Origin of the sequence: Bradyrhizobium sp. 930_D9_N1_4, from assembly GCF_052076015.1 — a bacterium.
In the GTDB taxonomy this organism is placed as follows: Bacteria; Pseudomonadota; Alphaproteobacteria; order Rhizobiales; family Xanthobacteraceae; genus Bradyrhizobium.
In genome coordinates, this window is the sequence record NZ_CP197236.1 from 6,919,367 (window position 1) to 6,975,307 (window position 55,941).

Below are 55,941 nucleotides of genomic sequence, written 5' to 3' on the forward strand. Positions count from 1 at the left end.
GGGACAAGGTGCCCTCGAAGTTCGAAGGCTGGGGCGAGAACCGTTTTCGCGATGCCGGTTTCCGCGCCGTCCCCGGCTCGATCGTCCGCCGCTCGGCCTTCATCGCCAAGAACGTCGTGCTGATGCCGTCCTTCGTCAATCTCGGCGCCTATGTCGATGAGAGCACCATGGTCGACACCTGGGCCACCGTCGGCTCCTGCGCGCAGATCGGCAAGCGCGTGCACATCTCCGGCGGCGCCGGCATCGGCGGCGTGCTCGAGCCGCTCCAGGCCGAGCCCGTGATCATCGAGGACGATTGCTTCATCGGCGCGCGCAGCGAAGTCGCCGAAGGCGTGATCGTGCGCAAAGGCGCGGTGCTGGCGATGGGCGTGTTCCTGGGCGCCTCCACCAAGATCGTCGACCGCGAGACCGGCGAGATCTTCATCGGCGAGGTGCCGGAATATTCGGTCGTCGTCCCCGGCGCGCTGCCCGGCAGGCCGATGAAGAACGGCCAGATCGGCCCGAGCACCGCCTGCGCCGTCATCGTCAAGCGCGTCGACGAGCGCACGCGGTCGAAGACCAGCATCAACGAGTTGCTGCGGGACTGAGTTCGGTCTGCAAGCTGTAATCCGTCACCCTGAGGTGGCCGCCCCTTCGGCGGCCCTCGAAGGGCGACGGCCCGGCTGCCGCCGCATCGTGGCCGTGCATCCTTCGAGGCTCCCGGCGCGATGCTTTTGCATCGCGCCACTCGCACCTCCAGCGATAACGGCTTCGCCGTTACGCGGGGATGACGGTTAAGCTCCGTATCGAACCCACACTCCCTCCATCGCGACCAATCTTCGGGCGGCCCGCACCGCCCGGAGCTTCTCGCATGGACTGGTCCTGGTACCTCTTCCGCTTCGACGGTCGGATCAATCGCGCTTTGCTGTGGCAGGCGCTGCTGATCGTTGCGGTGCTGGCGGGCCTGCTCGGTGTGATCAGTCAGGTGATCCACCTTCTCAACGCCGACGGATCGCTGAAACTATCCATCAAGCTCGATTTCGACTTCGGCCTCGACGACCTCTTCAAGCTGGTCGATCCCCGGGCCTATCGTTCGCTGGCATCCCTTGATCGCACGGATCTGGTCCTGAAGTCGTTCGGCCTGGCGCTGTTCTCATGGATCTTCCTGGCGACGGCCATCAAGCGGCTGCACGACCGGGACAGGAGCGGCTGGTGGATCGTTCCGTTCTTCCTGGTGCCCGGCCTGTTCGGTCAGTTCTCGGACCTGCTGCCTGACTCCCATTGGATGCTTCCGTTCGGCCTCACCGCGTCGGCCCTGTGGCTGTGGGGCGTCGTCGAGCTGTTCATCGTGCCCGGCACGTCGGGCCACAACCGGTTCGGCCCCGATCCGCTGCTGGGAATCGAGGACAGCTCGGCCGCGCCCCCTGCAAAAGGCTGGGACCAGAGCCACGAGATGGAAATTGTCCCGCCCAGCGCTAGCCCACCCGGCGGCATGCATGTTAAGCGGGGCTCATGACCGATGCTCTCTCGATTGCCCGCGATCTCATCCGCTGCCCCTCGGTAACCCCTGAAGATGCCGGTGCGCTGGGCGTGCTCGAAAAAGCCCTCAACGCCGCCGGCTTCACCTGCGACCGCGTGACATTCAGCGAGAACGGCACCGCCGACGTCGACAATCTCTATGCGCGGATCGGCACCGAAGCGCCGCACATCACCTTTGCCGGCCACACCGACGTGGTACCGCCGGGCGACGAGAGCGCCTGGAGCGTCGGCGCATTCTCCGGCGAGGTCCGGGACGGTTTTCTGCACGGCCGCGGCGCGGTCGACATGAAGGGCGGCATCGCCTGCTCGGTCGCCGCCGTGCTGGAGCATCTCGCCGCCAACGGCGGCAAGCCGCGCGCGGATGGAAAAGGTTCAATCTCGTTCCTGATCACCGGCGACGAGGAAGACGTCTCCATCAACGGCACGATCAAGCTGCTGAAATGGGCGGCCGAGCGCGGCGAAAAATTCGATCATTGCGTGCTGGGCGAGCCCTCCAATGTCGAGACGCTCGGCGATACCATCAAGGTCGGCCGCCGCGGCTCGCAATCCGGCACGCTCTATGTCGACGGCGTGCAGGGCCATGTCGCCTATCCGCACCGCGCGGCCAATCCGGTGCCTGATATTTCGCGATTGATCGTGGCGATCAGCGACGAGCCGCTCGACCATGGCAGCGCGCAATTCCAGGCCTCGAATCTCGAATTCACTTCGGTGGACGTCGGCAACAAGGCCAACAACGTCATCCCCGGCGAGGCCCGCGCCAAATTCAACATCCGCTACAATGACAACCACACCCAGGCGAGCCTGCGCGAGCTGATCGAGACGCGGCTGACCAAGGCCTGCGGCAACCGCATCAAGGCCCGCATCGTCTGGGAGCCCTCGAACTCCAACGTGTTCGTGACCAAACCGGGCCCGTTCACCGATCTCGCGGTCTCCGCGATCGAGGAGGTGACGGGGCGCAAGCCGGAGCTGTCGACCTCAGGCGGCACCTCGGATGCGCGTTTCATTTCCAGCTACTGCCCGGTGATCGAGTTCGGTCTGGTCGGCCAGACCATGCACCAGGTCAACGAGCGCGTGCCGGTGGTGGATTTGGAGAAGCTGACAAAGGTGTATCGCGGGATTTTGACGCGGTATTTCGGGTAGGACTTAGGTCCTCCGCCGTCACCACCTGCTGCGCTGTCATCGTCCGCGAAAGCGGGCGGTCCACACTCCGCTGTCATCGCCCGCGAAGGCGGGCGATCCAGTATTCCGAGACGACAGTGATTCCTCGATAGGCCGCGGCGTACTGGATGCCCCGCCTTCGCGGGGCATGACACCGATGATGAGGCACCGGCGTCGGCTTCTCGTCTAATAATCCACCTTCATCAGATACAGCCCATCCGGCGGGGCAACGATGCCGCACGCCGCACGGTTGCGCGCTGCGAGTGCTGCGGAGAGATCGTCGGCGGTCCAGCGGCCTTCGCCGACCCAGACCAGCGATCCCACCATCGAACGCACCTGGCTGTGCAGGAACGAGCGCGCCGAGGTGACGATGCTGATCTCGCGACCGTCGCGCAGCACGTCGAGCTGGTCGAGCGTTTTCTCCGGCGACTTGGCCTGGCATTCGGTGTTGCGAAAGGTCGTGAAGTCGTGCTTGCCGAGCAGACGCTGGGCCGCCGCGTGCATCGCGTCGGAATCGAGCTTGCGCGGCACACGCCAGGCATGGCCGATGTCGAGCGCGAGGTTGGCGCGCGTATTGACGATTCGATAGCGGTAATGGCGCTTCACGGCCGAGAAGCGCGCCTCGAACGCATCAGGCACGATCTCGGCCTCGAGCACCGCGATCGGATGCGGGCGCAGATGCGCGTTGAGGCCGTCGCGAAAGCGGCCCTGCGGAAACTGCTTGTCGATATCGACATGGGCAACCTGGCCGCGCGCATGCACGCCGGCATCGGTGCGGCCGGCGCCGTGCACGCGCAAATCCGTGCCGGTCATCGCCTTCACGGCCGCTTCCAGCGCGCCCTGCACCGACGGCAGCGTGTCCTGCACCTGCCAGCCGAAGAACGGCGCGCCGTCATATTCGATGGTGAGCTTGTAGCGGGGCATCAGGCCAGCCGCATCGGCGGCTTCACGGGCACACCACGCAAAAAGTCCATGGTCTGCATCCGCGCCTTGCCCTCGCGCTGGAGCTCGAGAATGCGGATCGCGCCCTCGCCGCAGGCGATGGTGAGTTGATCGTCCAGCACCGCGCCGGGCTCGCCAGATCCTTTCGCGAGTTCGCAACGCAGGATTTTCACCCGCGCATTGTCGAGCTCGGCCCACGCGCCCGGGAACGGCGACAGGCCGTGGATGTGACGCAGCACCGCGCGCGCGGGTTTCGACCAATCGATCCGCGCTTCGGCCTTGTCGATCTTGGCGGCATAGGTGACGCCGTCTTCGCTCTGCTTCTTGAGCTGCAAACCGCCGCGCCCTAGCGCGGCCATCGCACGCACCATCAGGTCGGCGCCGAGGCGAGAGAGGCGATCGTGCAGATCGACCGCGGTCATGGTGTCGGTGATCGGAAGCCGCTCGGCCATGGCAACGTCGCCGGTATCGAGGCCGACATCCATCTTCATCACCATCACGCCGCTCTCGGCATCGCCTTCCATGATCGCGCGGTTGATGGGGGCGGCACCGCGCCAGCGCGGCAGCAGCGAACCGTGGAGGTTGTAGCAGCCGAGCTTCGGCGCATCGAGAATCGCCTGCGGCAAGATCATGCCGTAGGCGACGACGACGGCCGCATCTGCGTCGAACGCGCGAAACTCTTCCAGCGCCTCCGGTGTCTTCAGCGTCTTCGGCGTCAGCACGGGCACGCCGAGCCTTCGCGCGGCTTCCTCGACCGGGGTCGGCTGCAATTGCAGGCCGCGCCGCCCGCCGGGCTTCGGCGCGCGGGTGTAGACGGCGACGATCTCGTGGCCGTGCGAGACCAGCTCGAGCAGCGTCGGCACGGAGAAATCGGGCGTGCCCATGAAGATCAGGCGGAGGGGCATCAACGGAGAACCTTACTCCGCGCGCTTGGCGGCTTTCTCGAACTTCTTGATGACGCGGTCGCGCTTGAGCTTCGACAGATAGTCGACGAACAGCACGCCGTTGAGATGATCGATCTCGTGCTGGATGCAGGTGGCGTAGAGGCCTTCGGCGTCCTCCTCGTGCACCTTGCCGTCCAGATCCGTAAACCGCACGCGCACCTTGGCCGGCCGCTCGACCTCCTCGTAATATTCGGGGATCGAGAGACAGCCTTCCTCGTAGACCGACAGGTCCTCGGAGGAGGCGATGATCTCGGGATTGATGAAGACGCGCGGCAGCGGCTTGGTCTCGCCGTCGGGGTCCGGCTTGGCGAGGTCCATGGTGATCAGCCGCAGCGGTTGCGCGATCTGGATTGCGGCCAGCCCAATGCCGGGGGCGTCGTACATGGTCTCGAACATGTCGTCGGCAAGCTTGCGGATCTCCGGCGTGACCTTCTCGATCGGCTTGGAGACCAGACGCAGCTGCTTGTCGGGCAGGATGATGATTTCTCTGAGGGCCATGGCCGCGATTTAAGCTGCATGCCGGATGCGGTCAATGCAGACAGGAACCCCGTTAACCCTTCGCTAACCATAAAACTTCGCCTTTCGTTAACCATAAAAATTAGCGGGCTATTAACCATAAATGTTCGCTATTCGTTCGTGCGGTCGAGCGAATCGGCTTAGAAGTACGGGCATGAACGAGATCATTTTCATGCTGGGCGACTGGCCGGTGCGCACCATCGACGCGCTGATCGGCTTCGGCGCCCTCGTCCTCATCCTGCTGGTGCTGATTGCCGTCGTGATCGCGCGATCCGGGCGGCGCGGCGCGGAACTCGCGATGGCGCATGCGATCCGGGCCGACGAGCTCGAGGAGCGCCTCAGCCAGGTCCTGCATGCCCAAAGCGAATCCTCCGGCCGGGTCGATGCCATGACCCAGGCGCTGGCGGGACGCCAGGCCGAGATGGCGCGGGCGGTCAACGAACGGCTGGATTCGGTGACGCATCGGGTCGGCCAGTCGATGGAACACTCGACCCGCAACACCATGGAGAGCCTGCGCGCGCTGCACGAGCGGCTCGGCATCATCGACAGCGCCCACAAGAACCTCACCGACCTCACCACGCAGGTGACGACCTTGCGCGACGTGCTCGCCAACAAGCAGTCGCGCGGCGCCTTCGGCCAGGCGCGGATGGAGGCGATCGTCCAGGACGGCTTGCCGAAGGGCGCCTACGAATTCCAGTTCACGCTCTCGACCGGAAAACGGCCCGACTGCGTGGTGTTCCTGCCCGACCAGCGACCGCTCTGCATCGACGCGAAATTCCCGCTGGAAGCGATGACCGCGCTGCACGACGCCCGCAGCGACGAGGAGAAGCGCATCGCCACGCAGCGGCTGCGCGGCGACGTGATGAAGCATGTCAGCGACATCGCCGAAAAATATCTCGTCACCGGCGAGACCCAGGAGATGGCGCTGATGTTCGTGCCGTCGGAATCGGTCTACGCCGAGATCCACGACGGTTTCGACGACGTGATCCAGAAGGCTTACCGCGCCCGCGTGGTGCTGGTGTCGCCGTCGCTGCTGATGCTGGCAATCCAGGTGATGCAGCAGATCATGAAGGACGCGCGCATGCGCGACGCCGCCGACCAGATCCAGACCGAAGTGATCAAGCTCGGCGACGATCTCGGCCGCCTGCGCGACCGCGTGGTCAAATTGCAGAAGCACTTCTCCGACGCGAACGAGGACGTCCGCCAGATCCTGATCTCCGCCGACAAGATCGAGAAGCGCGCGGGGCGAATCGAGGAGCTCGATTTCAGCAAGGCGGACGCGCCGGACGGACCGCATCTGGTGGCAACAGGTGCGGCGGAGATGTTTCCGAGGAAGCTCCAGGCGGGGGAGTAGATCCAGGCACGCTGTCATACCCCGCGAAAGCGGGGTATCCAGTACCCTGCGGCGATTGTGATTGAATCGAGACGCTGGTGATTACTGGATCGTCCGCCTTCGCGGACGATGACACCGTTAGGTGTGGTCGCATGGGCGGACGCCACTACTACGTCTACATTACTCGCCAGCAAGATTGGTGGCACGCTGTATATTGGCGTGACGAGTGATCTCATTCGCCGCGTGGCAGAGCATAAGTCGAAGGTCATCGAGAGCTTCACGGAAAAGTACGACGTGGCAAGGCTGGTCTATTTTGAGCAGTTCGACGATCCAGAGAACGCGATCAAGCGGGAAAAGCGTCTCAAAAAGTGGAATAGGGCCTGGAAAGTCCGATTGATCGAGAAGAGCAACCCGAATTGGGATGATCTTTATCCAGGAATTGCCGGCCCACCATGACGGTGTCATGCCCCGCGAAGGCGGGGCATCCAGTACGCCGCGGCGGTTGTGATTGAACCGAGGCGCTGGCGGCTACTGGATCGTCCGCCTTCGCGAACGATGACACCGAGAGGGGCGACGACACCTCCCTAGTCACCCCCAGAATCTGCTAACACCTCCCCATGACCGCACCCGACGCGACCTCGCCTGCCGCTTCCTCCGCCCCTGCGACCTCATGGCGCGACAGCCTGGCTGTTTACCTGCAGCCGCGGGTGCTGATCGTGCTGTTCCTCGGCTTCTCCTCAGGGCTGCCGCTGGCGCTGTCGGGCTCGACGCTGCTGGTGTGGATGCGGGAGGCCGGCGTCGACCTCAAGACCATCGGGCTGTTTGCGCTGGTCGGCACGCCCTACACGCTGAAATTCCTGTGGGCGCCGCTGGTGGATGCGCTGCATGTCCCGCTGTTCACCCGCACGTTCGGGCGGCGTCGCGGCTGGCTGCTGTTCTCGCAATTGCTGCTGATCGTCGCGATCCTGCTGCTGGCGATGACCGACCCGGCACGCTCGCCGTTCTACGTCGCGCTCGGCGCGCTGCTGGTGGCGACGACCTCGTCGACGCAGGACATCGTGGTCGACGCCTTCCGCGTCGAGAGCCTGCCCGAGAGCGAGCAGGCCGCCGGCATGGCGGCTTACGTTGCGGCCTATCGCATCGGCATGCTGGTCTCGACCGCGGGCGCGCTGTTCATCGTCTCCGGCTTCGAGGGCACCGGCATCACGCGCACACAGGCCTGGATGTGGGGCTATGTGGTGATGGCATCGATGGTGCTGATCGGGACCATCACGGCGCTGGCCGCGACCGAGCCGGAACAATCGATGCGGGCTGAAGCTTCGACGCAAACGGAGACGGCGTTCGCGCGCGTGCTGAACGCGGCGATCGGCGCCTTCTCCGAATTCCTGTCGCGCAAGGACGCTCTCGCCGCGCTCGCCTTCGTCGTGCTGTTCAAGTTCACCGACGCGTTCTCAGGCACGATGACGGCGCCGTTCGTGATCGACCTCGGCTTCACCCGCAACGACTATGCGGCGATCGTGAAGGGCGTCGGCCTCGCGGCGACGCTGATCGGCGGCTTTGCCGGCGGCTTCGTCGCGCGGCGTTATCCGCTGGCGATGTCGCTCTGGATCGGCGGCGTGGTGCAGGCGCTGGCCAATCTGACCTTCTCCTGGCTCGCCATCGTCGGCACCAATCAATGGGCGCTGGCGCTCGCCATCTGCGCCGAGAACTTCACCAGCGCGATCGGCACCGTGATCTTCGTCGCCTATCTCTCGGCGCTGTGCCAGAACCCGCTGCACACGGCGACGCAATATGCGCTGCTCACCGCGCTGGCGGCGGTGGGGCGGACCTATCTGTCGTCGGGCGCCGGCTTCGTGGCGGATACGACGGGTTGGGCGCTGTTCTTCGTGATCTGCGTGCTGGTGGCGATCCCGAGCCTGGTGCTGCTGGCCTGGCTGCAGAAGCGCGGGCACTTCGAGGCGCTGGGGCCGGTCAGGGTTTAGGACGACACGCGCCACACCCTCGGTGCCGTAGGGTGGGCAAAGCGAAGCGTGCCCACCATCACGCCATGAATTAGAAACAGATGGTGGGCACGGCGCGTTGCGCCTTTGCCCACCCTACGGCAGCTCGTCTCGCAATGATGGCGGAGCGAGTGGAGCGCGCCGCGCCCCCCTACTGCTTCCTGATCAAGCTCCACTTCGTGATCACGGCTTCGCTCATCTGGCCGGGATCGCTGGCGCAGGCGATCTCGTCGACCTTGACCGAGATTTCCTTGCCGACGAACGATTTCAGCTGCGTGGCCTGCGCGTCGCTGGAGGTGACGAGCTGGAACGTCTCTGGACCCGTCTCGAGATTGCACAATCCGCTCGGCGCCGGCAGGCGGCGCGGCTCGGAGGTGATCTGGTACATCGCAATCCGCTTGCCGGCGTTCTTGACGTCGCGCACCTTCATCGCGTTCAGCTCGCCCGAGAGCACCTCGCCGGCGTTGATCGGCTTGCCGGGCTTCGACGGCGGCGGCGCGCCGTCGTCCTGCTGCGCGGCGATGGCCGGCGTCACCAGCAGCAGCATCGTCGCGGCCAAAGCCAGGCGTGTGGCGAAAAGTTTCGTCATGTCGTCCGTTCCGTAAGTCTGGATGGCTAGAACAAGGTCCGCTGCCGCATCGCGGCCGATAGCGTACCTTCATCGAGATAATCAAGCTCGCCACCGACCGGCACACCGTGCGCGAGCCGGGTTACTTTGACGTTGGCGTCCTGAAGCAGGTCGGTGATGTAATGCGCGGTGGTCTGACCGTCGACCGTCGCGTTCAGCGCCAGGATGACCTCGTGCACCTCGGCCGCGTGGGCGCGCGCCACCAGCGCGTCGATGGTGAGATCCTGCGGACCGACGCCGTCGAGCGGCGACAGGGTCGCGCCCAGCACGTGATAGCGTCCTTGCGTGGCATTGGCGCGCTCCAGCGCCCAGAGATCGGCGACATCGGCGACCACCACGATGATCGCGGGATCGCGCCTGGGATCGATGCAGACCGTGCAGGGATTTTGCGTGTCGATGTTGCCGCAGGTCTTGCAGACCTGGACCTTGTCGAGCGCGACCTGCAAGGCGCTCGTCAGCGGCGTCATCAGCGCTTCGCGCTTCTTGATCAGATGCAGCGCCGCGCGCCGCGCCGAGCGCGGGCCAAGGCCCGGCAACCGCGCGAGAAGCTGGACCAGCCGCTCGATTTCGGGACCTGCAACCGCGCCCATGTTACTGGCCGAACAGCCCCGACATCCCGGGCGGCAGGCCGAGCCCGCCGGTGAGCGACTGCATCTTCTCCTGCACCGCCGTCTCCGCCTTGCGGCGGGCATCACCGAGCGCGGTGACGAGCAGGTCTTCGAGCACCTCGCGCTCCTCGGCCTTCATCAGCGAGGGATCGATCTTGATGCCCTTCACGTCCATCTTGGCGGTCATGCGCACGGCGACGAGGCCGCCGCCGGAGATGCCTTCGACTTCCACATTGCCGAGCTGCTCCTGCATCTCCTGCATCTTGGATTGCAGCTGCGCCGCCTGCTTCATCATGCCGAGAAAATCAGCCATCGGTGCTCGTCCTTGGAAAGATAGGCTCTAGAGATCGTCGTCGCCGTCGGAACCGTCGGGCGGATCGTCGCTGCCGTAGTCGGCGTTAATATTGGCATCCGGCGTCTCGGGGGCAAGCCTGCGGACCTCGACGACCTTCGCACCGGGGAAGCGCGACAGCACCTCCTGCACGCGCGGATCGGCTTCGGCGGAACGCGCATGTTCCTGCTTCGCCGCTTGGTTCACCGAGCGCAGCGTCGGCTGGCCCTGTTCATTCGAGACGATCACGGTCCAGCGCCGGCCGGTCCACTGCTCGAACTTCCGCGCGAGGTCGGAGATCATCGTCTTGGAGGCGTTGGGCTCGAGCGCGACTTCCAGCCGGCCCTCCTCGAAACGGACGAGGCGCATGTCGCCTTCGAGCGCGCCCTTGGTCATGACGTCGCGCTTCTGGCCGGCCAGCGCGACGAGCTGGGTGAAGCTCGTGATGCGCAGCTGGGGCGGGACAGTTTGCGGGGTCGCTGCGGGCGCAGGCGCGGCCATCTGCGGCCGGGCGCCGCCGCCGAACGAAGACGGCGACGAGGTCGGCATGCGAACCGGCGCTGCGGACGCCATCGGTGCTGCCGGCGCGCTGCTGCGCGCGGCACCGCCGCCGCTCACGACCGGCGAGCCGCCGCCGTTCTGCTCCAGCATCCTGATGGCTTCGTCCGGGGTCGGCAGGTCGGCGACATAGGCGATGCGCACCAGCACCATCTCGGCGGCAGCAGCGGGGCGCGTCGCGGCCTGCACCTCGGTGATGCCCTTGAGCAGCATCTGCCACATCCGCGACAGCACGCGCATCGAGATTTTCGAGGCGAAATCCCGCGCGCGCACGCGCTCGGTCTCGCCATAGGCGACGTTGTCGGCGGTCGCCGGCACGATCTTCACGCGGGTGACGAAATTGACGAATTCGGCGAGATCCGACAGCACGACGATCGGATCGGCGCCGACGTCGTACTGGTCGCGGAACTCCTTGAAGGCGGACGCGATGTCGCCGCGCGCCAGCGAATCGAACAGGTCGATGACGCGCGTACGGTCGGCGAGCCCCAGCATCTGCCTGACGGCATCGGCTTTCACGTCGCCTGCGGCATGCGCGATCGCCTGGTCGAGCAGCGACAGCGAATCGCGCACCGAGCCTTCGGCGGCGCGCGCGATGATGCCGAGCGCTTCCGGCTCGATCTCGACGCTTTCCTTGGCGGCAATATTGGCGAGGTGCTTCATCAGCACATCGGCCTCGACCCGGCGCAAATCAAAACGCTGGCAGCGCGACAGGACGGTGACCGGAACCTTGCGGATCTCCGTCGTCGCGAACACGAATTTGGCGTGCTCCGGCGGCTCCTCCAGCGTCTTCAGGAACGCGTTGAACGCCGCCGTCGACAGCATGTGGACTTCGTCGATGATGTAGACCTTGTAGCGGGCGCTGGCCGGCGCATAGCGCACGCTGTCATTGATCTGGCGGACGTCGTCGACGCCGGTGTGCGAGGCCGCGTCCATCTCCAGCACGTCCATGTGCCGGCTTTCCATGATCGCCTGGCAATGCACGCCGAGCGTCGGCATGTGAATGGTCGGGCCCTTCACCGCGCCGTCCGGCATCTCGTAGTTGAGTGCACGGGCCAGAATGCGCGCAGTGGTGGTCTTGCCGACGCCGCGAACGCCGGTGAGGATCCAGGCTTGCGGAATGCGCCCGGTCTCGAACGCATTGGAGACGGTGCGAACCACCGCCTCCTGGCCGATCAGATCGTCGAACGAGGAAGGGCGGTATTTGCGCGCCAGCACCCGGTATGGCGCATGAGCGGCCTTGCCGGCGCTGTCGGGATTGGGAGGGGCGCCAGCGTCGGTCATCGGTCGATCCGCAATGAAATGTCTCTCGGCCGGCTTTGCGGAAAGGGGCGCGCTGGCGGGACATCCGCCGGCGCAATTCACTCGAAAAAAACAGGTAGGAGACTGACGAGCGACCCGATCCGGATCTCGTTAGGGCTGCTTCCTTCCGGACCTGACCCGATTGGCGAGTGGCTCGTCCACCGCCAATCTCCCGGTGCCTATTTGGGGCCAAAAGGGCGGGAAAGCAAGCGGGTATCAGCTCGAACAGCTTGATCTTGCCCAGCATCCGGGCAATCCCTGAGTTGCCCAGCCGATAGGCTGTGCTTTCGCTGCCGGGATCACCTTGCTAAGAACGCTGCCGGAACTCCATCAACCAGAAAAGCGATTGATCCCAATGGTTACACGTCGTGATGTTGCATCAATTGTCGGACTTGGCGCCATCGGCGCGGTCACCGCGAGCGCGCTGGCCTCTCCGGCCGTGGCCCAGGCAGCCGATCCCAACGAATCGACCTTCGCCCGCATCCGCCGCACCAAGAAGATGCGGATCGGCGCGGTCGGCGGCGGCGCGCCCTATTACATGAAGGATCTTTCCAGCGGCCAGTGGAAGGGTTTCTACATCGACATCGCCAAGGGGCTGGCCGACGACATGGAGGCCGAGCTCGAGATCACCGAGACCACCTGGGGCAATTCGGTGCTCGATCTCCAGTCCAACAAGATCGACATCTTCTTCGGCCTCAACCCGACCCCGAAGCGCGCGCTGGTGGTCGATTTCTCAGTGCCGGTGTTCAACAACGCCTTCGGCATCCTCTGCAAGAAGGATTTCAAGCCGAAGAGCTGGGCCGAGCTGAACTCGCCCGACGTCAAGATCGCGGTCGACCAGGGCTCCTCGCATGACCAGGTCGTCAGCCGCCTGACGCCGAAGGCGCAGATCTCGCGGCTGAAGACCGCCGACGACGCCACCGCCGCGCTGCAGACCGGCCGCGTCGACGCACAGTGCCTGATCACCATGCTGTCGCTGACCGTGCTGAAGAAGAACCCCTCGCTCGGCCAGTTCGTGCTGCCGACGCCGATCTTCGCCACCACCTCGAATGCCGGCTTCCGCCGCGAGAACGACAAGACCTTCCGCGACTACGTCAACACCTGGATCGACTTCAACAAGGGCCTCGGCTTCATCCGCAACGCGATCATCACCAACATGGAGCTGGTGGGCGTGACGGAAGCGGACATTCCGCCGGGCGTTTCGTTGTAAGTGATTGAGCGGCAGCGCATCGGCATTCTCGCTGCGCTCCCTCTCCCGCTTGCGGGAGAGGGTTGGGGTGAGGGTGTCTTCTCCAGGGAGACTCCCCAAGAGGAGAGAACCCTCACCCGTCGCTTCGCGCCGACCTCTCCCGCAAGCGGGAGAGGTGCACCGAACACGCGGCTCGAATTTTCCAAATCATCCCGCGACTGAGGTCCGGAAAAAAATATGTATCAGTGGGACTTCGGCATTCTCTGGAGCTATCGCTGGCTCTTTCTCAACGGGCTCGGCGTCACCGTCGGCTTCACCGTGGTCATCGTCGTGCTCGGACTGGTGTTCGGCCTGTTCGGCGCGTTCGGCAGCCTGTCGCGCTTCAAGGCGGTGCGCCTTCTCGCCCTCACCTTCATTGAGGCGTTTCGCTGTACGCCGATCCTGGTGCAGCTGATCTGGTTCTATTACGCGCTGCCGATCCTGGCCGGCATCGACATGACGCCGATCACGGCTTCGGCGCTGGCGCTGTCGCTCTATGGCGGCTCCTTCTATTCCGAGATCATCCGCGGCGGCATCATCTCGATCGACAAGGGCCAGTCGGAAGCCGGTGCTGCGCTCGGCATGACACCGGGCCAGAGCATGCGCCGCATCGTGCTGCCGCAGGCGATCAAGCGCATGATCCCTGCGCTGATGAACCAGTCGATCATCCAGTTCAAGAACACCTCGCTGGTCTCGGTGCTGGCGGTGCCCGACCTCGTCTATCAGAGCCAGGTCGCCGCCCATGACAGCTACCGGCCGCTGGAGACCTACACCGCGGTCGCGGTCGCCTATGCGGCGATCCTGATTCCGCTCACCATCATCGTCCGCCGCGGCGAGAAGCGACTGGCGGTCAGCGAATGAGCGAGACGTCGAAAATCGAGATCCGCAGCCTGCGCAAGAGCTTTGGCAGCAACGAGGTCCTCAAGAGCATCAGTCTCGACGTCGCCAAGGGCGGCGTGGTTGCACTGATCGGGCCATCAGGCTCCGGCAAATCGACGCTGCTTCGTTGCATCAATCTGCTGGTCGTGCCGGACGGCGGCAGCGTCCGCGTCGGCGACACCAGCTTTTCATTCGGCGACGGCGCCAGACTGCCGGACGCGAAGACGCTGGCCAAATTCCGCGCCACCACCGGCATGGTGTTTCAGCACTTCAACCTGTTCCCGCACATGACCACGCTCCAGAACGTGATGGAGGGGCCGGTCACGGTGCGGCGCATGGCCAAGGCCGATGCCGAAAAACTCGCGCGGGCGCAGCTTGCCAAGGTGGGCCTTGCGGAGAAGGCCGACCAATATCCAGCGACCTTGTCCGGAGGCCAGAAGCAGCGCGTCGCGATCGCACGCGCGCTGGCGATGGAGCCGGATGTGATGCTGTTCGATGAGGCGACCTCCGCGCTCGACCCTGAACTCGTCGGCGAGGTGTTGAACGTGATCCAGCAACTGGCGTCGGAGGGCATGACCATGGTGATCGTGACCCACGAGATCGCCTTCGCCCGCGAAGTCGCCGACCGTCTCATCTTCATGCGCGACGGAATCGTCGTCGAGGAAGGTCCCGCGCGGCAGGTCATCGACCATCCGCAGGAAGCCGCCACGCGCGCCTTCCTCAGCCATTTCCACCGCACCGGCGCCTTGCCGCCGGCCAACGCAACACCGTGATGCCTGATATCAACCGTGTCTATCTCGTCACCGGTGCCGCCAGCGGCATCGGCCGCGCCACCGCAAAACTGCTTGCGGCGCCGGGCGTTGCCCTGCTGCTGCACACGCGCTCGAACACAGAAGGCCTCGACGCCACGGCCGCGGAAGCGGAAGCGCAAGGTGCTGCGGTCGCAAAATGTCTCGGCGACCTCGCCGCGGAAGCGGCCGTCACCGATGCCGTCGCCGCCACGCAACGCGCCTTCGGCCGGCTCGACGGATTGATCCTGGTCGGCGGCCATGCCCGCCGCGGCAGCGCGATCGGCACACCGGCGGACGAGTTCCGCAAGGCGATGGATGAGTCTGCGCTGGCGTTCACGCGGCTGGTCGAGGCTGCTCTCCCGCTGCTGCGGACCGGACATGATGCACGGATCGTCGCGGTGTCATCCTTCGTCGCACATGCGATCCGGCCCGAATTCGCGCCCTTCGCGGCGACGGCCGCAAGCCGCTCTGCGCTGGAAGCGCTGGTGCGGCTCACCGCAATCGAACTTGCGAAAGACGGCATCACCGTCAATGCGGTGTCGCCCGGCCTCATCATCAAGGACAGACCGAGCGAAAGCCGACTGTCGCCCGACCAGATCGCCGCGACCGAGGCGCTGATCCCGATGCGCCGCCGCGGCCGGCCGGACGAAGTCGCCGAGATCATCGCCTTTCTGGCGTCACCCAAAGCATCCTACGTCACCGGCCAGGTCTGGCACGTCAATGGAGGCCTGACATGACCGAAGCGACCATCGAACGTCTCCGCCTGTTCCTGATCGAGAGCCCGATCAAGATGGCGCGCCTGCAGGGCGTCGGCAACGTCAAGGGCACGGTGAAACGCGTGCTGATCGAGCTGACGTTGAGCGACGGCATCATCGGCTGGGGCGAAGCGGCGCCGTGGGAGGTCTTTACGGGAACGCCGGAAGCGGCATTCTCCGCGCTCGACATTTACTTGAGGCCAATCGTGCTCGGCAAACCCGTGCGCCGCATCCGCGCGCTGATGGCCGAGCTCGATCGCGCGCTGGTCGGCCATGCCGAAGCCAAGGTCGCCATCGAAATGGCGATGCTCGACATCGTCGGAAAATCATCCGGCTTGTCCGTCGCCGACCTCCTCGGCGGCCGCGTGCGCGACACCATTCCGTTATCGTTCTCCATCGCCGACCCGGATTTTTCCGCCGATCTCGAGCGCATGCGAAAGATGGTTCCTGAAGGTAACGTCATCTACAAGGTCAAGACCGGTGTGAAGCCGCATCGCGAGGACCTCGACCATCTCGAGGCGATCCGGAAAGAGTTCGGCGACAAGGTCGATCTGCGCGTCGACTACAACCAGGCCTTGGCGCCATTCGGTGCCATCAAGATCCTGCGCGATGTCGAGGAATTTTCGCCGACCTTCATCGAGCAACCGGTGCCGCGCAAATATCTCGACGTGATGGCGCAGCTCACCGCGGCGCTGGAAACGCCTGTTCTCGCCGACGAAAGCTGTTTTGACCGCCGCGACATGATGGAGGTGGTGCGGCGCGAGGCGGCCGACGCCGTCTCGATCAAGCTGATGAAAGCCGGCGGCCTGTTCGAGGCGCAGGCGATCATGGCGATCGCCGACATCGCCGGCCTGCCCGGCTATGGCGGCACGCTGTGGGAGGGCGGCATTGGGCTCGCCGCCGGCACCCAGCTGATCGCGGCCACACCGGGCATTTCGCTCGGCTGCGAATTCTACATGCCGCATCACGTGCTGACCGAGGATGTGCTGGAAGAGCGCGTCGCCAACCGCGCCGGTCATGTCGTGGTGCCGGACGGCCCGGGGCTGGGGATACGTGTGAGCGAGGCGTCCATCCGCGCCAACGCACGGGTGCTGGCGGAGGCGTAGGAAGACGCCGGCACTGCTACAAACTCGGTCGTCGTCCCGGCGAAGGCCGGGACCCATAACCCCAGGAAAGGGTTATGACGCGAGCTGATAACCACGAGTCTTCGCCAAATTTCTCCCTGTGGTTATGGGTCCCGGCCTTCGCCGGGACGACAGCAGAGCATGCGGGACCTGCGGAGCCCTAATCTTCCCCTCAGGGAATCCCTATCGTATGGTCCGGCCAAACACGCCCGACCCCATCGGGCATTCCGGAAACGCATATGTCCGATCCCGCCTGGTCGCTGCACTCCCGCCTGAAAGAGGACACCATCGACATCGGCGATTTGCCGCTGTCGAAGGTGCTGGTCATCAAGGACGCTCATTATCCCTGGCTGCTGCTGGTGCCGCGGCGCGCCGATGCCGTCGAGATCATCGATCTCGATGAGGTGCAGCAGGCACAGCTCATGACGGAGATCTCCCGCGTCTCGCGCGCGCTGAAGGAGATCACCCAATGCGACAAGCTCAATGTCGCCGCGCTCGGCAACCTCGTGCCGCAGCTTCACGTCCACATCATCGCGCGCCGCACCGGCGACGCCGCATGGCCGCGCCCGGTCTGGGGCGTGATGCCGCCTCTGCCGCACGACGCCACCGAGGTACAGACTTTCATCAGCGCGCTTCGCCGAAAAATCTGGTTGGGTTGAAAGAACAAGACATGTCAGCATTCGACTCGTTTCCGCTGGGACAGCCGGCCTTCGTCACCGATGTCCTCGATCGCGCCGCGCATCTGCGCCGCGACGACGAAAAGCTGTTTGCGATGGAACAGAAGCCTTCGTCGCGCGCCTATGTGGTCTACCGCGACTCGCTGCTGGTGAAGCGCGAGGGCGACAAGGCGCGCGCGTTGCTCTCGATCGACGAAGCGACCAGGTGCGGCGCCAACCCCGGCACGATCTTCCTTGGCTTGCGCGACGGCGCGGCGGTGTTCGGCATGGGCATGCCGCAGGCGGCAGCCGAAAAGCTGATCGGCCGCGAGGATTATGCCGTCACCGAGTTGCGCGGCATGGCGATGCAAGGCGCGATCCCGCCGCAAGAACTCTCGGCGATCGCAATGGCGAAGTCGATGGTGGGCTGGCATCAGCGCCATGGCTATTGCGCCAATTGCGGCACCCGCAGCGCGATGAAGGAAGGCGGCTGGAAGCGCGAATGCCCGAGCTGCAAGGCCGAGCATTTTCCGCGCACCGACCCTGTCGTGATCATGCATGTCGCCTCCGGCGAAAAGTGCCTGCTCGGCCGCCAGAAGCAGTTTCCGCCGGGCATGTATTCCTGCCTCGCGGGGTTCGTCGAAGCTGCCGAGACCATCGAGGACGCGGTGCGCCGCGAGATCCTCGAGGAATCCGGCATCCGCTGCACCGACGTGCAGTATTACATGACACAGCCCTGGCCCTATCCGTCGTCGCTGATGATCGGCTGTAGCGCGCGGGCCGTGAGCGAGGACATCGTCGTCGATCATTCCGAGCTGGAAGATGCGCGCTGGTTCACGCGCGGAGAGGCGGCTCTGATGCTGACGCGGACGCATCCGGACGGGCTCGCGGGCCCGCATCCGTTTGCGATTGCGCATCATCTGCTCGGCCGCTGGGTGCACGACAAGAGCTGATCGCCGATGGCGCTATCCGGGACCGCGCCGCGTATCCTCTGCATCGGCATTCCCGTGCGCGACCTCACCTTTCGCGTCGAGGCCGTGCCCGCGCGCGGCAGCAAGGCCAACGCCACGCATCTCGCGGAGATCTGCGGCGGCAACGCGCTCAATGCCGCGATTGCCGTCGCGCGGCTCGGCGGCCGCGTCTCTTTCGCGGGGCCGATGGGCGACGCGAGCGAGACGTCGAGCGGCTTCATTCTCGATCGGATGGCCGCGGAAGGCATCGAGACCTCGCATATCGTCCGCATGCCTGACACGACCACGCCCGTTTCTGCGATCATCATCGACGCGACCGGCGAACGGACGCTGACCATCTATCGTGATCCCGCGCTGTGGACGGTGAAGCTGCCCGCCCCCGACGTGCTGCTCGCCGATTGTCGCGCGGTCCTCGTCGAGAGCCGCTGCGGCACCTTCTGCATCGATCTCTGCATTGAAGCACGCCGGCGCGGCATTCCCGTCATCGTCGGCGTCGATCGCGCGATGTCGTTGCAGGATGGTTTGCTTACCGCCGCCTCGCATTTGCTGTTTTCGAGCGAGCAGGTGCAGGAGACCGCCGGCATGCCTGAGGACGGCGAAGCGCTGAGACATCTGGCCACGCTGACGCCTGCCTTTCTCGCCGCCACCCGCGGCCCGCGCGGCACGATCTGGCTGAACGAGACGGGCGGGCTGGAGGAGACGGCGGCCTTCCCGGTCGAGGCGGTCGATACGCTCGGCGCCGGCGACGTTTTCCATGGCGCCTTCACGCTTCGGCTCGCCGAAGGCGGCGGGGTGCCGGAGGCGCTGCAATTCGCCGCGGCCGCCGCAGCCCTGAAATGCACACGCCATGGCGGCGGCCAAGCCGCGCCACAACGCATTGAAGTTGAAGGGTTTTTGCAGAATCGGCTTTAGAGGCATTCTGCACGCACGCCGAGATTATGGACTTGCGATAGAAGATTTTCCTCTATATCAGGGAAATCAGCCCTCATATTGGAACAAAGTTCTTCAAATGACCGATGTCGCTGTCCAACTCCCCGAGACCAGCCGCCGCCTCGATGCCATCGACCGCAAGATCCTGATGGTGCTCCAGGAAGATGCCTCCCTGTCCGTCGCCGAGATCGGCGACCGGGTCGGCCTGTCCTCGACCCCCTGCTGGAAGCGTATCCAGCGCCTGGAGGCCGATGGCGTGATCATCAAGCGGGTCGCGCTGGTCGACCAGAACAAGATCGGTCTCGGCATCTCCGTGTTCGTCTCGGTCGAGAGCGCGGATCATTCCGACGCCTGGCTGAAGAAGTTCGCCGATGCCGTCAGCGCCATGCCCGAGGTGATGGAGTTTTACCGCATGGCCGGCGACGTCGATTACATGCTGCGCGTCGTGGTCGCGGACATGCAGGCCTACGACATCTTCTACAAGAAGCTGATCAGCGCCGTGCCGCTGAAGAACGTCACCTCGCGCTTCGCGATGGAGAAGATCAAGTCGGTCACCGCACTGCCGATCCCGGCGGTGGTCGCGGCGTAGGCCGCCTCGGCTCAACCCGCATGACATGAGGTCGGCGGCAGATCGCCGCTGATCTCCGTGTGCCTCTCGCCCGGTCCGGTAGCTCGGTAAGGAAGCATTTACCAAGAATTAGCTTCGCTCGCCTATCCTCGCGGCATGGAGGGGAGAACAGCGATTCCGTCCCGGCGGTGGCCCGCCTGGGCGAATGCGACGGCATTGCTGGTCGCAGGCTGGATCGCACTGGCAATCCTCACCTTACAGGTTCGTCCGGGCGCGACGATTGTCGCAGTTGTGTTTCCGCCCTGGTGGAGCACGCAGCAGGTGTTTCAGGCTGCGGGATCCGCACAGGCGGCGATCGTCGGGGCAACTGCCCTTCCCACCCTTCTCGTCGTCCGCCCTGATGACCATGACGGACTGACCCGCCTGCATGACGCCGGCGCCTGGTTCGTCATGGACGCGCAAGCGGTGTCAGCATGCTTTGGCAAATAGTTCCGGGGATGACGAAATGACGGTCGAGAACGACGGACTGGAATCGCTACGCCAGACCACCAGCAAGATCCTCGCCGCGGTGCTCTGGCTGCATGTGCCGATCAGCGTGATCGTCGGCCTTGCGCTCGGCAAGCCCTGGCTCGTCCCCGCAATGTTCATGGCGATCTTCGCGCTCGCGGCGACCCTGTCGTGGCGCATGTCGGGCAACGGCCTCTCCACGCGCCTCGTATTCTCGGTCGCGCTGATGAGCGGCGTGTCGATGTTCACCTGGCAGTTCGAGGGAAACCCCTGGCAGATCGACATGCACATGTACTTCTTCGCGGCGCTGGCGTGCATCGTCGCCTATTGCGACTATCGTGCGATCGCCGCAGCGACAATTGCGGTGGCGCTGCATCACATCGCGCTGAACTTCCTGCTGCCCGCGGCGATCTATCCCGGCGGCTCTGATTTCGGGCGCGTCGTGCTCCACGCAGTGATCCTGCTGATCGAGGCCGGCGTGCTGATCGCGCTGGCGCACAAGCTCCAGGAGCTGTTCGAGACCACCGCCGTGAAGACGGTGGAGGCACAGGCCGCGATGGCGGCGGAAGCGCGCGCCAACAGCGAGCGCAGCGAAATCGAACAGCGCGCCAAGCAGGATCGCGAAGCCGCCAAGCAGCGGCTCGCCAGCAATTTCGAGCGCAGCATCGGCGGCATCGTGCAGGCCGTGGCGGTTGCCGCGAGCGAAGTGCAGCAGCTGTCGTCGGCGATGAGCAGCAACAGCGCCGACACCGCGCGCCGGACCGGTGCGGCGGCCGCTGCGTCGAACCAGGCCTCGAACAATGTCGAGACGGTTGCGGCTGCGACCGAGGAGCTCACCGCGTCCGTCAGCAGCATCACGCAACAGGTCGCCCGCTCCGCTCAAATCGCGGCCAGGGCCGCGGACGAAGCCCGCCGCACCAATCAGGTGGTCGAGGGCCTCGCCAGCGGCACGCAGAAGATCGGCGAAGTCGTCACCCTCATTCAGAACATCGCGAGCCAGACCAATCTGCTCGCGCTGAACGCCACCATCGAAGCGGCCCGCGCCGGCGAACATGGCAGGGGATTCGCGGTGGTCGCGAGCGAAGTGAAGGCGCTGGCGAACCAGACCGCGAAAGCCACCGAGGAGATCTCGGCGCAGGTGCAGACCATCCAGAGCGCGACCGGCGATGCCGTCAATGCCATCCAGGCGATTGGAGCTACGATCGCCGAGATCGACGACATCTCCGGGCAGATCTCGACCGCGGTCGATCAGCAGGGCCTCGCCACGCGCGAGATCGCGGGCAGCCTGCAACAGGCCGCCACCGGCACCCGCGAGGTCAACGACAACATCGCGAGCGTCAGCAAGGCGTCCGACGAAGCGGGCACCGTCTCCTCGAAGATGCACCAGGCCGCCGCCGGACTGTCATCGCAGTCGGAACGGCTCAAGGCAGAGGTCAACGGTTTCCTGGGCTCGCTGCGGACGGCGTGAGACGTCGCATAGACGCCTGTCATCGCCCGGCTTGATCGGGCGATCCAGTACGCCGCGGCTTCTCCACATCCCACTCACATCTCTGGAATACTGGATCACCCGCTTTCGCGGGTGATGACAGCTGTGGATACGGCGAGCGCCGTTGCTCAGATCGTCTGATTGTACGCACCAACCTCGGGATGGGTACGCAGCACGCTGTTTACCATCTCGAACATGTCGTGCATGCGCTGCTCGGCGACCGGGCTCTCGACCACGACCACGAGCTCGGGCTTGTTGGAGGAGGCGCGCACCAAGCCCCAGCTGCCGTCCTCGACCGTGACCCGCACGCCGTTGACGGTGACGAGATCGCGGATCGCCTGACCGCCGATCTTGGCGCCCTTCGCCTGCAGATCCTCGAAGTGCTTCACGACCTTGTCGATGACGCCGTATTTCACCTCGTCGGCGCAGTGCGGCGACATGGTCGGCGACGACCAGGTCTTCGGCAGCGCGTCCTTCAAATCGGCCATCGACTTGCCCGGCGCGCGGTCGAGCATGTCGCAGATCGCGATCGCCGAGACGAGGCCGTCGTCATAGCCGCGTCCATACGGCTTGTTGAAGAAGAAGTGGCCGGACTTCTCGAAGCCCGCGAGCGCGCCGGTCTCGTGGGTGCGGCGCTTCATGTAGGAATGGCCGGTCTTCCAGTAGGCAACCTTCGCGCCCTGTTTCTGGAGCACGGGATCGGTGACGAACAGACCTGTCGACTTCACGTCGACGATGAACTGCGCGTCCTTGTGGATCGCCGACATGTCGCGCGCCAGCATCACGCCGACCTTGTCGGCGAAGATCTCCTCGCCGGTGTTGTCGACGACACCGCAGCGATCGCCGTCACCGTCGAAGCCGAGGCCGACATCGGCCTTGTGATGCAGCACGGCATCGCGGATCGCGTGCAGCATCTCCATGTCTTCAGGGTTCGGATTGTATTTCGGAAAGGTGTGGTCGAGCTCGGTGTCGAGCGGGATCACCTCGCAGCCGATCGCTTCCAGCACCTGCGGCGCAAACGCGCCGGCGGTGCCGTTGCCGCAGGCCGCGACGACCTTGAGCTTGCGCTTGAGCTTCGGGCGATTGGTGAGATCGGCGATGTAGCGCGCCGGATAGTTCTCGTGGAACTGGTAGGAGCCGCCGGCCTTGTTCCTGAAATCGGCGTTGAGCACGATCTCCTTCAGCCGCGTCATCTCGTCGGGGCCGAAGGTGAGAGGGCGGTTGGCGCCCATCTTCACGCCGGTCCAGCCATTGTCGTTGTGCGAGGCCGTAACCATGGCGCAGCAGGGCACGTCGAGGTCGAACTGCGCGAAATAAGCCATCGGCGTCACCGCGAGCCCGATGTCGTGCACCTTGCAACCGGCCGCCATCAGGCCGGAGATCAGCGCGTATTTGATCGAGGCCGAATAGCCGCGGAAATCGTGGCCGGTGACGATTTCCTGCTTGACGCCGAGCTCGGCAATCAGCGCGCCCAGCCCCATGCCGAGCGCCTGGATTCCCATCAGGTTGATTTCCTTCTGGAACAACCAGCGCGCGTCGTATTCGCGAAAGCCCGTGGCCTTCACCATCGGCTCGGATTCGAAGGCGTAGGTGTTGGGCAACAATACGGATTTCGGCTTGGGAAACATTGAGACGGTCTCGTGAAATGGCGGGAATTGATGCAGCCTTAGCGAATGCCGGGCCGCAGCGGAAGGCGGGATTGGCGCCTTATGGATGATAATTGCGGCAGTTTGGTAACGGGGCCGGAGCGTTGAGCGGGACCTGCATTTCTGGCCAGATCGGCTATGGGCGTGCCGTCTCATTTTCGACGACTGCCCTGAGAGGTGGGAGGGCCTGTTGTACGGTCTCCCACACAAGATGGGCTGCAACGTCCTCATAATTGTGACGATAGACATTCCCCGCCGCAGCCATCTGCCTCCATGCGATGGCCGGGTGCCTCGCCTTCAGTTCCTCTGGCAGGCGCCGAGATGCTTCTGAAATGATCTCCAGACACCGCGTCACGGCATAGACCGCCCGCAAGTCCGCCGCGAACGACTCGCGATCGAGGCCGCCGGCGAACTCGGTCGCCAAATCGATGTGATGCAAGATGTCTCGCAGAATCCCGTCGATACGATCAGAAGGCATAGACAGCGTCGGCTGTCGCAGCCGGAGCGACATATGATTTCAGACCGTCACGATTGACGACGTCAACCGGCTCATCGAAGAGGCCGGAAATGTATTCCTTGAGCTCGACGTAGTCGAAGACCGTGATCCGGGCATCCGGATCGATCTCGACCATGATATCGACATCGCTGCCGGCGTGATTTTCACCCCTCGCGACCGAGCCGAACAACGCAGCGTGCAAAACGCCCCGCTCGCGAAGGGCAGGCTCGGATTGTCGCAGGATCGCTATCGCATCGGGGCCTGTCATGGGCGGAATATAGCACCCCGTTTGCCTCGACGGGAGGCCCCACAGGTGCGCTAGAGCGAACTTACTGCTCCAGCACCATCTGGCCGTTGGCGTACTCAAAACGCTTGAGGCGGGACAAGAAGGACAGGCCGAGCAGGTTCTCGGACAGCGCCTCGTCCGGCAGCACCATGGCGTCGACGTCGCGCACGACGATGCCGCCGACTTCCAGCATGGCGATGCGGGTGCGCGCGGCCTTGATGGTGCCGTTGGCGGTAGAGACGGTCGCGTTGTAGTCGCTGCGCGAGGGACGCAGGCCGAAACGCGCGGCCGAGGTCTCGTTCAGCGCAACGACGGACGCGCCGGTGTCGATCATGAAGCCGATGCGCTGACCGTCGACGCGGCCTTCGGCCTGGAAGTGCCCGCGGCCATCGCGGGGGATGCTGAGGCTGCGGCCGCCGGCGGGTGCGGTGGCCGCAACCGCGACCGTCGTGCGCGGCACTGACGTGGCGGACGCGGAGCTCATCTTGTCTGCCATCTGCGCCATGAAGGTACCGAGACCGATCATGACGGCCGCGATGATCATAATGTTACGCATCACACCACTTCCGAGCCGGAAAGCCCGATTTCACCACGCGACAGGCCCGGCCGCGAGCTATGCCGCGGTGAGAGCGATGCTATTTTGACGAAAAGGATGAGCGAACGGTTAATGGGGTGGGCTCGCAACTACTCCAAGTCCTCATCCTGAGAGCCTGACCGAAAAAGAGTGAGCGGCTTTGGCGGGCTTGTGATTCCTTCGGATTTGCAAAGATTCGAGGGAGGACACCATGCCGTGGACCAAAGCCGCTCGTAATCAGTATCAGCGCAGTGGACTGCGTTACGCAAGCGATCTGACCGATGCCGAATGGGCGCTGATCGCCCGGAAGATGCCGCGCCGACGCCGATTGGGCCGGCCGCGCGAGGTCGATTTACGCGAGATCGTGCAGGCGATTTTCTATATTGCGTCGAGTGGCTGCCAATGGCGAGCCTTGCCCAAGGAGTTCCCGCCATACTCGACGGTGCAGAGCTATTTTTACGCTTGGCGCGACAGCGGCAGGTGGGACCGGATCGTTAGAATCCTTGTGCGGCAGGCACGGAAGAAGCTCGGCCATAAGCCAACGCCGACGGCTGCCGTCATCGACAGCCAAACGGCTTCGACAACGCAGGCCGGAGGGCCTCGTGGCTTCGATCCCGGCAAACGCCTGCATGGGCGCAAGCGGCACATCGTCACCGATACCAACGGCCTTCTGCTCGCGGCCCATGTCCATCCTGCGAACGTTCAGGATGTCCATGGCGCGGTCCCCTTGCTCAAGCACCTGCGAGACCGCTTCCCGGGGCTTCAGCATGTCTTTGCCGATCGGGTTTACCGCGGCAAACAGCTTACTAACGCGCTGACCCACTGTGGGCCATGGACAATCGAGATTGTCCAGCGACCACCGGGGGTCAAGGGCTTCCAGCTCTTGCCAAAACGCTGGGTGGTCGAACGGACCTTTGCATGGTGCGGTCGTTGCCGACGCCTCACCAGAGACTTCGAAGGCTCAGCCGCGACAGAGCTTGCCTGGCTTCTCGTTGCCCATCTCAGGCTGCTGACAAGGCGCCTCGCCGCGCCTTGAAAAGCTCGCCAACCTTTTTGAGTGAGGCTCTGAGGAGCCGCGAAGCGGCGTCTCGAAGGATGGCCGCACGTGAGCGCCGGGCCTGCATGGTTCGAGACGCGCGTTCCGCGCTCCTCACCATGAGAGTCTATTTTTTACGTCCCGCGCGGCTTGACCCGCCTGGTCGGCAGCGCGCTCGCGGGATCCTCCGGCCAGGGATGGCGCGGGTAACGGCCGCGCAGGTCGGAGCGCACCGCGGCGTAGCTGCCGCGCCAGAAACCGGGAAGATCGCGCGTCACCTGCACCGGGCGCTGTGCCGGCGACAGCAGTTCCAGCACCAACGGCACCCTGCCTGCAGCGACCGAAGGATGGGTGTTGAGGCCGAACAATTCCTGGAGCCGCACCGCGATGGTCGGCCCCTGCTCGGCTTCGTAGTCGATCGCGAGAATGGTGCCGGTCGGCGCCTCGAAATGGGTCGGCGCCTCGCGTTCGAGCCGCGCACGCATCTCCCACGGCAGCAGCGCCATCAGCGCATCGGAGAGATCGCCGGGAGAAATGTCCTTGAGCGCGATCTTGTCGTAGAGCGCAGGCACCAGCCAGTCGTCGCGCCGCGCGATCAATCCGTCATCTGTGAGATCAGGCCAACCGTCGCCTTCGGCCTTGCGCAGGAACATCACACGGTCGCGCCATTGCTTTGCTGCCTTCGACCAGGGCAGCCGGTCGAGGCCCGCCGCGATCAGCCCATCGGCAAAAATGCGCGCGGTCTCCTCCGAGGGCGACACGGCGAGGGTCGCCTCGGACAGCGTGATCGCGTGCAGTGCGCGCTTGCGCCGTGCGCGGAGCGCCATCGCGCCGCGATCAAAGGTGATCTCGTCCACGGTCTCGATATGCCCGGCGAAATGCCGCTCGATGTCGTCCTGCGAAATTTGTGCGGCGAGCAGGATGCGTCCGCTCGCGGCCGTCCCCGTCATTTCGCCGATCGCGATATAGGGCGCGCGGGCAAGCGACGATGTCTGTTCGACCGCAGCGCCGCGGCCATTGGCAAGGACAAAACTGCCATTACCACGATTGCGTGCGACGCGGTCCGGGAAGGCATAAGCGAGCATCAGGCCGGTGGAGAGATCATCCGGCTCGCCCGCTTTCTCCGAGGCCGCGACCTGCGAGGCCCAGCGCCGCGCCAGATCGCGCGCGCTGGCGGCGCGCGGCGAACGGTCGCGGCGGAACTGGTCGCGGCGATGCTCGAGATCGACACTGTCGCCACCGAGCCCGCGCTCGGTGATGATGGCCGCGATCTCGGCGGCGGCTTCGCCTTCGCCGACGCGATGCGAATCCACGATCATGCGCGCCAGCCGCGGCGGCAGCGCCAGCGCGCGCAGGCTCTTGCCTTCCGCGGTGATACGGCCGTCGCCGTCGAGCGCGTTGAGCTCGGAGAGCAGGCTCTTTGCTTCCTTCCACGCCGGCGCAGGCGGTGGATCGAGAAATGACAACGCAGAGGGATCGGCGACGCCCCATTGCGCGAGATCGAGCACCAGCGAGGACAGATCGGCGCTCAGGATTTCCGGCTGGGTGTAGGGCGCGAGCGAAGCCGTCTGCGGCTCGTCCCACAGACGATAGCAGACACCGGGCTCGGTGCGGCCGGCGCGGCCGCGACGCTGGTCCACCGCGGCGCGCGCGGCGCGCACGGTCTCGAGCCGGGTCAGGCCGATATCGGGCTCGTAGCGCGGCACGCGGGCGAGACCGGAATCGACGACAATCCGCACGCCTTCGATGGTGAGCGAGGTCTCGGCGATCGAGGTCGCCAACACCACCTTGCGCATGCCCTTGGGTGCGGGCGAGATGGCGCGATCCTGCACGGCGGCATCGAGCGCACCGAACAGCGGCACGATCTCGATACTGGCGTCCTGCACGCGCTCGCCGAGGAAATTCTGGGTGCGGCGGATTTCGGCGGCACCCGGCAGGAACGCCAGCACCGAACCGCTGTCGGCACGCAGCGCGGACGCGATCGCATCCGCCATCTGCCGCTCGATCGGCGCATCCGCCTTGCGGCCGAGATAACGCGTCTCGACTGGATAGGCGCGGCCCTCGCTCTCGACGACGGGCGCGTCGCCCAGCAGCTTTCCGACGCGCGCACCGTCAAGCGTCGCCGACATCACGAGGATGCGGAGATCCTCACGCAGGCCGGTTTGCGCATCCCGCGCCAGCGCAAGGCCCATGTCGGCATCGAGCGAGCGTTCGTGGAATTCGTCGAACAGGACGGCGGCAACGCCTGACAGTTCGGGATCGTCGAGAATCTGGCGGGTGAAGATACCTTCGGTCACGACCTCGATGCGCGTGGCACGCGAAATCTTCGAGCCGAACCGGACGCGGTAGCCGACGGTCTCGCCGGCGCGCTCGCCAAGCGATTTGGCCATGCGGTCGGCGCTGGCGCGCGCCGCGATCCGGCGCGGCTCCAGCACGATGATCTTCTTGCCTTTGACCCAGGGCGCATCGAGCAGCGCCAGCGGCACGCGCGTCGTCTTGCCGGCGCCTGGCGGGGCGACCAGCACGGCCGCGTTGTGCGCCTCCAGCGTGCGCGAGAGGTCGTCGAGCACGGCATCGATCGGGAGGGGCGTGTCGAAGTTGCGGGGCAAAGTCTCGATCCGTCATCACCGCCCTGTGCGCAATCGCGCACCGGGCAAATGATCCAGTGAACTCAGATCCTCGTTATCACGGGGATCACGGCGTACTGGATACCCCGCCTTCGCGGGGTATGACAATCGTGTGTCGGACGTCAGCCCTGCGCCGACGGGCGGCCGACGCTCTCGTAGGTGAAACCGGCTTCGCGCATGTCTTCGGGGCTGTAGATGTTGCGGAGGTCGACGACGACGGGCTGCGCCATGGTCGCCTTCAGCCGGTCGAGATCGAGGCCGCGGAACTGCACCCATTCGGTGACGACGACCAGCGCGTCGGCGCCTTGCGCGCAGGAATAGGCGTCTTCGCAGTAGGTGATGTTCGGCAGCTCGCTCTTCGCCTGTTCCATGCCGACGGGGTCGAAGGCCTTCACCTTCGCCCCCATGTCGATGAGGCCGGTGACGAGCGGGATCGACGGTGCATCGCGCATGTCGTCGGTGTCGGGCTTGAAGGTCAGGCCCAGCACGGCGATGGTCTTGCCGCGCAAGGAGCCGCCGAGCGCCTGGCTCACTTTACGCGCCATCGCGCGCTTGCGGTTCTCGTTGACCGCCAGCACGGATTCGACGATGCGCAAGGAGACGTCGTAGTCCTGCGCGATCTTGATCAGCGCCTTGGTGTCCTTCGGGAAGCACGAGCCGCCGAAGCCGGGGCCGGCATGCAAAAACTTCGTGCCGATGCGGTTGTCGAGGCCAATGCCGCGCGCGACTTCCTGGACGTTGGCGCCGACCTTTTCGGAGAGGTCCGCGATCTCGTTGATGAAGGTGATCTTGGTCGCGAGGAATGCGTTCGCGGCGTATTTGATCATCTCGGCGGTGCGGCGTTCCGTGAACATCAGCGGCGCCTGGTTCAGCGACAGCGGGCGGTAGATGTCGCCCATCACCTTGCGGCCGCGCTCGTCGGACGTGCCGACCACGACGCGGTCGGGAAACTTGAAGTCGCGGATCGCCGCGCCTTCGCGCAGGAATTCGGGATTGGAGGCGACGACGACGTCGGCCTTGGGATTGGTCTCGCGGATGATGCGCTCGACCTCGTCGCCGGTACCGACCGGGACGGTCGACTTCGTCACCACGACCGTGAAGCCGGACAGCGACTGCGCGATCTCCTTCGCGGCGGCGTAGACATAGGACAGATCGGCGTGACCGTCGCCGCGCCGCGAGGGCGTCCCGACCGCGATGAACACGGCATCGGCATCCGCAACCGGCTTCGAGAGGTCGGTGGTGAACTCCAGCCGCTTGGCTTTCACATTGGCTGCCACCAATTCGTCGAGGCCGGGCTCGTAGATCGGGATCTCGCCGCGATGGAGCGCTGCGATCTTCTTCTCGTCCTTGTCGACGCAGACGACGTCGTGACCGAAATCCGCAAAGCAGGCTCCGGACACCAGTCCCACATAGCCCGTTCCGATCATCGCGATTCGCATGGAAATCCCTGTTTTGGCTTGGTTAACGAAACCCCAATGCGGGGCGGTTTAGCATTTTCCCGACGAGAGGGAACCGTCCGCATGCAAAAACTGGCACACGAATTGTACCGGTAAAGAAATCGTAAACCGCAAGGCTCCACACTGCGCCACGCCCGCACAGAGCCGGGCGGAATGCGCCTCGAAACGAGACACCATGGCACCATCAGGCACAATCGCAGCAGGCGGACTTTCCAGGCCCCCTGCTGCCGCGCGTGTCGACTGGGTCGACTATGCCAAGGGCATCTGCATCGTCATGGTCGTGATGATGCATTCGGTGCTGGGGGTCGAGCTCGCCACCGGCGAGACCGGCTTCATGCATGTTCTGGTGGCCTTCGCAAAGCCGTTCCGGATGCCGGATTTCTTCCTGATTTCGGGCCTGTTCCTGCCGCTGGTGATCGATCGCGATTGGCGAACCTATCTCGACCGCAAGGTGGTGCATTTCGCCTATTTCTATGTCGTCTGGGTGACAATCCAGTTCGGCTTCAAGGCGCCGGCCTTCGCGGCGGAAACGAGCTGGCGCGACGCGGGCCTGTTGTATCTGGAATCCTTCGTCGAGCCGTTCGGCACGCTCTGGTTCATCTATCTTTTGCCGATCTTCTTCGTCGTCACAAAACTGACACGGCGCATGCCGCCGCTTGCGATCTGGCTGATCGCAGCCGCGCTGGAGACGGCACGCATCACGACCGGCTGGACCGCAATCGACGAATTTTGCGCCCGCTTCGTCTATTTCTATTCGGGCTATCTGTTCGCACCTTACGTGTTCGCGCTCTCGGATCGCGCACGCACTCATCCCGCGCTGGCGCTTGTTGCGCTCGCAGCGTGGGCGTTGATCAATGCCGGGCTCGTTTGGCTTGGCGTCAGCGAATGGAAGATCGTGTCACTCGTGCTCGGCTTCGCCGGTGCCTGCGCCATCATCACGATGGGCACGCTGCTCGCGCGCGTGCAGTGGCTGAACGTCTTCCGCTTCTGCGGCGAGCATTCGATCGTGATCTATCTTGCCTTCTTCCTGCCGATGGCGGCGACGCGCACGCTGTTGCTGCACACCGGCATCATTCCCGATATCGGGGCGGTGTCGCTGATCGTCACGGTCGTCGGCGTGATCGGGGCGCTCGCGATCTGGCAGGCGGCGCTGCGGCTCGGCGGCAATTTCCTGTTCGAACGGCCGGATGCGTTCTGGATCGCGCCGAAGAAGGCTGGCGCGGTGTTGCAGGCGGCGGAGTAGCCGCGCTTTCGGTGTCGTCGCCCGGCTCGACCGGGCGACCCAGTACGCCGGGACGTCAGTGATTGGGTCGAGAGGCCGCGGCGTACTGGATTCCCCGCTTTCGCGGGGAATGACAGCGGGGGATAGCGGCAACAGGGCCCTAAAAAGTCGCCGTCTGAGGCTGTCAAAACCCGCAAAAATTCATACATTGCGGCATGCCCAAAACCTCCCCGAAGACCACCGCCGACGCCAAATCCGCCGCGACAGCTGCTGCCAAACCCGTCGCCGCCAAGGCGGCCGGCAAGGGCGACCACATCTTCCTGGTCGACGGTTCCGGCTACATCTTCCGCGCCTATCACGCGCTGCCGCCGCTGAACCGCAAGTCCGACGGTTTGCAGGTCAATGCCGTGCTCGGCTTCTGCAACATGTTGTGGAAGCTGCTCCGCGACATGCCCGCCGACAACCGGCCGACGCATCTCGCCATCGTGTTCGACAAGTCGGAGGTCACGTTCCGCAACAAGATCTATCCCGAATACAAGGCGCACCGGCCGCCGGCGCCTGACGATCTCATTCCGCAATTCGCGCTGATCCGCGAGGCCGTGCGCGCGTTCGACCTGCCCTGCCTCGAGCAAGGCGGGTTTGAGGCCGACGATCTCATTGCGACCTATGCGCGGCAGGCGAGCGACCGCGGCGCCACCACGACCATCGTGTCGTCCGACAAGGACCTGATGCAGCTCGTGAACGACAGGATCATGATGTACGACACCATGAAGGATCGCCGCATCGGCATCCCCGAGGTGATCGAGAAGTTCGGCGTGCCGCCCGAGAAGGTCGTCGAGGTGCAGGCGCTCGCAGGCGATTCCACCGACAACGTGCCCGGCGTGCCCGGCATCGGCATCAAGACCGCCGCGCAGCTGATCGTCGAATATGGCGACCTCGAGCAACTGCTGTTCCGCGCCACCGAGATCAAGCAGCCGAAGCGGCGCGAGGCGCTGATCGAGCATGCCGAGAAGGCGCGGATCTCCCGCCAGCTCGTGCTGCTCGACGACAAGGTCGCGCTGGACGTGCCGCTGGACGATCTCGCCGTCCACGAGCCCGATGCGCGCAAGCTGGTCGCCTTCCTGAAGGCGATGGAATTCACCACGCTGACGCGCCGCGTCGCCGATTATTCGCAGATCGACCCCGCCAATGTCGACGCCGACGCATCGAACAGCAGCGGCGCCAGGGCCGGAGGCGATGCAGCGAAGGCAAGATCGTCCGAGACATCAGGCGATCTGTTCGCCGCCCCCGCAGCTACTGCTACGGGCGGCGACAAGGGTGACAAGTCGGCGAGCCTCAAGGGCGCGCCGATCTCGCTCGCCGCCGCGCGCGAAGAGGCGCTGCGCAAGCTGCCGGTCGATCGCAGCAAGTACCAGGCGATCAAGTCGCTGAAGGAGCTCAATGCCTTCATCGCGCGCATCCATGACACCGGTCATGTCGCGATCGAGATCAAGGCCAACTCCATCGATCCGATGCAGGCCGATCTCTGCGGCATCGCGCTGGCGCTGGCGCCGAACGATGCCTGCTACGTGCCGCTCGCCCACAAGCAGTCCGGCGGCGGCGCCGGGCTGTTCGATGCCGGCCTTGCGCCCGATCAGGTCAAGCACGACGACGCCATCGAGGCGCTGCGGCCTGTACTGGAATCGGCGGGTGTCCTGAAGATCGGCTTCGACGTCAAATTCACCGCCGTGTTGCTGGCGCAGCACAACATCACGCTGCGCAACACCGACGATGCGAAACTGATCTCCTATGTGCTCGACGCGGGCCGCGGCTCGCAGGAGCTGGATTCGCTATCCGAGCGCTGGTTCGGCCACGCCATGCTGAAAGAGAACGAGCTGCTCGGCAGCGGCAAGGGCAAAATCACCTTCGACCAGGTGCCGATCGACAAGGCCGCGCCGCTGTCGGCGGAAGGCGCCGACATGGCGTTGCGCGTCTGGCGCGTGCTGAAGCCGCGCCTCGTCGCCGAGCACATGACGACCGTCTACGAGACGCTGGAGCGGCCACTGGTCCCCGTGCTCGCACGCATGGAGCGGCGCGGCATCTCGATCGACCGCCAGGTGCTGTCGCGGCTGTCCGGCGACTTCGCCCAGACCGCGGCGCGGGTCGAAGCCGAGATCCAGGAGATCGCGGGCGAGCCCGTCAATGTCGGCAGCCCCAAACAAATCGGCGACATCCTGTTCGGCAAGATGGGGCTATCAGGCGGCACCAAGACCAAGACCGGCGCCTGGTCCACGACCGCGCAGGTGCTCGACGAGCTCGCCGAGCAGGGCCACGATCTCCCGAAGAAGATTCTGGAGTGGCGCCAGGTCTCGAAGCTGAAATCGACCTACACCGACGCGCTCCCGACCTATGTTCATCCGCAGACTCATCGCGTCCACACGACCTACGCGCTGGCCGCGACCACCACGGGCCGGCTGTCGTCGAACGAGCCGAATTTGCAGAACATTCCTGTTCGTACCGAGGATGGCCGCAAGATCCGCCGCGCCTTCATTGCAACGCCCGGGCACAAGCTCGTCTCCGCTGACTATTCGCAGATCGAATTGCGGCTGCTGGCGGAGATCGCCGACATCCCCGTGCTGAAGCAGGCATTCAAGGACGGACTCGACATCCACGCCATGACCGCATCGGAAATGTTCGGCGTGCCGATCGAGGGCATGCCGAGCGAAATCCGCCGCCGCGCCAAGGCGATCAATTTCGGCATCATCTACGGCATCTCCGCGTTCGGCCTCGCCAACCAGCTCGGCATCGCGCGCGAGGAAGCCTCCGCCTACATCAAGAAATATTTCGAGCGCTTCCCCGGCATCCGCGCCTACATGGACGAGACGCGCGATTTCTGCCGGAGCCACGGCTATGTCACCACGCTGTTCGGCCGAAAGATGCATTATCCCGACATCAAGGCGTCCAACGCCTCGGTGCGCGCGTTCAACGAACGCGCCGCGATCAACGCGCGACTTCAGGGCACCGCAGCCGACATCATCCGCCGCGCCATGACCCGGGTGGAGGATGCACTGGCCGCGAAAAAGCTCTCGGCGCAGATGCTGCTTCAGGTGCATGACGAATTGATCTTCGAGGTGCCGGACGCGGAGGTCGAGAAGACGCTGCCCGTCGTGCAGCACGTGATGCAGGATGCGCCGTTCCCGGCGGTGCTGCTGTCAGTGCCGCTGCATGTCGATGCGCGCGCGGCGAAGAACTGGGACGAGGCGCATTGATCTTTCCACCAGCACAGTGTCGTCCCTGCGAACGCAGGGACCCATAACCACAGGATCGGGTTGGGCGAAGATCGCCCATGACGAACTCGCCACGAACTTCTCCTTGGGGGTATGGGTCCCCGCGTTCGCGGGGACGACTGCGGTGACATGCGAGCCAAATTGTCCTCCGTGCAATTGCACGATGGCTCCGCCGCGCCGCGCATATTAGAACCACTGCATCTCCCGCACCGGTTCATCCATGCCCCACACATCCGCACTGCTCGGCTTCGCCCTCGTCTGCCTTGGTCTCGTGCTCACGCCGGGGCCGAACATGATCTACCTGATCTCACGCTCGATCACGCAGGGGCCCGCGGCGGGCATCGTCTCGCTCGGCGGCGTGGCGCTGGGCTTCGTGTTCTACATGCTGTGCGCGGCGTTCGGCATCACGGCGCTCTTGCTCGCCGTTCCCTTTGCCTATGACGCGTTGCGCTTTGCCGGCGCCGGCTACATGCTCTGGCTCGCCTGGCAGGCGGTGAAGCCGGGCGGGCGCTCGCCGTTCCAGGTGAAGACGCTTGCGATCGACAGCCCACGCAAATTGTTCGCGATGGGCTTCGTCACCAATCTGCTCAACCCGAAGATCGCGATGCTGTATCTGGCGCTGCTGCCGCAGTTCATCGACCCCACCGCCGGCAGCGTGCTGACGCAGTCGGTGATGTTAGGGGCGATCCAGATCGCGATCAGCGTCAGCGTCAACGCGATGATCGCGCTCGCGGCTGGATCGATCGCGCTGTTTCTGGGGAGCCGGCCAAGCTGGATGCTGGTGCAGCGCTGGCTGATGGGCACTGTGCTGGCCGGGCTCGCGCTGCGGATGGCGGTGGAAGCGAAGAAAGTGTGAGGCACACTGCCATGCCCCGGCTTGACGGGGCATCCAGTACGCCGAGGCCTCTCGGCTTAATCACCGCCGCCTCTGGAATATTGGGTCGCCCGGTCAAGCCGGGCGACGACAGCGTCCAACAATCAATCCAGCTTCGCCTCCATCCCCCGCTTCACGGCCGGGCGCGCCATCAGGGCGTCGTACCAGCGCTTGACGTTGGGGAAATCGGCCAGATCAACCTTGTGGCGAGGATGGCGCCAGGCCCAACCGAGGATGGCAAAATCGGCCACCGAGAGCTCGCCGGCGACGAAGTCATGGTCCGCCAGCCGGCGGTCGAGCACACCGTAGAGCCGGCGGGTCTCGGCCATATAGCGCTTCAGGCCATAGGCGCGGTCCTGCTCGTTCTCGAGCGCGATGAAATGGTGCACCTGGCCGGGCATCGGGCCCAAGCCGCCCATCTGCCACATCAGCCATTCATAGACCGGGACGCGCTCCGAGAGCGATTTCGGCAGGAATTTGCCGGTTTTTTCGCCGAGATAGAGCAGGATCGCGCCGGATTCGAAGATGCCGACCGGCTTGCCATCCGGGCCATCGGGGTCGAGGATCGCGGGAATCTTGTTGTTCGGGGAGAGCTTCAGGAACCCGGGCGCCATCTGCTCGCCCTTGGTGATGTTCACCGGGATCACCTTGTAGGGCAGCCCCATTTCCTCCAGCGCGACCGAGATCTTGCGGCCGTTCGGCGTGTTCCAGGTGTGCAGCTCGATGGTCATTTTGGGCGCTTCCTTCCCCGAGATATCTGGCATCCACCTACCTCAGAAGGTTGCACCCCCACAACCGGCGGACCGGGATGGCCGATCCCTGTTGACGGGAGACGCCCCCTCTGGAATGTCGCGGCCGTCGCGGATAAATTCCGCCACTTCCAAAAACGCTCCCGAGGGACCGCCGTGTCGAAATCTGCCTCCCGCGCCCGCCTGTTCGAAATCATCCGCCGGCGCTCCTTCGGCCGGGGTGACGTCACGCTCGCGTCGGGCCGCAAGAGCGATTTCTATTTCAACCTCAAGCCGACCATGCTCGACCCCGAGGGCGCGACCCTGCTCGCGGAGCTGACCTATGAGGCGCTGAAGGACGACAATCTCGATTTCATCGGCGGGCTCGAAATGGGCGCGGTGCCGCTCGCCGGCGCGCTGGCGCAGATCTCCTGGATCAAGGGCCATCCGATCGCGGCGTTCTTCGTGCGCAAGAAGCCGAAGGAGCATGGCGCCAAGCTCGCGATCGAGGGTCTGCCCAAGGGCGAGACGCTGGAAGGCAAGCGCGTCGTGATCGTCGAGGACGTCACCACGACAGGCGGCTCGGCGATGAAGGCCGTGGAATCCGTGCGCGAGACCGGCGCCGAAGTCGTGCTGGTGCTGACCATGGTCGACCGCGAGGAAGGCGCCACGGATACGTTCGGTGCAGCCGGCCTGCCGTTCCGCTCGCTGTACAAGGCGTCGGAATTCTTGAAGGCGTAACCGCTCTCGTGTCCCGGGCGCGGCGCAGCGCATAGCGGTGCGACGCAGAACCGGGACCCAGTCTCGCTCCCCATCGACATGGGCCCCGGCTCTGCAGCGCACCGCTGAAGAAGCGCTGCGCAGCGTCCGGGGCACGAGAGTCCGCCAGGAACGGCTTCCTCAACTCCTCATTTACCATCCCGCTCTATGGTGAATCATATGCTGAGACCTGACGGTCCCGGCCCGGTTCGATAGCGTCGGGTGGAGTAAGCGTTTGCGTACAGTCATCTCCCATGCGCGCCGGCGGCGTCGCGCGATGCTTGTGGCCGCCACGCTCGCAGCACCGCTGCTGGCAATGCCGGCCCCGGTTTCGGCCGAAGGCCTGTTCGACTTCTTCTTCGGCGGCATGCAGCAGCAACAGCGGCCGCAGCGCGAAGTGCCGCAGCAGGCGAACTCCTACGCCGATCCCTTCACCGGCCAGCAGAATGCAACTCCGCAATACGTGCCGCCGACACGCTCGGCCGCGGCTGGCGGCTCGGGTCCCGCCTTCTGCGTGCGCAGCTGCGACGGCAAATACTTTCCGCTGATGCGCGGCCTCGTCTCGCCCGCACAAATGTGTCAGGCGTTCTGTCCCGCCAGCGCAACCAAGGTCTATTTCGGCTCCTCGATCGACGGTGCCGCCTCGCAGACGGGCGAGCGCTACGCCGACAGCGAGAACGCGTTTGCCTATCGCAAGGCGCTGCGGTCGGACTGCACCTGCAATGGCCGTGAACCGGTCGGCCTTGCCCCGGTCGATCTGGCGCTGGATTCCTCGCTGAAAGCCGGCGACGTCATCGCCACCACCGACGGCCTCGTCGCCTATACCGGCATCCGCCTCGGCACCGACCAGGCCGCCGACTTCACCCCGGTCGCCTCCTATCCCGGCCTCACCGCGCAGGTCCGCGCACGCCTCGGCGAGATGAAGGTGGCGCCGGTGCGAGCCGAGACGGTGTCGGCAGATGCGCCGGCATCGACCGAGATCGTGCGTGAGGCGTTGCCTGACGTGACGGTGCCGAAGACGAGTGCTCAGAGACCGGCGAAGCGGGCGGGGCTGGATTAGGCTCCAACTCTCTCCACGCCGTCATTGCGAGCGCAGCGAAGCAATCCAGAGTCTCTCCGCGGAGAGATTCTGGATTGCTTCGTCGAAGAGCTCCTCGCAATGACGGATGTTGGCGCGACTACCTCCCGATAATCACCCCGATCACATTCGGCGCAGCCAGGTATTTTTCCTCGATCGCCGCGCGCGCGGCGGCGCGGTTTTCGGCCGTGAGCAGGCCGCGCTTCTCGGCCAAAATCATCCAGCAGAAGCCCCACCAGTCGGTCAGCATGCCCGTTTCACCAATGAGGTCGTAACCCTGCTCGGCCGCGAAGATGCGCGCATGCGCTTCGTCCAGCGTATCGAGGAACAGATGGTCCTCGGTCGCGAACAGATCGTCGCTGACGTCGTCGATGGTGTAGCCCCAGATCGACTGGCACACCGCGTTGAACTCGCGGTCGAACTGGTCGTCATCGACCCTCTGTCGCCGCGCCGCCTGATGCAGCCGCGACAGCGAGCGCGCGAAATCGGCGATGCGGGTGAGCGCAAATTGATCGAAGGCAATGGTGGACATGTAGTCCTCGCAAAGTCTGACAGACGCTAGATGTGGTGTCGGCAACGCGCCGAATCACAATGATATATCAAAGACTTGCTAAAGTGTTCTTAATTTGTTCCGGAGCGTTACCGAAAGCTCAAGAACAGCGCGAGGCCGCAATCGCGTGGACGCGGCGGTCGCCGAGCAGATGGGCGACGAAGCCGTTCTTGGGGAAGATTTTTCCGAAAGCCGCGTCACGGATGCTGAGGCCGCCGGCATAGGCGCCGAAGGCAGGCATCACGGCGCGCATCCCGTCGCTGGCGAAACAACGCCGCTCCATCGAGCGTCCGCGCGTGGAGACGCGGGCCTTGGGATGCAGATGGCCGGCGATCTCGCCATGGGCGCCGGTCGGCTCGTGACGGAACGTGATCGGGCCGATCGCGACTTCGTCGGCGACGGTGCCGCCGAGATCGCGCGGCAGCATGGGATCGTGATTGCCGGAGATCCAGATCCAGTCGCGGCCGGTCTGAAGCGCGGCGACGGCCTCGCGATCATCCGGCGACAACCGCTCATGCGCGCTGCGATCATGAAAACTGTCGCCGAGCGCGATGACAATTCGTGGGTTGTGGCGGGAGATGACAGCAGCGAGACGGCTCAGCGTCGCCAGCGTGTCGTAAGGCGGCAGCAGCACGCCACGCATGGCGAAGCTGGAACCCTTTTCCAGATGCAGGTCGGAGACGACGAGCAGGCGCTGCTCGTCCCAGTACAGCGCGCCGGAGAGGTCGGCTGCGAAGGTCACATCGGCAATGGTGACTCTGGAAACGCGCATGTCCTCGATATCCTCTGAAACCTGCGCGCCTGCCGCCACGTCCAAACCTGCTCTTATCCCATCGCCTCTTTGACGAGTTCCTCGGCGGCTTCCGCCAAAAGCTCGTCTCCAGCTTCGCCATAGACTGACTCGCGGCCGATTTCCAGCATCACGGGGACGGCGAGCGGGGAGACGCGGTCGAGTTCCCGATGGGTGATGCGGCCCTGGATGCGCGCAAGCATGTCGCCGAGGCGGCGCAGGTCGAGCAGGCCGGTGGCCGCATCGGCACGCGCGGCGCGCAGCAGGACGTGATCGGCCTGATGTTTTCGCAAAACGTCATAGACGAGATCGGTGGAGAACAGCACCTGGCGGCGGCTTTTCTCCTCGCCGATGTGGCGGCGCGTGATCAGGCCGGAAATGATCGCGCAGCTGCGGAAGGTGCGCTTCATCAAAGCGGATTCGGCAAGCCATGCCTCGAGGTCGTCGCCGAGCATGTCGGGGTCGAACAATGCGTTGAGATCGATCCGGCCATTGCGGATCATGGAAGACATGTCACCCAGCGTCCAGATCGCCACCGCATATTCGTTGGCGACGAAACCGAGAGGTCGCGCGCGGGCCCGCTCCAGCCGGCGCGTCAGCAGCATGCCGAGCGTCTGATGCGCAAGACGTCCTTCGAAGGGGTAGAAGACGATGTAATGCTTGTTGGCGCGCGGAAAGCTCTCGACCAGCAGCTCGCGCACCGCCGGCACGCGCGAGACGTCCTTTTGCAGCGACAGCCAGTCGCGCACCTGCTCCGGCAACGCATTCCACGCCCGCGAATCATCGAGCAGGCGGCGAACCCGCTCGGCGAGATAGGTCGAGAGCGGGAACTTGCCGCCCATATAGGACGGCACTTTCGGATCCTTGTCATGCGCGCGCGAGACATAGACCTGATCCTCGACCAGGGTTTCGTAACGCACCACCTCGCCGCTGAACACGAACGTGTCGCCCGGGCTCAAGCCCTCGATGAAGGCTTCCTCGATCTCGCCGAGCAACCGGCCACCGCGCGCGATCACGCCCGTGGAGCCCGAACCACCGCCGCGCGAGCGCACCAGCCGCACCTTCAGCATGTCGTCCTCGACGATGGTGCCGACATTCATCCGGTAGCTCTGCCGCACCTTGGGATTGGCGACGCGCCAGCGGCCCTCCTTGTCCTGCTTGATGCGGGCGAAGCGCTCATAGGTCTTCAGTGCGTAGCCGCCGGAGGCGACGAAATCGACGACGTCGTCGAAATCCTGCCGCGTCAGATCCGCGTAGGGCGCGGCGGTGCGCACCTCATCGTAAAGCTCGCCGGAGAGAAACGGCTCGCCGCAGGCGCATCCCAGCACGTGCTGGGCCAGCACGTCGAGCGCGCCGGTGCGCAGGGGCGGCGTATCCTGCGCATTCTCGGCGATCGCGTCGATCGCGACACGGCACTCCAGCACCTCGAAGCGATTGGCCGGCACCAGCACCGCGCGCGAGGCCTCGTCGAGACGGTGGTTGGCGCGGCCGATGCGCTGCATCAGGCGCGACGATCCCTTGGGCGCGCCGATGTTGACGACGAGATCGACGTCGCCCCAATCGACGCCGAGGTCGAGCGAGGAGGTGCAGACCACGCCGCGCAGCCTGCCCGCCGACATCGCGTCCTCGACCTTGCGGCGCTGGGCGACGTCGAGCGAGCCGTGATGCAGGGCGATCGCAAGGTTGTCGTCGTTCATGCTCCAGAGATTCTGGAACAGCATCTCGGCCTGGCTGCGGGTGTTGACGAAGACCAGCGTAGTCTTGTTCGCTTTGATCAGCTCGTAGATCTCGGGAAGCGCGTGGCGGGCGCTGTGGCCGGCCCAGGGCAACCGCTCGCGCGTGTCGAGCATCTCGACCTGCGGCGGCGCGGCACCGCCTGCAATGACGATGTCGGCCGATTCGGCCTTGTCCTCGGGTTGCGGTACGAGAAAGCGTGCCAGCGATTCCGGTTCGGCGACCGTCGCCGATAGCCCGATCGCGCGCATCTGCGGCGCCAGCCGCCACAGCCGCGCCAGCCCCAGCGAGAGCAGATCGCCGCGCTTGGACGTCACCAGCGCATGGAGTTCGTCGAGCACGATGCGCTTGAGCGAGGAGAACAGGAACGGCGCGTCGTCGGAGGAGAGCAGCAGCGCGAGCTGCTCCGGCGTCGTCAGCAGGACATCGGGCGGATAGCGCCGCTGCCGCTGCCGCCGCGAGGTTGGCGTGTCGCCGGTGCGGGTCTCGATCTTGATCGGCAGCCCCATCTCCGCGACCGGCCGCTCCAGGTTGCGGGCGATGTCGACGGCGAGCGCTTTTAACGGCGAGATGTAGAGGGTGTGGAGACCGCCAGCGCGCTGCAGGCTGCGGCCGGTGGAGACTACGAATTTCGCCGAAGCGGCCGGCGCGGAACTCAACTCCACCAGCGTCGACAGAAATCCCGCCAGCGTCTTGCCGGCGCCGGTGGGCGCGATCAGCAGTGCAGAGCGATCCTCGCGCGCCTTCTCCAGCAGCGCGAGCTGATGTTCACGCGGCGTCCAGCCGCGGGCCGCAAACCACGCCTGGAAGCGGTCGGGCAGCAGCGCGGGCGTCTCGGCCGGGATTTTGCGGATGCGGGGCGGCACGGCATGACAGGTAAGCCGTGGGGGTGGGTTCGTCGAGGGGTGGGAGGGCGAGATGCATCTCCGCCGTCATGCCCGGGCTTGTCCCGGGCATCCACGTCTTTGTCCCCGCGGCAAGAACGTGGATGGCCGGGACAATCCCGGCCATGACGAGCATGTGGAGGCAGCGTGAGTCCAACTGCCTCCGTCCTCGCGCAGGCTCCCCCTCACCCTAACCCTCTCCCCGCAAGCGGGGAGAGGGGAAGAGAGGAGTGCTCCTACTCCGACATCGGCTTGTCGGAGATGTCCCAGTCCTTGCCGGTGAAGGTGGAGATGAAGAGCGTCTTCATCGGCGTGTAGTCATCGGGCGTGTAGCTGTAATTCACGCCGTCGAGGAAGTAGGGGGAGTGGAAGCCGTTGAGGTTCGACGCCTGCTTCAGCACGTTGGCGCGGGTGAGATCGTCGCCGCAGCGGCGCAAAATCTCGCCCATGGTCACGGCCTGACCGTAGCCGGCGAACGCGATGGTGTTGTCCTGATCGATGGCCGGCGTGTACTTCTTGCGCAGCTCCTCGAACGCCATCACGTCAGGATCCTTCTCCCACTTCGGCAGGCCGACCTCCTTGTTGTAGCGGATGGCGACGATACCGGTGGCATTCTCCAGCCCCGCAGCGTTGAGGATCGAGCGGCCGGTCGAGCCCGCCGACAACAGTTGCAGCGGCTTCCAGCCGAGCTCGACGACCTTGCGGATCGACTGCGACGTCGCCTTGCCGGTGGTGATGTTGTAGAAGACGTCGGCACCCGACTTCGAGAGATTGATCAGCTGGGAATCGACGGTCGGCTCGGTCAGATCATAGGTCTGCTCCATGATCACCTTTGCGGTGCCGCCGGCGTCTTCCAGAACTTTCTTGAACGGAGCGAGGAAGTCGCGGCCGAAATCGTCATTCTGGTAGAGGATGCCGATCTTCGCGTTCGGCTTCACGGCAACGACGTGCCGCGCCAGGATGCGCGCTTCGGTCGGATAGAGCGGCAGCCCCGCCATCGTCCATTTGAACTCTTTCGGATTGTTCCACTTCGACGCGCCGGTGTTGAGCAGCAGTTGCGGCACGCCCTTGGAGTTCAGGTATTTGTGCACGGAGGTCTGCGGCGCGGTGCCGAGCGAGCCGTAGAGCGCGAGCACTTCCTCCTGCTCGACCAGACGCCGCGTTGCCTCGACGCATTTCGGCGCGCTGTAGGCATCGTCCATGGTGAGGAACTTGACCTTGCGGCCGTTGATGCCGCCCTTCTCGTTCAGCATCTGGAAATAAGCTTCCCCGATGCGGCCGAGCACGCCATAGAGCGAGCCGGGGCCGGAGTGCGGGACGGTCTGCCCGATCTTGATCTCGGTGTCGCTGGCGCCCGCATCGTATTTCTTCTCCGCGGCCCAGACATACGGCGCAGGCAGTGTCGATGCAGCGATGGTGGCGAGCGCGCCAGCGCTGAAATCGCGCCGCGATGGATTTTTCGTCATTGTTGTTTTCTCCCTCATGCGTGCATTGTGCTGGCATGGCAGCTTCGCTCGCAAGTGGGAAGTCATCGCCTTGCGACGCAATGACGCCAGAATCGCAGTGGGTTAGCGCCTAGACTCAAGTTTTCTCGGTGACGACGACGAGACCGCGCACCGGCTCGTTGTTCTCGATGCGCGGCGACGCCGCCTGCAAGGTCAGAAGCTTGAATCCAGCCCTGACGATCGCGCTTCGCACATATTCCGCGGCATGGGCATAGCGCAGGCCTTCGCCGAGAATGATGCCATTGCCATCGTGGGTCTCGAGCGTGAACGCGAGCACGCCACCCGACGCAAGCACGCGCCTTGCTTCCGTCAACACCGGCGCGAGATCGGACAGATACACAAACGCATCCGCCGCCACGATCAGGTTCGCGCTTGCGTTGATCTTGCCGCGCAGGCCCTCGATCATGTCCGCGACTTCGAGCTCGGCATAAAGACCCGTTGCGCGCGCCTCCTTGATCATGCCGGGCGATAGATCGATGCCGGTGAAATGGTCGACCTGCTTTGCGAAGGCGGCGGCCGCAAGTCCGGTGCCGCAGCCGAGGTCGACGGCGTGCTTGAACAGAGCGGGCTTGCCGGCGGCAACGCGTGCGGCCACCACCGCCTTGAAGATCAGGGACGGCGCGCGATAGTCAAGATCGTTGACCAGCACATCCTCGAAATGCGGCGCATATTGATCGAACAGGGCCTGCACATAGGCCTTGGGCATCTCGGAGAGTTGCTCGTCGCCCAGACGTATCAGGTGCAGGCTGGCACCGTGCTGATCACCGGGATCGACCTCGCGCGCTTTGCGGAATGCCGCGATGGCCTTGTCGCGCTCGCCCAGCTGCTCGCGGATCTCGCCGAGCGTGAACCAGGCCGAGGTGAAATCCGGCGCGAGCTCGAGCGCCTGCTCGATGAGGTCGGCGGCGGCGGGCAGATCGCCCTTGAGCTGGAGATCGCGCGCGAATTCAAAGCGGCGGTCGGCAATGAGATCGCCGGAGGACAGGAACAGGCGCAGGGGCATGGAGGAACCGGAAAAAGCGAAGTGGGCGAGTGACTCGAAGATGAGGCGGCGCCACCTATATATCAGGCATGCGCCCCCAAGACATCCTGATGCCCCTCGCGAGCGGCCTGTGCTGCAAGCCCGGCGGCTTCCATATCGACCCTGTCCGCCCGGTGGAGCGGGCCGTGATCACCCACGGCCATTCCGATCACGCCCGCGCAGGCCATGGCGCGGTGCTGGCGACGCAGGAGACGCTCGACATGATGCGGCTGCGCTACGGCGAGAATTTTGCCGGCTCGACGCAGGCGATCGGCTATGGCGAGGAAATCCGGCTCGGCGAGGTCCGCGTCAAGTTTCACCCGGCCGGCCATGTGCTGGGCTCGGCGCAGGTCGCGGTAACCTGCAAAAATACCTGCATCGTCGCCTCCGGCGACTACAAGGATGCGCCCGACCCGACCTGCACGCCGTTCGAGCTGGTGCCCTGCGACGTCTTCATCACCGAGGCCACCTTCGGCCTGCCGGTGTTTCGCCACGGCGATGCCGCCGACGAGGTCAGGAAGTTGCTGGCCTCCGTCGCGTTGTTTCCCGAGCGCGCACATCTCGTCGGCGCCTATTCGCTCGGCAAGGCGCAGCGCGTGATCAAGCTGCTGCGCGACGCCGGCTATGACGCACCGATCTACCTGCATGGCGCGATGGAGAAGATCACGCACTACTATCAGAGCCGCGGGATCGATCTCGGCGAGCTCAGGCCGGTGATGGGCGTGAAGAAGGCGGCACTCGCCGGCACCATCACGCTGGCGCCGCCGTCGGCGACATCAGATGTCTGGACGCGACGCTTCCCCGATCCCGTCACCGCGTTCGCCTCGGGCTGGATGCGCGTGCGCGCCCGCGCGCGCCAGCGCGGCATCGAGCTGCCGATGGTGATCTCCGATCACGCCGATTGGGACGGCCTCACCGCGACGATCGCGGCGACCGGCGCCGGCGAGATCTGGGTCACCCATGGCCAGGAAGACGCGCTGGTGCATTGGTGCAAGGCGCGCGGGTTACGGGCGCAGCCGCTCGACCTCGTCGGTTACGGCGACGAGGAAGAGAGCGAGACGCCGCTGACCGGCGAGGCGGACGCATGAACCGCTTCGCCGAGCTGCTGGACCGCCTCGCCTACGAGCCCGGCCGCAACAACAAGCTGCGCTTGCTCACCGGCTATTTTCGCGAGGTCGGCGATCCCGACCGCGGCTATGCGCTGGCGGCGCTGACGGGCGCGCTGAGTTTCAAGCACGCCAAGCCGGCACTGATCCGCAATTTGATCGCGTCGCGCACGGATGAAGTGCTGTTCGGACTGAGCTACGACTACGTCGGCGATCTCTCGGAGACGGTCGCGCTGATGTGGCCGAAGGCCGAGCTGGCCGCCCACAACAATCCACCGCCTCCCACCCTCACCGAAGTCGTCTCGACGCTCCGCACCCTCGGCAAGACCGAGCTGCCGAAGCAGCTTGAACGCTGGCTCGACGAGCTCGACGAAACCGGCCGCTGGGCGCTTTTAAAACTCGTCACCGGCGCGTTGCGTATCGGTATCTCCGCACGGCTCGCCAAGACCGCAGCCGCCGCGCTCGGCGACAAGGACCCGCACGAGGTCGAGCTGATCTGGCCGGGCCTGGCGCCCCCCTATCCCGACCTGTTCGCCTGGCTGGAAGGCCGCGGCGAGAAGCCGGTCAATCTTGATCCCGCGCCGTTCAGGCCGGTGATGCTGGCGCATGCGATCGAGGACACCGATTTCGCAGCGCTCGATCCCGCCGACTACATCGCCGAATGGAAATGGGACGGCATCCGCGTGCAGGCGGTCGCCGGACGCGACGAGCACGGCCAGATCACCGCACGGCTCTATTCGCGCACCGGCGAGGACATCACCGGGAGTTTTCCGGATCTGGTGCCGTCGCTGCGGTGGCCGGGCGCCATCGACGGCGAGCTGCTGATCCTGCGCGAAGGCCGCGTCCAGAGTTTCAACGTCCTGCAGCAGCGGCTCAATCGCAAAATCGTATCGCCGAAGCTGATCAAGGAGTTTCCGATCCACCTTCGCGCCTACGATCTGCTCGGCGACGACGCCAACGATCTGCGCGAGCTGCCGTTCGCCGAGCGACGCAAGCAGCTGGAGACGTTCATCGCCAAGCTCGACGATCCCCGCATCGATCTGTCGCCCACCGTGCCCTTCGCGAGCTGGGACGCGCTCACCGCCGCACGCGCCGATCCGGCGAGCGCCGGTGCGGGCGAGGATGCGGATGCCGTCGAGGGTGTGATGCTGAAGCGGCGCGATGCGCCCTATCTGCCGGGGCGGCCAAAGGGACAGTGGTGGAAGTGGAAGCGCGATCCGCACATCATCGATGCCGTGCTGATGTATGCGCAGCGCGGCCACGGCAAGCGTTCGTCCTATTATTCCGACTACACTTTCGGCGTCTGGACGGACGGCGCGACCGGCGACGAGCTGGTGCCGGTCGGCAAAGCCTATTTCGGCTTCACCGACGAGGAGCTGTTGCAGATCGACCGCTTCGTCCGCCGCAACACCACCGAAAAGTTCGGCCCGGTCCGCCATGTCGTGCATGAGGGCGACAAGGGGCTGGTGCTGGAAGTCACCTTCGAAGGGCTGCAGCGCTCGCCCCGGCACAAATCCGGCGTCGCGATGCGCTTTCCCCGCATCAGCCGCCTACGCTGGGACAAGCCCCCGCGGGAGGCCGACCGACTGGAAACGCTGGAAAAAATGCTGAAAACGGACGAATCCCTACCAACAATTAAGGTTGCGGCGCCGGCCGACAGCCATTGACGGGTGGTTGCGGGTTCCCCATGTGCCCCGCCGTGACCTATAATGGGGTCGAATCCGCTAAGGAGTTTTTTGAGATGGTCCAAGACGTCAGAGATTTGCCGGCCGGCCGCAGCGATGGGCTGAACCGCTTTCTCGGCGGCTCGCCGCTGGCGGTCGCGTTTCGCCTTGTCCTGCTCTCGATCCTGGTCGGCGTCGTGCTGGCGACGATCGGCTTCGATCCCTGGAACATCCTCACCAGCATCCGCCTGCTGTTCCAGCGTCTCTGGGATCTCGGCTTCGACACCGTGAACTGGCTATGGCGCTACTTCCTGCTCGGCGCCGTCATCGTGATCCCGATCTGGTTGCTGATGCGCGTCTTCGGCGCCCCACGCCGCTAAGCCCGGGCATATTCAGGGAGCCCGCAGCCGATGCAACTGCGTTTCGTCGGCTGCGGCGACGCCTTCGGGTCGGGCGGCAGGCTCAACACCTGCTTCCACGTCTCCGGGCGCGCGGCGAACTTCCTGATCGATTGCGGAGCGTCGGCCCTGCCGGCGCTGAAGCGCCTCGAGATCGAGCGCGATGACATCGATCTCATTCTCATCACGCATTTCCACGGCGACCATTTTGCCGGCCTGCCCTTCTTCCTCCTTGATGCGCAATTCTCGCGGCGGACCAAGCCGCTGACGATCGCGGGCCCGCAAGGCGTTGAGACGCGACTGAAGCAGGTGATGGAGGCACTGTTCGAGCACGCCTCGAAGACCAAACAGCGCTTCGAGCTGAACGTCGTCGAGCTCGCGCCCGGACAAAGCCATATCTTCGGCGCGGTGAAGGTGACGCCCTACCCGGTCGTGCACGGCGAATCGGGCGGGCCGTTCCTGGCCTACCGCGTCGAGACCGAGGGCCGAACGCTGGCCTACAGCGCCGATACCGAATGGACGGAGACGCTCATTCCGCTGGCGCATGGCGCGGACCTTTTCATTGCCGAAGCCTATATGTACGAGAAGGTGGTCAAGAACCATCTCAGCCTGAAGACCTTGGAACAGCATTTGCCAGCCATCGGCGCCAAACGCCTCGTCCTCACCCATATGAGCGACGACGTGCTGTCGCGTCTCCACGACATTCCGCATCTCGCCGCCGAAGACGGCATGGTGCTCGTGTTCTGACATGCACGCGCCCGTTCCCCTCACAATCGGCTCCCGCCAGGTGTTCACCATCGCGGGTCCAGCGATGGTCGCGAACCTGACCACGCCGCTGATCGGCGTGGTCTCGACCACCGCGATCGGACGGCTGGACGATGCCGCGTTGCTCGGCGGCGTCGCGATGGCCTCGGTGATCTTCGACTGTCTGTTCTGGCTGTTCGGCTTCCTGCGCATGAGCACGCTGGCCTTCACCGCGCAGGCGCTGGGCGCCGGCGAGACGCGCGAGCAGACCGTGATCCTGGTGCGCGGCTTCATCGTCGCCGGCCTGATCGGTGCAGGGTTGATCGTGCTGCAATTGCCGCTCGCCACCGCGCTGTTCGATCTGATGGGCGGCAGCGAAGGCGTCACGCGCGCCGCGAAGACCTATTTCATGATCCGGATCTGGTCGTCGCCATTCGCCTTCGCGAACTATGTCATCCTCGGCTGGCTGGTGGGGCAGGCCCGCGCCAATCCGGCGCTGCTGCTTCAGGTGATCATCAATCTCATCAACATGGCGGCGACAATCCTGCTGGTGCTGGTCTACGACACCGGCATCGCAGGCGCGGCGGTTGCCGCATTGCTGTCGGAGACGATCGGCTTCGTGCTCGGCGTCATCGTGTGCCGGCGCTATGCCGTCGGCGGCTTCGCCGTCCCTCGCACGACCCTGTTCGACCGCGAAAAACTGCTGCGGCTGCTGGCGGTGAACTCCGACATCATGATCCGCACCGCCGCGCTGATCACCGTGTTTCTGTTCTTCACCGCCAAGGGCGCGCGCTCCGGCGATGTGACGCTGGCGGCGAATTCCGTGCTCAACAATTTCCTGCTGGTCAGCGCCTTCTTCCTCGACGGCCTTGCCAACGCGGCCCAGCAGCTCTGCGGCCGCACTTTTGGCGCGCGCGACGCAAAAGGCTTTGCGGATTCGACCCGGCTGGTGCTGCTGTGGGGCCTCGGCTTTGCGCTGGTCGTCGCCGTGCTGTTCGCCCTGTTCGGGCCTGATATCATCAACTTCATGACCGCGAGCGAGGATGTCCGTCGCGCCGCGCGCGAGTTCCTGCCGTTCATCGTGCTTGCACCGATCCCGGGCGTGTTCGCGTTCGGCTTCGACGGCATCTATGTCGGCGCCACCTGGGCGCGCGAGATGCGCAATCTGATGCTGGTCTCGCTCGCCATCTTCTTCGGCGCCTGGCTGGCGCTGCAATCGCTCGGCAATGCCGGGCTGTGGTGTGCGCTGATCGCGTTCTACGTGGCGCGTGGTGGATTGCAGGGCGCAAGGTATCCGGCGTTGTACCGGGCGACGTTTTCGAAGCCGTAGCTCTCGTGTCCCGGACGCGCTGCGGCGTGAAACGCTGCTGCGCAGAGCCGGGACCCAGAGCGCAGCCACATGGGCCCCGGCTCTGCAGCGCACTACGCCGAAGCCGGCGCGCTGCGCTGCGTCCGGGGCACGAGATTTACATCCCCGGCCAGTCTTCCGCCGTCAGCGTCGCCGCATCCGCACCGACGATCTCGGACAACGAATCCCGCCCTGTCCGCAGCAGCGTCGACGTCAAGTCACGCTTGATCTCGTCGACGAGACCGAGCCCCTTGTAGACCAGCGACGAATAGAGCTGGATCAGGCTCGCACCGGCGCGAATCTTCGTCAGCGCCGCGCCGCCCGAATCCACGCCGCCGACGCCGATCAGCGGGAAGGCACCCTCGACCCGCACATAGGTTTCCGCGACCATGCGCGTGGACAGGCGGAACAGCGGCCGACCGGAGAGACCGCCCTGCTGCTTGGCACGCATCTCCTCGCGCAGCGTGCTCGGCCGCGCGATCGTCGTGTTCGACACGATCATGCCGTCGACCCGGCGCGCGCGCGCGACCTGGACGACGTCGTCGAGCTGGGCGAGGCTCAGATCCGGCGCGATCTTGAGCAGCACCGGCGTATCGCCGGCGCTCTCGCGCACCCGCTCGCGCGCATCGATCACCCTGGCCAAGAGATCGTCGAGCAGAGCACCTTCCTGAAGATTGCGCAGGCCCGGCGTGTTCGGCGAGGAGACGTTGACGGTGAAATAGCTCGCGACCGGCGCGAAGGTCTCGATCAGCTTGACGTAATCGTTGACGCGATCCGGCGAATCCTTGTTGGCACCGACATTGACGCCGACGATGCCGCCGTGCTGTGCGCGCGCGGCAAGCCGGCGCAGCGCGACTTCCGCGCCGTCATTGTTGAAGCCCATCCGGTTGATGACGGCTTCGTCGCGCTCGAGGCGAAACAGCCGCGGCCGTGGATTGCCGCTTTGCGGCTTCGGCGTCACCGAGCCGATCTCGACGAAGCCGAAGCCGAGCCGCAGTAGCGCGTCGGGCACTTCGGCGCTCTTGTCGAAGCCCGCAGCCATGCCGATCGGATTGGGAAAGTTGAGCCCGAAGGCACGCACCGCGAGCTTGGGATCATCCGTGCGCGGCTTGACCGGCGGCAAGAAGCGCAGGCCCTGAATCGCTAGGCGATGCGCATCCTCCGCATCCAGCCAGCGCAGCAGCGGCAGCGAGAAAGCGTCGAAAGCGCGGATCACGGGGCAAGCTCCGGGGTGTCGTGCCCGCCATCGGAGCGGATGCTGAGATTCATCACCGAAAGCACGGCGCCGAGATCGAGCTCGCCATAGAGATGCGGAAACAGCTCCTCATTGCGCGAGCGCTCCCAGCGGAGTTCGCTGCCGAGCGCGTCGCCGTCGACCTCGACCAGGAATAGCGCGCGCTGCCCGGAATAATGTTTGCGCAGGGTCTCGGGAACCTGGGGAGCGGTCGAGAAATGGATGAAACCGTCGCGCGCATCATCCGCGCTACCCCGGTACACACCCTGCCGTTCCGCCTCGCGCCAGGCCGAGGCCGGACAGATTTTGTAGATCTTGACCACCGCTACCGCAGCCCTGTTTGCCCGTTGAGTCTTTTGGGGTTTTTGGTCTCTTACGGGTCTCAAAACCCGGGCGGGACCGTAAAGGCCGCCCCCTCCGAACTCAAGAGTTAGCGCGTGCCTCTTGCGCGAAAAACGGAAAACCGGTTGATTTGAGGACAGTTTTCCTGAGTTGCGACGGGCTGGACCTTCCATGGTCAGACAAGCCAAAGCACAGAGGATGCTGACCCACGACCGGATCTGGATCGCGCTGGATCGGCTGGCAGCGCGTGCCAGCCTGTCACCATCAGGGCTTGCCAAGCGCGCCGGGCTTGATCCCACCACGTTCAACAAATCCAAGCGCGTCACCGCCGACGGCCGCGAGCGCTGGCCCTCGACAGAGTCGATCGCGAAGGCGCTGGCGGCGGCCGGCTCCTCGATGGATGTCTTTGCCGGACTGATCGACGACGATGCCGGCGACAGCCGCTCCGTGCCGCTGCTCGGGCTCGCACAGGCCGGCGCCAGCGGCGCTTTCGACGAGGCCGGGTTGCCATCCGGCAAAGGCTGGACCGAATTTGCGCTGCCAACCGCCGAAGACAGCCGGACGTTTGCGCTGGAGATATCAGGCGATACGCTCGCACCCGCCTATCGCGCCGGCGACATCATCCTGGTCTCACCCGGTGCGCCGGTCCGCAAAGGCGATCGCGTGGTGGTGAAGACCCGGGCAGGTGAAGTGCTTGTGGCGACGCTGAAGCGCCGCACGGCGAAGATGCTGGAATTGCGGCCGCTCGATGCGACGCAAGCGGAACGCGCGGTTGCAACGGTCGATGTGGCATGGATCGCGCGGATCGTATGGGCGAGCCAGTGAGCTAGGCTCGATGTCATTCCCCGCGAAAGCGGGGAATCCAGTACGCCGCGACGTCTCGATTCATCACGGCCGCCTCTGGAATACTGGATCGTCCGCTCCAGCGCACAATTGCGCGCAAGGCGGACGATGACAGTGAAAATGCCGCTACGCGCTCCGCGCCAGCGCGCCATCGATCATGTTCACCGCGTTCTGCACGCCGTACACCGCGACGAAGGAGCCGAAGCGCGGGCCCTTCTCCTGGCCGAGCAGCACCTGGTAGAGCATGTTGAACCAGTCGAGCGTCACGCCCGGGCGGCCGTCCTTGCCCTTCTTGACCTGGTCGAGGAACGGCTCACGTCGGCCGATCTCGTAGACGACGTTCTGGATGTCTTCAGCGGAGGCTTCCTGCGGAAGCTGCGACAACGCCTCGCGCAAATCCTGGAGTGCTGCGCGCTCGGTCTCGGTGGGCACGCGGAACGTCTTCGTCGGCGCGACGAAGTCGCGATAATAGTTGATGGCGTAGCCGACCATCGCGTCGAGCTTCGGATGCGTCTGCGGGCTCACGCCGGGGCGATAGCGGCCGATGAAACCCCACAGCGTCTCGGCATTCTCCGCGTTCGACGACGACACCAGCGTCAGCAGAAGCTGGAAGGTGACGGGCATCTCGAACTTCGGCGGATTGCCGCTGTGAATGTGCCAGACGGGATTGCCGAGCTGCTGCTTGCCATCCTGCTTCGCAAAGCCGTCGCTGAACTGCTGATAATCGTCGACGTTGCGCGGGATCACGTCGAAGTACAGCCGCTTCGCCGCCTTTGGCTCGCGGTACATGAACAGCGACAGCGATTCCGGCGACGCATAGCGCAGCCATTCGTCGATGGTGAGGCCGTTGCCCTTCGACTTCGAGATCTTCTGGCCCTTGTCGTCGAGGAAGAGCTCGTAATTGAAGCCTTCGGGCGGCGTGCCGCCGAGTGCCCTGGCGATCGCACCCGACAGCTTCACGGAGTCGATCAGATCCTTGCCGGCCATCTCATAGTCGACGCCGAGCGCGACCCAGCGCATTGCCCAGTCGGCCTTCCACTGACACTTGACGTTGCCGCCGGTGACGGGCGTCTCGACTTCCTGATTGGTGTCCGGGTCGACATAGGTCACCGTGCCGGCCGCGACGTCGCGGCGGATCATCGGCACCTGAAGCACGACACCCGTGGTCTTGCTGATCGGAAGGAACGGCGAATAGGTCGCGCGGCGATCGGGGCCGAGCGTCGGCAGGATGATCGCCATCACCTTGTCGTAGGCAGCGAGCATCTTCAGCAGCGTCTCGTCGAAGCGGCCGGACGTGTAATAGTCGGTCGAGCTCGCGAACTCGTAGTCGAAGCCGAAATGATCGAGGAAGGCGCGCAGGCGTGCGTTGTTGTGCGCGCCAAAGCTGTCATGCGTGCCGAACGGATCGGGCACGCGCGTCAGCGGCTTGCCGAGATTGGCTTCCAGGGGTGCCTTGTTCGCCACGTTGTCCGGCACCTTGCGCAGGCCGTCCATGTCGTCGGAGAACGCCAGCAGGCGCGTCTTGACCTTGTCCTCGGTGAGGACGCGGAAGGCATGGCGCACCATCGAGGTGCGCGCGACCTCGCCGAACGTGCCGATATGCGGCAGGCCCGACGGGCCGTATCCGGTCTCGAACAGCACCTCGTCCTTCGGGCTTTTCTTCAGCCGCGCGACAATGGCCTTCGCCTGCTCGAACGGCCAGGCGTTGGATTGTTCGGCGAGCGCACGCAGATCGCTCGGATTCGCGGCAAGATCGATAACGGACATTGAGGGGCCTCCGGGCCGCGGAAAATAGCGATTTCCGGGCAGAATGCAATTTTGTGGGGCGACATCGCCGCCTTCGTCGTCATTGCGAGCGGAGCGAAGCAATCCAGAATCTTTTCCCGGAAACGGTCTGGATTGCTTCGTCGCTACGCTCCTCGCAATGACGACGAGGAGGCAGCGGAATTAAAACGGGCTCACCGAAAAATACCGCAGCCACAGATCGGTGTAGCGGCCTTTTTCCCAGACGCGGAACAGGGCCCAGTTCAGGGCCTGGCGCAACACGTCGTTGCCCTTGCGGACGGCGATGCCGATGCCCTCGCCGAAGAAGCGGCTCTCGACGAAGGGGCCGCCGGAGAAGGCGCAGCAATCACCCGAATCGGTACCGTTGATCCAGAACGCGAGCGAGATGGCATCGCCGAAGATGAAATCGACCTCGCCCTTGCGCAGAGCGCCGCGGAGGGCGTCGTCGTTGGGATAGGGATGCAGCTCGGCGTCGGTGAACATCGCCTTGAGGTAGGCCTCATGCGCGGAGCCGGCGACGACGCCGACCTTCTTGCCTTCGAGATATTCGGGCCGGATCTCCGGCATCACCGCATCCTTGCGCGAGGCGAAGCGCGCCGGCACGCGGTAATAGGGATCGGTGAAATCGACGCGGGCGCGCAGCTGCGGGCTCACCGCCATCGAGGCGATGATGGCATCGCCCCGGTTGGAGGAGAGCGCATCGACCAGGGTCTCGAAGCGGCGCATCTGCACCGTGCAAGTGACCTTGATCTCCTCACACAGTGCACGCGCGAGATCGACGTTGAAGCCGGCTGGATTGCCGTCGGCGCCCGTGTAGTTGAACGGCGGATAGTCGGTCTCGGTCAGGAAGCGGATCACGGTCAGGCGCGACAGGTCCGGCCGCTCCGGCCGCCGCCGCGGATCCCAGAAGCCGGGCACGGCCTGGGGAGCTGCCTGGGCCGCGACCTGCGGCGTGGCTTGAGGCGCGGCGGGGGGTTGCTTGGCGGGGGCCTGTGCATCGGCGCCCGACACACCGGCCAGCAGGCAGACGCCGGCGACCAGTCCCAGCAGGACCCGGCGCACGATTTTGGGCGATTTTACCTGTCGCGACGGGGCCATCGGCGGGAAATGAATGAATTTCATTGGGATCGGAGGGCCTTATAGACCATCCCGCCGGGAACGCGAGCGCGGATTGAGGGCTGGGTAAAGGTCTCTCAGCCGTCATGCCCGGGCTCGTCCCGGGCATCCACGAACTTTCCAGCCCGCCCAAGAACGTGGATGGCCGGGACAAGCCCGGCCATGACGATGTGGAAGCAGCTGCGCCCGGACGAAGCCTTCAAAGATACCGCTTCAAATCGGCCGCGGCCTCTTCCGGGGTCCGCTTCAGGTTGAACGGCGAGACGAACCTGCCGTCGCGGTCCATCAGATAGATCAGCGCGGTGTGGTCCATGGTGTAGTCGCCGTCCTTGGTCGGGACCTTCTTGGCGTAGACCCGGTAGGAGCTGATCACCTTGGCGGTCTCGGCCGGATCGCCGCTGAGGCCTTCGAGATGCGGGTCGAAGCTCGACAGATAGTCCTTCATCGTCGCGACCGTATCGCGCTCGGGGTCGACCGAGATGAAGACGGCATTGACCTTGTCGGCGTCCTTGCCCAGCGCGCGCAGCACCTCCGAGATCTCGAACAGCGAGGTCGGGCAGACGTCGGGACAATGGGTGTAGCCGAAGAAGATCAGGGTCGGCTTGCCCTTGAGGTTCTTGTCGGTGAAGGCCTTGCCGGTCTGGTCAGTGAGCTGGAACGGCCCACCGATCGCGGCCGGCTGCGCCACCTTGCTGACCCCGCCCATGGCCCAGAACACGATCAGGAGCCCGAGGACGAGGCTTGCGGCGAAGGCGGTCGCGATCACCAGCGGACGGGCAGCGGAGCTCATGAGCGGAAAACTTCCTGTCGCGGGTCAGAAGCAGGCGGCAAAGCCGGTCCTGATCATTTCGAAGAACACCTGGCTGCCGTAGTGGAACCAGAGCGCGAGCACGCCGAGCATGACCAGCCCGCCGAACACCGCACCCGCGAACAGCAGCACGGACGGCAGCCGGCCGGCAGTGGGCGAATTGTCCGATACTGGATGGGGCGGGTGCAGCGGTTGAGCCATGACAATGATCGGGGCAAGGGTTCCCCTGCCCTCCAAATAGGCGTTAGCGCAGCACCGGGCAAGCGCGGCGGGGGTGGTGGAGATCACGT

Annotated in this window: 53 protein-coding genes, 1 other RNA gene and 1 pseudogene (1 of these 55 running past the window's edge); 29 read left to right on the forward strand and 26 right to left on the reverse strand. The window is 65.0% G+C overall.

The window, feature by feature from the left end; genetic code table 11:
• The 3 genes from dapD to dapE form a co-directional block, all read left to right on the forward strand.
• Positions 1–587: the 3' portion of a 2,3,4,5-tetrahydropyridine-2,6-dicarboxylate N-succinyltransferase gene (dapD, locus tag AB7532_RS32900; RefSeq protein ID WP_441238810.1), read on the forward strand. 259 nt of this gene lie to the left of the window's left edge; the window shows 587 of its 846 coding nt (coding positions 260–846); its start codon lies beyond the left edge, outside the window; the stop codon is at positions 585–587.
• Positions 588–850: 263 nt separating this feature from the next.
• Complete coding sequence (locus AB7532_RS32905; RefSeq protein ID WP_441238811.1) at positions 851–1,495, forward strand: DUF805 domain-containing protein; 645 nt, start codon at positions 851–853, stop codon at positions 1,493–1,495.
• Entirely contained in the window at positions 1,492–2,658 is a 1,167-nt protein-coding gene (dapE, locus tag AB7532_RS32910) for a succinyl-diaminopimelate desuccinylase (RefSeq protein WP_441238812.1), read from the forward strand. Before AB7532_RS32905 ends, dapE begins: the two co-directional genes overlap by 4 nt.
• Positions 2,659–2,862: 204 nt before the next feature.
• Here dapE and truA read toward each other — a convergent pair whose 3' ends face one another.
• The 3 genes from truA to def are packed head-to-tail and all read right to left on the reverse strand — an operon-like array spanning position 2,863 to position 5,060.
• Complete coding sequence (gene truA, locus AB7532_RS32915) at positions 2,863–3,600, reverse strand: tRNA pseudouridine(38-40) synthase TruA (protein WP_441238813.1); 738 nt, start codon at positions 3,598–3,600, stop codon at positions 2,863–2,865.
• A complete protein-coding gene (fmt, locus tag AB7532_RS32920) occupies positions 3,600–4,523 on the reverse strand; it encodes a methionyl-tRNA formyltransferase (protein WP_441238814.1) in 924 nt (307 codons plus the stop codon). The genes truA and fmt overlap by 1 nt, the downstream gene beginning before the upstream one ends.
• A gap of 12 nt (positions 4,524–4,535) precedes the next feature.
• Complete coding sequence (gene def, locus AB7532_RS32925; RefSeq protein WP_441238815.1) at positions 4,536–5,060, reverse strand: peptide deformylase; 525 nt, start codon at positions 5,058–5,060, stop codon at positions 4,536–4,538.
• Between the two features lie 172 nt (positions 5,061–5,232).
• Here def and AB7532_RS32930 point away from each other — a divergent pair, with 172 nt between their 5' ends.
• From AB7532_RS32930 to AB7532_RS32940, 3 genes and pseudogenes are all read left to right on the forward strand, one after another.
• A complete protein-coding gene (locus AB7532_RS32930; RefSeq protein ID WP_441238816.1) occupies positions 5,233–6,432 on the forward strand; it encodes a DNA recombination protein RmuC in 1,200 nt (399 codons plus the stop codon).
• A gap of 131 nt (positions 6,433–6,563) precedes the next feature.
• Positions 6,564–6,867, forward strand: a pseudogene (locus tag AB7532_RS32935) (GIY-YIG nuclease family protein).
• A gap of 161 nt (positions 6,868–7,028) precedes the next feature.
• Positions 7,029–8,393: an AmpG family muropeptide MFS transporter gene (locus AB7532_RS32940; RefSeq protein ID WP_441238817.1), complete on the forward strand. Its 1,365-nt coding sequence runs from the start codon at positions 7,029–7,031 to the stop codon at positions 8,391–8,393.
• A gap of 169 nt (positions 8,394–8,562) precedes the next feature.
• Here AB7532_RS32940 and AB7532_RS32945 read toward each other — a convergent pair whose 3' ends face one another.
• The 5 genes from AB7532_RS32945 to ffs all read right to left on the reverse strand — a co-directional run bounded on the left by AB7532_RS32945 (position 8,563) and on the right by ffs (position 12,008).
• The gene (locus tag AB7532_RS32945; RefSeq protein WP_441238818.1) at positions 8,563–9,000 is read right to left on the reverse strand and encodes a hypothetical protein; all 438 of its coding nucleotides are present in this window, start codon (positions 8,998–9,000) and stop codon (positions 8,563–8,565) included.
• A gap of 26 nt (positions 9,001–9,026) precedes the next feature.
• Positions 9,027–9,629 (reverse strand): recombination mediator RecR, encoded by a 603-nt coding sequence (gene recR / locus AB7532_RS32950; protein WP_441238819.1) that lies wholly within the window; start codon positions 9,627–9,629, stop codon positions 9,027–9,029.
• Between the two features lies 1 nt (position 9,630).
• On the reverse strand, positions 9,631–9,960 hold the full coding sequence (locus tag AB7532_RS32955; protein ID WP_441238820.1) for a YbaB/EbfC family nucleoid-associated protein: 330 nt from the start codon (positions 9,958–9,960) through the stop codon (positions 9,631–9,633).
• A 27-nt stretch (positions 9,961–9,987) separates the two neighbouring features.
• Positions 9,988–11,817: a DNA polymerase III subunit gamma/tau gene (locus AB7532_RS32960; RefSeq protein WP_441238821.1), complete on the reverse strand. Its 1,830-nt coding sequence runs from the start codon at positions 11,815–11,817 to the stop codon at positions 9,988–9,990.
• A gap of 94 nt (positions 11,818–11,911) precedes the next feature.
• An RNA gene (gene ffs, locus AB7532_RS32965) (signal recognition particle sRNA small type) lies at positions 11,912–12,008 on the reverse strand.
• A 182-nt stretch (positions 12,009–12,190) separates the two neighbouring features.
• Here ffs and AB7532_RS32970 point away from each other — a divergent pair.
• The 11 genes from AB7532_RS32970 to AB7532_RS33020 all read left to right on the forward strand — a co-directional run bounded on the left by AB7532_RS32970 (position 12,191) and on the right by AB7532_RS33020 (position 21,712).
• Complete coding sequence (locus AB7532_RS32970) at positions 12,191–13,045, forward strand: transporter substrate-binding domain-containing protein (protein WP_441238822.1); 855 nt, start codon at positions 12,191–12,193, stop codon at positions 13,043–13,045.
• Positions 13,046–13,261: 216 nt separating this feature from the next.
• On the forward strand, positions 13,262–13,924 hold the full coding sequence (locus tag AB7532_RS32975; protein WP_441238823.1) for an amino acid ABC transporter permease: 663 nt from the start codon (positions 13,262–13,264) through the stop codon (positions 13,922–13,924).
• Positions 13,921–14,715 carry an amino acid ABC transporter ATP-binding protein gene (locus tag AB7532_RS32980; protein ID WP_441238824.1) on the forward strand — a complete coding sequence of 265 codons (795 nt, stop codon included), beginning with the start codon at positions 13,921–13,923 and terminating at the stop codon, positions 14,713–14,715. Before AB7532_RS32975 ends, AB7532_RS32980 begins: the two co-directional genes overlap by 4 nt.
• Entirely contained in the window at positions 14,715–15,470 is a 756-nt protein-coding gene (locus AB7532_RS32985; protein WP_441238825.1) for an SDR family NAD(P)-dependent oxidoreductase, read from the forward strand. The genes AB7532_RS32980 and AB7532_RS32985 overlap by 1 nt, the downstream gene beginning before the upstream one ends.
• Positions 15,467–16,594, forward strand: a complete 1,128-nt coding sequence (locus tag AB7532_RS32990; protein WP_441238826.1) for a muconate cycloisomerase family protein — start codon at positions 15,467–15,469, stop codon at positions 16,592–16,594. Before AB7532_RS32985 ends, AB7532_RS32990 begins: the two co-directional genes overlap by 4 nt.
• A 257-nt stretch (positions 16,595–16,851) precedes the next feature.
• Positions 16,852–17,271, forward strand: a complete 420-nt coding sequence (locus AB7532_RS32995) for an HIT domain-containing protein (protein ID WP_441238827.1) — start codon at positions 16,852–16,854, stop codon at positions 17,269–17,271.
• Between the two features lie 11 nt (positions 17,272–17,282).
• A complete protein-coding gene (gene nudC, locus AB7532_RS33000) occupies positions 17,283–18,221 on the forward strand; it encodes an NAD(+) diphosphatase (protein WP_441238828.1) in 939 nt (312 codons plus the stop codon).
• A 6-nt stretch (positions 18,222–18,227) separates the two neighbouring features.
• A complete protein-coding gene (locus AB7532_RS33005; protein ID WP_441238829.1) occupies positions 18,228–19,151 on the forward strand; it encodes a sugar kinase in 924 nt (307 codons plus the stop codon).
• 97 nt (positions 19,152–19,248) lie between these two features.
• Positions 19,249–19,758, forward strand: a complete 510-nt coding sequence (locus tag AB7532_RS33010; RefSeq protein WP_441238830.1) for an Lrp/AsnC family transcriptional regulator — start codon at positions 19,249–19,251, stop codon at positions 19,756–19,758.
• 195 nt (positions 19,759–19,953) lie between these two features.
• Positions 19,954–20,226, forward strand: coding sequence for a hypothetical protein (locus tag AB7532_RS33015; RefSeq protein WP_441238831.1), 273 nt, complete (start codon positions 19,954–19,956; stop codon positions 20,224–20,226).
• Positions 20,227–20,242: 16 nt separating this feature from the next.
• Positions 20,243–21,712, forward strand: coding sequence for a methyl-accepting chemotaxis protein (locus AB7532_RS33020; protein ID WP_441238832.1), 1,470 nt, complete (start codon positions 20,243–20,245; stop codon positions 21,710–21,712).
• A 146-nt stretch (positions 21,713–21,858) separates the two neighbouring features.
• On the opposite strand, the gene AB7532_RS33025 is transcribed toward AB7532_RS33020, so the two are convergent.
• From AB7532_RS33025 to AB7532_RS33040, 4 genes are all read right to left on the reverse strand, one after another.
• Positions 21,859–23,358, reverse strand: coding sequence for a phosphomannomutase/phosphoglucomutase (locus AB7532_RS33025; RefSeq protein WP_441238833.1), 1,500 nt, complete (start codon positions 23,356–23,358; stop codon positions 21,859–21,861).
• A 154-nt stretch (positions 23,359–23,512) separates the two neighbouring features.
• Positions 23,513–23,887, reverse strand: coding sequence for a HepT-like ribonuclease domain-containing protein (locus tag AB7532_RS33030; RefSeq protein WP_441238834.1), 375 nt, complete (start codon positions 23,885–23,887; stop codon positions 23,513–23,515).
• Positions 23,844–24,074 carry a nucleotidyltransferase family protein gene (locus AB7532_RS33035; protein WP_441238835.1) on the reverse strand — a complete coding sequence of 77 codons (231 nt, stop codon included), beginning with the start codon at positions 24,072–24,074 and terminating at the stop codon, positions 23,844–23,846. The genes AB7532_RS33030 and AB7532_RS33035 overlap by 44 nt, the downstream gene beginning before the upstream one ends.
• A 127-nt stretch (positions 24,075–24,201) precedes the next feature.
• Positions 24,202–24,714 (reverse strand): TIGR02281 family clan AA aspartic protease, encoded by a 513-nt coding sequence (locus tag AB7532_RS33040; protein ID WP_441238836.1) that lies wholly within the window; start codon positions 24,712–24,714, stop codon positions 24,202–24,204.
• Between the two features lie 229 nt (positions 24,715–24,943).
• On the opposite strand from AB7532_RS33040, the gene AB7532_RS33045 reads away from it, so the two are divergent.
• Entirely contained in the window at positions 24,944–25,768 is an 825-nt protein-coding gene (locus AB7532_RS33045) for an IS5 family transposase (RefSeq protein WP_441238837.1), read from the forward strand.
• Positions 25,769–25,902: 134 nt separating this feature from the next.
• Here AB7532_RS33045 and hrpB read toward each other — a convergent pair whose 3' ends face one another.
• Both hrpB and AB7532_RS33055 read right to left on the reverse strand, forming a co-directional pair.
• Positions 25,903–28,377: an ATP-dependent helicase HrpB gene (hrpB, locus tag AB7532_RS33050; RefSeq protein WP_441238838.1), complete on the reverse strand. Its 2,475-nt coding sequence runs from the start codon at positions 28,375–28,377 to the stop codon at positions 25,903–25,905.
• 140 nt (positions 28,378–28,517) lie between these two features.
• Complete coding sequence (locus AB7532_RS33055) at positions 28,518–29,834, reverse strand: UDP-glucose dehydrogenase family protein (RefSeq protein ID WP_441238839.1); 1,317 nt, start codon at positions 29,832–29,834, stop codon at positions 28,518–28,520.
• Positions 29,835–30,027: 193 nt separating this feature from the next.
• Here AB7532_RS33055 and AB7532_RS33060 point away from each other — a divergent pair, with 193 nt between their 5' ends.
• The 3 genes from AB7532_RS33060 (at position 30,028) to AB7532_RS33070 (ending at position 35,196) form a co-directional block, all read left to right on the forward strand.
• Complete coding sequence (locus AB7532_RS33060; protein ID WP_441238840.1) at positions 30,028–31,095, forward strand: acyltransferase family protein; 1,068 nt, start codon at positions 30,028–30,030, stop codon at positions 31,093–31,095.
• 194 nt (positions 31,096–31,289) lie between these two features.
• Entirely contained in the window at positions 31,290–34,322 is a 3,033-nt protein-coding gene (gene polA / locus AB7532_RS33065) for a DNA polymerase I (RefSeq protein WP_441238841.1), read from the forward strand.
• 238 nt (positions 34,323–34,560) lie between these two features.
• Positions 34,561–35,196 (forward strand): LysE family translocator, encoded by a 636-nt coding sequence (locus AB7532_RS33070; protein ID WP_441238842.1) that lies wholly within the window; start codon positions 34,561–34,563, stop codon positions 35,194–35,196.
• 122 nt (positions 35,197–35,318) lie between these two features.
• Here the strand turns inward: AB7532_RS33070 and AB7532_RS33075 are convergent, their stop codons facing one another.
• Entirely contained in the window at positions 35,319–35,945 is a 627-nt protein-coding gene (locus tag AB7532_RS33075) for a glutathione S-transferase family protein (protein ID WP_441238843.1), read from the reverse strand.
• 174 nt (positions 35,946–36,119) lie between these two features.
• Between AB7532_RS33075 and pyrE the strand changes: the two genes are divergently transcribed.
• Both pyrE and AB7532_RS33085 read left to right on the forward strand, forming a co-directional pair.
• On the forward strand, positions 36,120–36,683 hold the full coding sequence (pyrE, locus tag AB7532_RS33080) for an orotate phosphoribosyltransferase (protein WP_441238844.1): 564 nt from the start codon (positions 36,120–36,122) through the stop codon (positions 36,681–36,683).
• A gap of 295 nt (positions 36,684–36,978) precedes the next feature.
• Positions 36,979–37,761, forward strand: a complete 783-nt coding sequence (locus AB7532_RS33085; protein WP_441238845.1) for a DUF2865 domain-containing protein — start codon at positions 36,979–36,981, stop codon at positions 37,759–37,761.
• Positions 37,762–37,879: 118 nt separating this feature from the next.
• On the opposite strand, the gene AB7532_RS33090 is transcribed toward AB7532_RS33085, so the two are convergent.
• The 5 genes from AB7532_RS33090 to AB7532_RS33110 form a co-directional block, all read right to left on the reverse strand.
• Complete coding sequence (locus tag AB7532_RS33090) at positions 37,880–38,311, reverse strand: hypothetical protein (protein WP_441238846.1); 432 nt, start codon at positions 38,309–38,311, stop codon at positions 37,880–37,882.
• A gap of 118 nt (positions 38,312–38,429) precedes the next feature.
• Complete coding sequence (gene pdeM, locus AB7532_RS33095) at positions 38,430–39,101, reverse strand: ligase-associated DNA damage response endonuclease PdeM (RefSeq protein WP_441238847.1); 672 nt, start codon at positions 39,099–39,101, stop codon at positions 38,430–38,432.
• 53 nt (positions 39,102–39,154) lie between these two features.
• On the reverse strand, positions 39,155–41,719 hold the full coding sequence (locus AB7532_RS33100) for a ligase-associated DNA damage response DEXH box helicase (RefSeq protein ID WP_441238848.1): 2,565 nt from the start codon (positions 41,717–41,719) through the stop codon (positions 39,155–39,157).
• Between the two features lie 254 nt (positions 41,720–41,973).
• Positions 41,974–43,203, reverse strand: coding sequence for an ABC transporter substrate-binding protein (locus tag AB7532_RS33105; RefSeq protein WP_441238849.1), 1,230 nt, complete (start codon positions 43,201–43,203; stop codon positions 41,974–41,976).
• A gap of 115 nt (positions 43,204–43,318) precedes the next feature.
• Positions 43,319–44,245, reverse strand: a complete 927-nt coding sequence (locus AB7532_RS33110) for a methyltransferase domain-containing protein (protein ID WP_441238850.1) — start codon at positions 44,243–44,245, stop codon at positions 43,319–43,321.
• 68 nt (positions 44,246–44,313) lie between these two features.
• Here AB7532_RS33110 and AB7532_RS33115 point away from each other — a divergent pair, with 68 nt between their 5' ends.
• From AB7532_RS33115 to AB7532_RS33135, 5 genes are all read left to right on the forward strand, one after another.
• Positions 44,314–45,351 carry a ligase-associated DNA damage response exonuclease gene (locus tag AB7532_RS33115; protein WP_441238851.1) on the forward strand — a complete coding sequence of 346 codons (1,038 nt, stop codon included), beginning with the start codon at positions 44,314–44,316 and terminating at the stop codon, positions 45,349–45,351.
• Positions 45,348–47,036: a cisplatin damage response ATP-dependent DNA ligase gene (locus AB7532_RS33120; RefSeq protein ID WP_441238852.1), complete on the forward strand. Its 1,689-nt coding sequence runs from the start codon at positions 45,348–45,350 to the stop codon at positions 47,034–47,036. The genes AB7532_RS33115 and AB7532_RS33120 overlap by 4 nt, the downstream gene beginning before the upstream one ends.
• 74 nt (positions 47,037–47,110) lie before the next feature.
• Complete coding sequence (locus AB7532_RS33125) at positions 47,111–47,413, forward strand: DUF6460 domain-containing protein (protein ID WP_441238853.1); 303 nt, start codon at positions 47,111–47,113, stop codon at positions 47,411–47,413.
• A gap of 30 nt (positions 47,414–47,443) precedes the next feature.
• The gene (locus AB7532_RS33130) at positions 47,444–48,178 is read left to right on the forward strand and encodes an MBL fold metallo-hydrolase (protein WP_441238854.1); all 735 of its coding nucleotides are present in this window, start codon (positions 47,444–47,446) and stop codon (positions 48,176–48,178) included.
• A 1-nt stretch (position 48,179) separates the two neighbouring features.
• Entirely contained in the window at positions 48,180–49,505 is a 1,326-nt protein-coding gene (locus AB7532_RS33135) for an MATE family efflux transporter (protein WP_441238855.1), read from the forward strand.
• Between the two features lie 136 nt (positions 49,506–49,641).
• Here the strand turns inward: AB7532_RS33135 and AB7532_RS33140 are convergent, their stop codons facing one another.
• Together AB7532_RS33140 and AB7532_RS33145 are read right to left on the reverse strand one after the other, a co-directional pair.
• Positions 49,642–50,739 carry a quinone-dependent dihydroorotate dehydrogenase gene (locus tag AB7532_RS33140; RefSeq protein WP_441238856.1) on the reverse strand — a complete coding sequence of 366 codons (1,098 nt, stop codon included), beginning with the start codon at positions 50,737–50,739 and terminating at the stop codon, positions 49,642–49,644.
• On the reverse strand, positions 50,736–51,080 hold the full coding sequence (locus tag AB7532_RS33145; RefSeq protein WP_441238857.1) for a DUF952 domain-containing protein: 345 nt from the start codon (positions 51,078–51,080) through the stop codon (positions 50,736–50,738). Before AB7532_RS33145 ends, AB7532_RS33140 begins: the two co-directional genes overlap by 4 nt.
• A 190-nt stretch (positions 51,081–51,270) precedes the next feature.
• On the opposite strand from AB7532_RS33145, the gene AB7532_RS33150 reads away from it, so the two are divergent.
• Positions 51,271–51,924: a S24 family peptidase gene (locus tag AB7532_RS33150; protein ID WP_441238858.1), complete on the forward strand. Its 654-nt coding sequence runs from the start codon at positions 51,271–51,273 to the stop codon at positions 51,922–51,924.
• A 144-nt stretch (positions 51,925–52,068) separates the two neighbouring features.
• On the opposite strand, the gene AB7532_RS33155 is transcribed toward AB7532_RS33150, so the two are convergent.
• The 4 genes from AB7532_RS33155 to AB7532_RS33170 all read right to left on the reverse strand — a co-directional run bounded on the left by AB7532_RS33155 (position 52,069) and on the right by AB7532_RS33170 (position 55,852).
• Positions 52,069–53,709: a lysine--tRNA ligase gene (locus AB7532_RS33155; protein ID WP_441238859.1), complete on the reverse strand. Its 1,641-nt coding sequence runs from the start codon at positions 53,707–53,709 to the stop codon at positions 52,069–52,071.
• Positions 53,710–53,889: 180 nt separating this feature from the next.
• Positions 53,890–54,825, reverse strand: a complete 936-nt coding sequence (locus AB7532_RS33160; protein ID WP_441239406.1) for a transporter substrate-binding domain-containing protein — start codon at positions 54,823–54,825, stop codon at positions 53,890–53,892.
• Between the two features lie 217 nt (positions 54,826–55,042).
• Positions 55,043–55,633 carry an SCO family protein gene (locus AB7532_RS33165; protein ID WP_441238860.1) on the reverse strand — a complete coding sequence of 197 codons (591 nt, stop codon included), beginning with the start codon at positions 55,631–55,633 and terminating at the stop codon, positions 55,043–55,045.
• Positions 55,634–55,657: 24 nt separating this feature from the next.
• A complete protein-coding gene (locus tag AB7532_RS33170; RefSeq protein WP_441238861.1) occupies positions 55,658–55,852 on the reverse strand; it encodes a hypothetical protein in 195 nt (64 codons plus the stop codon).
• Positions 55,853–55,941 lie beyond the last annotated feature (89 nt).

What these genes read in the sequence shown, in the direction of transcription:
- AB7532_RS33120 (WP_441238852.1), top strand. Translation starts at nt 45,348, where the DNA reads ATGAACCGCTTCGCCGAGCTGCTGGACCGCCTCGCCTACGAGCCCGGC.
- AB7532_RS32905 (WP_441238811.1), top strand. Translation starts at nt 851, where the DNA reads ATGGACTGGTCCTGGTACCTCTTCCGCTTCGACGGTCGGATCAATCGC.
- dapE (WP_441238812.1), top strand. Translation starts at nt 1,492, where the DNA reads ATGACCGATGCTCTCTCGATTGCCCGCGATCTCATCCGCTGCCCCTCG.
- AB7532_RS32980 (WP_441238824.1), top strand. Translation starts at nt 13,921, where the DNA reads ATGAGCGAGACGTCGAAAATCGAGATCCGCAGCCTGCGCAAGAGCTTT.
- AB7532_RS33060 (WP_441238840.1), top strand. Translation starts at nt 30,028, where the DNA reads ATGGCACCATCAGGCACAATCGCAGCAGGCGGACTTTCCAGGCCCCCT.
- AB7532_RS32955 (WP_441238820.1), bottom strand. Translation starts at nt 9,960, where the DNA reads ATGGCTGATTTTCTCGGCATGATGAAGCAGGCGGCGCAGCTGCAATCC.
- AB7532_RS32940 (WP_441238817.1), top strand. Translation starts at nt 7,029, where the DNA reads ATGACCGCACCCGACGCGACCTCGCCTGCCGCTTCCTCCGCCCCTGCG.
- AB7532_RS33150 (WP_441238858.1), top strand. Translation starts at nt 51,271, where the DNA reads ATGGTCAGACAAGCCAAAGCACAGAGGATGCTGACCCACGACCGGATC.
- AB7532_RS33160 (WP_441239406.1), bottom strand. Translation starts at nt 54,825, where the DNA reads ATGGCCCCGTCGCGACAGGTAAAATCGCCCAAAATCGTGCGCCGGGTC.
- AB7532_RS33030 (WP_441238834.1), bottom strand. Translation starts at nt 23,887, where the DNA reads ATGTCGCTCCGGCTGCGACAGCCGACGCTGTCTATGCCTTCTGATCGT.
- AB7532_RS33125 (WP_441238853.1), top strand. Translation starts at nt 47,111, where the DNA reads ATGGTCCAAGACGTCAGAGATTTGCCGGCCGGCCGCAGCGATGGGCTG.
- AB7532_RS33115 (WP_441238851.1), top strand. Translation starts at nt 44,314, where the DNA reads ATGCGCCCCCAAGACATCCTGATGCCCCTCGCGAGCGGCCTGTGCTGC.
- truA (WP_441238813.1), bottom strand. Translation starts at nt 3,600, where the DNA reads ATGCCCCGCTACAAGCTCACCATCGAATATGACGGCGCGCCGTTCTTC.
- AB7532_RS32990 (WP_441238826.1), top strand. Translation starts at nt 15,467, where the DNA reads ATGACCGAAGCGACCATCGAACGTCTCCGCCTGTTCCTGATCGAGAGC.
- AB7532_RS33010 (WP_441238830.1), top strand. Translation starts at nt 19,249, where the DNA reads ATGACCGATGTCGCTGTCCAACTCCCCGAGACCAGCCGCCGCCTCGAT.
- AB7532_RS33170 (WP_441238861.1), bottom strand. Translation starts at nt 55,852, where the DNA reads ATGGCTCAACCGCTGCACCCGCCCCATCCAGTATCGGACAATTCGCCC.
- pdeM (WP_441238847.1), bottom strand. Translation starts at nt 39,101, where the DNA reads ATGCGCGTTTCCAGAGTCACCATTGCCGATGTGACCTTCGCAGCCGAC.
- AB7532_RS32995 (WP_441238827.1), top strand. Translation starts at nt 16,852, where the DNA reads ATGTCCGATCCCGCCTGGTCGCTGCACTCCCGCCTGAAAGAGGACACC.
- AB7532_RS32945 (WP_441238818.1), bottom strand. Translation starts at nt 9,000, where the DNA reads ATGACGAAACTTTTCGCCACACGCCTGGCTTTGGCCGCGACGATGCTG.
- AB7532_RS32975 (WP_441238823.1), top strand. Translation starts at nt 13,262, where the DNA reads ATGTATCAGTGGGACTTCGGCATTCTCTGGAGCTATCGCTGGCTCTTT.
- AB7532_RS33110 (WP_441238850.1), bottom strand. Translation starts at nt 44,245, where the DNA reads ATGCCCCTGCGCCTGTTCCTGTCCTCCGGCGATCTCATTGCCGACCGC.
- recR (WP_441238819.1), bottom strand. Translation starts at nt 9,629, where the DNA reads ATGGGCGCGGTTGCAGGTCCCGAAATCGAGCGGCTGGTCCAGCTTCTC.
- AB7532_RS33155 (WP_441238859.1), bottom strand. Translation starts at nt 53,709, where the DNA reads ATGTCCGTTATCGATCTTGCCGCGAATCCGAGCGATCTGCGTGCGCTC.
- AB7532_RS33055 (WP_441238839.1), bottom strand. Translation starts at nt 29,834, where the DNA reads ATGCGAATCGCGATGATCGGAACGGGCTATGTGGGACTGGTGTCCGGA.
- AB7532_RS32970 (WP_441238822.1), top strand. Translation starts at nt 12,191, where the DNA reads ATGGTTACACGTCGTGATGTTGCATCAATTGTCGGACTTGGCGCCATC.
- AB7532_RS33005 (WP_441238829.1), top strand. Translation starts at nt 18,228, where the DNA reads ATGGCGCTATCCGGGACCGCGCCGCGTATCCTCTGCATCGGCATTCCC.
- AB7532_RS33075 (WP_441238843.1), bottom strand. Translation starts at nt 35,945, where the DNA reads ATGACCATCGAGCTGCACACCTGGAACACGCCGAACGGCCGCAAGATC.
- AB7532_RS33025 (WP_441238833.1), bottom strand. Translation starts at nt 23,358, where the DNA reads ATGTTTCCCAAGCCGAAATCCGTATTGTTGCCCAACACCTACGCCTTC.
- AB7532_RS33105 (WP_441238849.1), bottom strand. Translation starts at nt 43,203, where the DNA reads ATGACGAAAAATCCATCGCGGCGCGATTTCAGCGCTGGCGCGCTCGCC.
- AB7532_RS32985 (WP_441238825.1), top strand. Translation starts at nt 14,715, where the DNA reads ATGCCTGATATCAACCGTGTCTATCTCGTCACCGGTGCCGCCAGCGGC.
- AB7532_RS33135 (WP_441238855.1), top strand. Translation starts at nt 48,180, where the DNA reads ATGCACGCGCCCGTTCCCCTCACAATCGGCTCCCGCCAGGTGTTCACC.
- nudC (WP_441238828.1), top strand. Translation starts at nt 17,283, where the DNA reads ATGTCAGCATTCGACTCGTTTCCGCTGGGACAGCCGGCCTTCGTCACC.
- AB7532_RS33165 (WP_441238860.1), bottom strand. Translation starts at nt 55,633, where the DNA reads ATGAGCTCCGCTGCCCGTCCGCTGGTGATCGCGACCGCCTTCGCCGCA.
- AB7532_RS33045 (WP_441238837.1), top strand. Translation starts at nt 24,944, where the DNA reads ATGCCGTGGACCAAAGCCGCTCGTAATCAGTATCAGCGCAGTGGACTG.
- fmt (WP_441238814.1), bottom strand. Translation starts at nt 4,523, where the DNA reads ATGCCCCTCCGCCTGATCTTCATGGGCACGCCCGATTTCTCCGTGCCG.
- AB7532_RS33085 (WP_441238845.1), top strand. Translation starts at nt 36,979, where the DNA reads ATGCTTGTGGCCGCCACGCTCGCAGCACCGCTGCTGGCAATGCCGGCC.
- AB7532_RS33090 (WP_441238846.1), bottom strand. Translation starts at nt 38,311, where the DNA reads ATGTCCACCATTGCCTTCGATCAATTTGCGCTCACCCGCATCGCCGAT.
- AB7532_RS33130 (WP_441238854.1), top strand. Translation starts at nt 47,444, where the DNA reads ATGCAACTGCGTTTCGTCGGCTGCGGCGACGCCTTCGGGTCGGGCGGC.
- AB7532_RS33040 (WP_441238836.1), bottom strand. Translation starts at nt 24,714, where the DNA reads ATGCGTAACATTATGATCATCGCGGCCGTCATGATCGGTCTCGGTACC.
- def (WP_441238815.1), bottom strand. Translation starts at nt 5,060, where the DNA reads ATGGCCCTCAGAGAAATCATCATCCTGCCCGACAAGCAGCTGCGTCTG.
- polA (WP_441238841.1), top strand. Translation starts at nt 31,290, where the DNA reads ATGCCCAAAACCTCCCCGAAGACCACCGCCGACGCCAAATCCGCCGCG.
- AB7532_RS32960 (WP_441238821.1), bottom strand. Translation starts at nt 11,817, where the DNA reads ATGACCGACGCTGGCGCCCCTCCCAATCCCGACAGCGCCGGCAAGGCC.
- AB7532_RS33070 (WP_441238842.1), top strand. Translation starts at nt 34,561, where the DNA reads ATGCCCCACACATCCGCACTGCTCGGCTTCGCCCTCGTCTGCCTTGGT.
- AB7532_RS33020 (WP_441238832.1), top strand. Translation starts at nt 20,243, where the DNA reads ATGACGGTCGAGAACGACGGACTGGAATCGCTACGCCAGACCACCAGC.
- AB7532_RS32930 (WP_441238816.1), top strand. Translation starts at nt 5,233, where the DNA reads ATGAACGAGATCATTTTCATGCTGGGCGACTGGCCGGTGCGCACCATC.